Source organism: Croceimicrobium hydrocarbonivorans, assembly GCF_014524565.1.
Lineage (GTDB): Bacteria > Bacteroidota > Bacteroidia > Flavobacteriales > Schleiferiaceae > Croceimicrobium > Croceimicrobium hydrocarbonivorans.
This window is the reverse complement of the sequence record NZ_CP060139.1, coordinates 1-57,671: the sequence shown is the minus strand read 5'-3', so window position 1 is coordinate 57,671 and position 57,671 is coordinate 1. Positions and strand designations below refer to the sequence as shown.

General features: G+C 41.9%; 60 protein-coding genes and 1 tRNA gene (1 of these 61 running past the window's edge). 13 read left to right on the top strand and 48 right to left on the bottom strand.

The window, feature by feature from the left end:
* The 8 genes from H4K34_RS00305 to H4K34_RS00270 form a co-directional block, all read right to left on the bottom strand.
* Positions 1-180, bottom strand: partial view of a YgaP family membrane protein gene (locus H4K34_RS00305; protein WP_210758840.1) — the 5' portion only. The gene continues 93 nt to the left of window position 1, outside the view; only the first 180 of its 273 coding nucleotides appear in the window; the start codon lies at positions 178-180; its stop codon lies beyond the left edge, outside the window.
* A 124-nt stretch (positions 181-304) separates the two neighbouring features.
* The gene (locus H4K34_RS00300; protein WP_246452163.1) at positions 305-1,558 is read right to left on the bottom strand and encodes an RNA polymerase sigma factor; all 1,254 of its coding nucleotides are present in this window, start codon (positions 1,556-1,558) and stop codon (positions 305-307) included.
* On the bottom strand, positions 1,542-1,895 hold the full coding sequence (locus H4K34_RS00295; protein WP_210758839.1) for a YciI family protein: 354 nt from the start codon (positions 1,893-1,895) through the stop codon (positions 1,542-1,544). Before H4K34_RS00295 ends, H4K34_RS00300 begins: the two co-directional genes overlap by 17 nt.
* A 64-nt stretch (positions 1,896-1,959) precedes the next feature.
* Complete coding sequence (locus H4K34_RS00290; protein WP_210758838.1) at positions 1,960-2,331, bottom strand: VOC family protein; 372 nt, start codon at positions 2,329-2,331, stop codon at positions 1,960-1,962.
* A gap of 77 nt (positions 2,332-2,408) precedes the next feature.
* Entirely contained in the window at positions 2,409-3,290 is an 882-nt protein-coding gene (gene ygiD, locus H4K34_RS00285) for a 4,5-DOPA-extradiol-dioxygenase (RefSeq protein WP_210758837.1), read from the bottom strand.
* Positions 3,291-3,374: 84 nt separating this feature from the next.
* Positions 3,375-4,148, bottom strand: a complete 774-nt coding sequence (locus H4K34_RS00280) for a T9SS type A sorting domain-containing protein (protein WP_210758836.1) — start codon at positions 4,146-4,148, stop codon at positions 3,375-3,377.
* A gap of 92 nt (positions 4,149-4,240) precedes the next feature.
* Positions 4,241-5,158, bottom strand: a complete 918-nt coding sequence (locus H4K34_RS00275; protein WP_210758835.1) for an energy transducer TonB — start codon at positions 5,156-5,158, stop codon at positions 4,241-4,243.
* A 5-nt stretch (positions 5,159-5,163) separates the two neighbouring features.
* Positions 5,164-5,568 (bottom strand): hypothetical protein, encoded by a 405-nt coding sequence (locus tag H4K34_RS00270; protein WP_210758834.1) that lies wholly within the window; start codon positions 5,566-5,568, stop codon positions 5,164-5,166.
* Positions 5,569-5,984: 416 nt separating this feature from the next.
* Between H4K34_RS00270 and H4K34_RS00265 the strand changes: the two genes are divergently transcribed.
* On the top strand, positions 5,985-7,307 hold the full coding sequence (locus H4K34_RS00265) for a hypothetical protein (protein ID WP_210758833.1): 1,323 nt from the start codon (positions 5,985-5,987) through the stop codon (positions 7,305-7,307).
* 9 nt (positions 7,308-7,316) lie between these two features.
* Positions 7,317-8,450, top strand: a complete 1,134-nt coding sequence (locus H4K34_RS00260) for a hypothetical protein (RefSeq protein ID WP_210758832.1) — start codon at positions 7,317-7,319, stop codon at positions 8,448-8,450.
* Between the two features lie 37 nt (positions 8,451-8,487).
* Here the strand turns inward: H4K34_RS00260 and H4K34_RS00255 are convergent, their stop codons facing one another.
* The 7 genes from H4K34_RS00255 to H4K34_RS00225 form a co-directional block, all read right to left on the bottom strand.
* Positions 8,488-9,258, bottom strand: coding sequence for a hypothetical protein (locus tag H4K34_RS00255; protein WP_210758831.1), 771 nt, complete (start codon positions 9,256-9,258; stop codon positions 8,488-8,490).
* Complete coding sequence (locus tag H4K34_RS00250; RefSeq protein ID WP_210758830.1) at positions 9,243-9,623, bottom strand: hypothetical protein; 381 nt, start codon at positions 9,621-9,623, stop codon at positions 9,243-9,245. The genes H4K34_RS00255 and H4K34_RS00250 overlap by 16 nt, the downstream gene beginning before the upstream one ends.
* A 60-nt stretch (positions 9,624-9,683) precedes the next feature.
* Entirely contained in the window at positions 9,684-9,905 is a 222-nt protein-coding gene (locus H4K34_RS00245; RefSeq protein ID WP_210758829.1) for a hypothetical protein, read from the bottom strand.
* A 122-nt stretch (positions 9,906-10,027) separates the two neighbouring features.
* A complete protein-coding gene (locus H4K34_RS00240) occupies positions 10,028-11,167 on the bottom strand; it encodes a T9SS type A sorting domain-containing protein (protein ID WP_210758828.1) in 1,140 nt (379 codons plus the stop codon).
* Positions 11,168-11,245: 78 nt separating this feature from the next.
* Complete coding sequence (locus H4K34_RS00235) at positions 11,246-11,839, bottom strand: CDP-alcohol phosphatidyltransferase family protein (RefSeq protein ID WP_210758827.1); 594 nt, start codon at positions 11,837-11,839, stop codon at positions 11,246-11,248.
* A gap of 3 nt (positions 11,840-11,842) precedes the next feature.
* Positions 11,843-12,358 (bottom strand): CDP-archaeol synthase, encoded by a 516-nt coding sequence (locus H4K34_RS00230; protein ID WP_210758826.1) that lies wholly within the window; start codon positions 12,356-12,358, stop codon positions 11,843-11,845.
* Positions 12,355-14,724, bottom strand: a complete 2,370-nt coding sequence (locus tag H4K34_RS00225; protein WP_210758825.1) for a phosphotransferase — start codon at positions 14,722-14,724, stop codon at positions 12,355-12,357. The genes H4K34_RS00230 and H4K34_RS00225 overlap by 4 nt, the downstream gene beginning before the upstream one ends.
* A 322-nt stretch (positions 14,725-15,046) precedes the next feature.
* Between H4K34_RS00225 and H4K34_RS00220 the strand changes: the two genes are divergently transcribed.
* Positions 15,047-15,961 carry a hypothetical protein gene (locus tag H4K34_RS00220; protein ID WP_210758824.1) on the top strand — a complete coding sequence of 305 codons (915 nt, stop codon included), beginning with the start codon at positions 15,047-15,049 and terminating at the stop codon, positions 15,959-15,961.
* Here H4K34_RS00220 and H4K34_RS00215 read toward each other — a convergent pair.
* From H4K34_RS00215 to H4K34_RS00185, 7 genes are all read right to left on the bottom strand, one after another.
* Positions 15,958-16,707 carry a hypothetical protein gene (locus H4K34_RS00215; protein WP_210758823.1) on the bottom strand — a complete coding sequence of 250 codons (750 nt, stop codon included), beginning with the start codon at positions 16,705-16,707 and terminating at the stop codon, positions 15,958-15,960. The genes H4K34_RS00220 and H4K34_RS00215 overlap by 4 nt on opposite strands.
* A 35-nt stretch (positions 16,708-16,742) precedes the next feature.
* On the bottom strand, positions 16,743-18,371 hold the full coding sequence (locus H4K34_RS00210) for a T9SS type A sorting domain-containing protein (RefSeq protein ID WP_210758822.1): 1,629 nt from the start codon (positions 18,369-18,371) through the stop codon (positions 16,743-16,745).
* A 138-nt stretch (positions 18,372-18,509) separates the two neighbouring features.
* Entirely contained in the window at positions 18,510-19,490 is a 981-nt protein-coding gene (locus H4K34_RS00205) for a c-type cytochrome (RefSeq protein WP_210758821.1), read from the bottom strand.
* A 125-nt stretch (positions 19,491-19,615) separates the two neighbouring features.
* The gene (locus tag H4K34_RS00200; protein WP_210758820.1) at positions 19,616-20,227 is read right to left on the bottom strand and encodes a hypothetical protein; all 612 of its coding nucleotides are present in this window, start codon (positions 20,225-20,227) and stop codon (positions 19,616-19,618) included.
* Positions 20,228-20,510: 283 nt separating this feature from the next.
* Entirely contained in the window at positions 20,511-21,404 is an 894-nt protein-coding gene (locus H4K34_RS00195) for a helix-turn-helix domain-containing protein (RefSeq protein ID WP_246452162.1), read from the bottom strand.
* Positions 21,405-21,432: 28 nt separating this feature from the next.
* Entirely contained in the window at positions 21,433-22,194 is a 762-nt protein-coding gene (locus H4K34_RS00190; RefSeq protein WP_210758818.1) for an SDR family NAD(P)-dependent oxidoreductase, read from the bottom strand.
* A gap of 78 nt (positions 22,195-22,272) precedes the next feature.
* On the bottom strand, positions 22,273-22,689 hold the full coding sequence (locus H4K34_RS00185) for a hypothetical protein (protein ID WP_210758817.1): 417 nt from the start codon (positions 22,687-22,689) through the stop codon (positions 22,273-22,275).
* 78 nt (positions 22,690-22,767) lie between these two features.
* Between H4K34_RS00185 and H4K34_RS00180 the strand changes: the two genes are divergently transcribed.
* Positions 22,768-23,190, top strand: a complete 423-nt coding sequence (locus tag H4K34_RS00180; RefSeq protein ID WP_210758816.1) for a peptidylprolyl isomerase — start codon at positions 22,768-22,770, stop codon at positions 23,188-23,190.
* A 30-nt stretch (positions 23,191-23,220) separates the two neighbouring features.
* On the opposite strand, the gene H4K34_RS00175 is transcribed toward H4K34_RS00180, so the two are convergent.
* From H4K34_RS00175 to H4K34_RS00115, 13 genes are all read right to left on the bottom strand, one after another.
* Entirely contained in the window at positions 23,221-23,856 is a 636-nt protein-coding gene (locus H4K34_RS00175) for a hypothetical protein (RefSeq protein WP_210758815.1), read from the bottom strand.
* 2 nt (positions 23,857-23,858) lie between these two features.
* A complete protein-coding gene (locus tag H4K34_RS00170) occupies positions 23,859-24,401 on the bottom strand; it encodes an RDD family protein (protein ID WP_210758814.1) in 543 nt (180 codons plus the stop codon).
* Positions 24,385-25,008: a hypothetical protein gene (locus H4K34_RS00165; RefSeq protein WP_210758813.1), complete on the bottom strand. Its 624-nt coding sequence runs from the start codon at positions 25,006-25,008 to the stop codon at positions 24,385-24,387. Before H4K34_RS00165 ends, H4K34_RS00170 begins: the two co-directional genes overlap by 17 nt.
* A 17-nt stretch (positions 25,009-25,025) precedes the next feature.
* The gene (locus tag H4K34_RS00160) at positions 25,026-25,976 is read right to left on the bottom strand and encodes a C45 family autoproteolytic acyltransferase/hydolase (RefSeq protein ID WP_210758812.1); all 951 of its coding nucleotides are present in this window, start codon (positions 25,974-25,976) and stop codon (positions 25,026-25,028) included.
* A gap of 108 nt (positions 25,977-26,084) precedes the next feature.
* Positions 26,085-26,993 carry an NAD(P)/FAD-dependent oxidoreductase gene (locus H4K34_RS00155; protein WP_210758811.1) on the bottom strand — a complete coding sequence of 303 codons (909 nt, stop codon included), beginning with the start codon at positions 26,991-26,993 and terminating at the stop codon, positions 26,085-26,087.
* 176 nt (positions 26,994-27,169) lie between these two features.
* On the bottom strand, positions 27,170-27,715 hold the full coding sequence (locus H4K34_RS00150) for a hypothetical protein (RefSeq protein WP_210758810.1): 546 nt from the start codon (positions 27,713-27,715) through the stop codon (positions 27,170-27,172).
* Between the two features lie 217 nt (positions 27,716-27,932).
* Complete coding sequence (locus tag H4K34_RS00145) at positions 27,933-28,853, bottom strand: NAD(P)-dependent alcohol dehydrogenase (RefSeq protein ID WP_210758809.1); 921 nt, start codon at positions 28,851-28,853, stop codon at positions 27,933-27,935.
* Positions 28,854-28,865: 12 nt separating this feature from the next.
* Positions 28,866-29,900: an alpha/beta fold hydrolase gene (locus H4K34_RS00140; RefSeq protein ID WP_210758808.1), complete on the bottom strand. Its 1,035-nt coding sequence runs from the start codon at positions 29,898-29,900 to the stop codon at positions 28,866-28,868.
* Positions 29,897-30,484 (bottom strand): hypothetical protein, encoded by a 588-nt coding sequence (locus tag H4K34_RS00135; RefSeq protein ID WP_210758807.1) that lies wholly within the window; start codon positions 30,482-30,484, stop codon positions 29,897-29,899. The genes H4K34_RS00140 and H4K34_RS00135 overlap by 4 nt, the downstream gene beginning before the upstream one ends.
* 115 nt (positions 30,485-30,599) lie before the next feature.
* Positions 30,600-32,402, bottom strand: coding sequence for a helix-turn-helix domain-containing protein (locus H4K34_RS00130; RefSeq protein WP_210758806.1), 1,803 nt, complete (start codon positions 32,400-32,402; stop codon positions 30,600-30,602).
* A 125-nt stretch (positions 32,403-32,527) separates the two neighbouring features.
* Complete coding sequence (locus H4K34_RS00125; protein WP_210758805.1) at positions 32,528-33,301, bottom strand: abortive infection system antitoxin AbiGi family protein; 774 nt, start codon at positions 33,299-33,301, stop codon at positions 32,528-32,530.
* A 258-nt stretch (positions 33,302-33,559) separates the two neighbouring features.
* A complete protein-coding gene (locus H4K34_RS00120) occupies positions 33,560-34,114 on the bottom strand; it encodes a YdcF family protein (protein WP_210758804.1) in 555 nt (184 codons plus the stop codon).
* A gap of 77 nt (positions 34,115-34,191) precedes the next feature.
* Positions 34,192-34,836 (bottom strand): hypothetical protein, encoded by a 645-nt coding sequence (locus H4K34_RS00115; protein WP_210758803.1) that lies wholly within the window; start codon positions 34,834-34,836, stop codon positions 34,192-34,194.
* A 283-nt stretch (positions 34,837-35,119) separates the two neighbouring features.
* Between H4K34_RS00115 and H4K34_RS00110 the strand changes: the two genes are divergently transcribed.
* Entirely contained in the window at positions 35,120-36,592 is a 1,473-nt protein-coding gene (locus tag H4K34_RS00110; protein WP_210758802.1) for a T9SS type A sorting domain-containing protein, read from the top strand.
* Between the two features lie 146 nt (positions 36,593-36,738).
* On the opposite strand, the gene H4K34_RS00105 is transcribed toward H4K34_RS00110, so the two are convergent.
* From H4K34_RS00105 to H4K34_RS00095, 3 genes are all read right to left on the bottom strand, one after another.
* Positions 36,739-36,821 (bottom strand) — tRNA-Leu (locus H4K34_RS00105).
* A 62-nt stretch (positions 36,822-36,883) separates the two neighbouring features.
* Positions 36,884-37,366 carry a DUF4199 domain-containing protein gene (locus H4K34_RS00100; protein WP_210758801.1) on the bottom strand — a complete coding sequence of 161 codons (483 nt, stop codon included), beginning with the start codon at positions 37,364-37,366 and terminating at the stop codon, positions 36,884-36,886.
* A complete protein-coding gene (locus tag H4K34_RS00095; protein WP_210758800.1) occupies positions 37,367-37,951 on the bottom strand; it encodes a hypothetical protein in 585 nt (194 codons plus the stop codon).
* Positions 37,952-38,000: 49 nt separating this feature from the next.
* On the opposite strand from H4K34_RS00095, the gene crtD reads away from it, so the two are divergent.
* The 3 genes from crtD to H4K34_RS00080 are packed head-to-tail and all read left to right on the top strand — an operon-like array spanning position 38,001 to position 40,619.
* On the top strand, positions 38,001-39,479 hold the full coding sequence (gene crtD / locus H4K34_RS00090) for a 1-hydroxycarotenoid 3,4-desaturase CrtD (protein WP_210758799.1): 1,479 nt from the start codon (positions 38,001-38,003) through the stop codon (positions 39,477-39,479).
* Positions 39,469-40,113: a carotenoid biosynthesis protein gene (locus H4K34_RS00085; RefSeq protein ID WP_210758798.1), complete on the top strand. Its 645-nt coding sequence runs from the start codon at positions 39,469-39,471 to the stop codon at positions 40,111-40,113. Before crtD ends, H4K34_RS00085 begins: the two co-directional genes overlap by 11 nt.
* The gene (locus H4K34_RS00080; RefSeq protein ID WP_210758797.1) at positions 40,110-40,619 is read left to right on the top strand and encodes a sterol desaturase family protein; all 510 of its coding nucleotides are present in this window, start codon (positions 40,110-40,112) and stop codon (positions 40,617-40,619) included. Before H4K34_RS00085 ends, H4K34_RS00080 begins: the two co-directional genes overlap by 4 nt.
* Here H4K34_RS00080 and H4K34_RS00075 read toward each other — a convergent pair.
* A complete protein-coding gene (locus tag H4K34_RS00075) occupies positions 40,612-41,112 on the bottom strand; it encodes a phosphoribosyltransferase family protein (protein ID WP_210758796.1) in 501 nt (166 codons plus the stop codon). The genes H4K34_RS00080 and H4K34_RS00075 overlap by 8 nt on opposite strands.
* A gap of 25 nt (positions 41,113-41,137) precedes the next feature.
* On the bottom strand, positions 41,138-41,713 hold the full coding sequence (locus tag H4K34_RS00070; protein ID WP_246452160.1) for a methyltransferase domain-containing protein: 576 nt from the start codon (positions 41,711-41,713) through the stop codon (positions 41,138-41,140).
* A 302-nt stretch (positions 41,714-42,015) separates the two neighbouring features.
* Between H4K34_RS00070 and proC the strand changes: the two genes are divergently transcribed.
* Genes proC through H4K34_RS00055 form a run of 3 tightly spaced genes read left to right on the top strand, consistent with a single transcriptional unit; the run spans position 42,016 to position 44,827 of the window.
* Positions 42,016-42,822, top strand: coding sequence for a pyrroline-5-carboxylate reductase (gene proC, locus H4K34_RS00065; RefSeq protein WP_210758795.1), 807 nt, complete (start codon positions 42,016-42,018; stop codon positions 42,820-42,822).
* 2 nt (positions 42,823-42,824) lie between these two features.
* Entirely contained in the window at positions 42,825-43,613 is a 789-nt protein-coding gene (gene proB / locus H4K34_RS00060; RefSeq protein ID WP_210758794.1) for a glutamate 5-kinase, read from the top strand.
* A 14-nt stretch (positions 43,614-43,627) separates the two neighbouring features.
* Positions 43,628-44,827, top strand: a complete 1,200-nt coding sequence (locus H4K34_RS00055) for a glutamate-5-semialdehyde dehydrogenase (protein ID WP_210758793.1) — start codon at positions 43,628-43,630, stop codon at positions 44,825-44,827.
* A gap of 57 nt (positions 44,828-44,884) precedes the next feature.
* Here H4K34_RS00055 and H4K34_RS00050 read toward each other — a convergent pair whose 3' ends face one another.
* Positions 44,885-45,607, bottom strand: a complete 723-nt coding sequence (locus H4K34_RS00050) for a pirin family protein (RefSeq protein ID WP_210760508.1) — start codon at positions 45,605-45,607, stop codon at positions 44,885-44,887.
* Positions 45,608-45,827: 220 nt separating this feature from the next.
* Here H4K34_RS00050 and H4K34_RS00045 point away from each other — a divergent pair, with 220 nt between their 5' ends.
* On the top strand, positions 45,828-46,841 hold the full coding sequence (locus H4K34_RS00045; protein ID WP_210758792.1) for a WD40/YVTN/BNR-like repeat-containing protein: 1,014 nt from the start codon (positions 45,828-45,830) through the stop codon (positions 46,839-46,841).
* On the opposite strand, the gene H4K34_RS00040 is transcribed toward H4K34_RS00045, so the two are convergent.
* Together H4K34_RS00040 and fahA are read right to left on the bottom strand one after the other, a co-directional pair.
* Positions 46,822-48,210, bottom strand: a complete 1,389-nt coding sequence (locus H4K34_RS00040; RefSeq protein WP_210758791.1) for an alpha-amylase family glycosyl hydrolase — start codon at positions 48,208-48,210, stop codon at positions 46,822-46,824. The two genes, H4K34_RS00045 and H4K34_RS00040, sit on opposite strands and share 20 nt — an antisense overlap.
* Before the next feature lie 79 nt (positions 48,211-48,289).
* Positions 48,290-49,567 carry a fumarylacetoacetase gene (gene fahA / locus H4K34_RS00035; RefSeq protein ID WP_210758790.1) on the bottom strand — a complete coding sequence of 426 codons (1,278 nt, stop codon included), beginning with the start codon at positions 49,565-49,567 and terminating at the stop codon, positions 48,290-48,292.
* A 70-nt stretch (positions 49,568-49,637) separates the two neighbouring features.
* Here fahA and glyA point away from each other — a divergent pair, with 70 nt between their 5' ends.
* Positions 49,638-50,912 carry a serine hydroxymethyltransferase gene (gene glyA / locus H4K34_RS00030; RefSeq protein WP_210758789.1) on the top strand — a complete coding sequence of 425 codons (1,275 nt, stop codon included), beginning with the start codon at positions 49,638-49,640 and terminating at the stop codon, positions 50,910-50,912.
* A 278-nt stretch (positions 50,913-51,190) separates the two neighbouring features.
* Here glyA and H4K34_RS00025 read toward each other — a convergent pair whose 3' ends face one another.
* The 5 genes from H4K34_RS00025 to dnaA all read right to left on the bottom strand — a co-directional run bounded on the left by H4K34_RS00025 (position 51,191) and on the right by dnaA (position 57,546).
* A complete protein-coding gene (locus tag H4K34_RS00025; RefSeq protein WP_210758788.1) occupies positions 51,191-51,916 on the bottom strand; it encodes an SAM-dependent methyltransferase in 726 nt (241 codons plus the stop codon).
* The gene (locus tag H4K34_RS00020; protein ID WP_246452158.1) at positions 51,903-52,367 is read right to left on the bottom strand and encodes a low molecular weight protein-tyrosine-phosphatase; all 465 of its coding nucleotides are present in this window, start codon (positions 52,365-52,367) and stop codon (positions 51,903-51,905) included. The genes H4K34_RS00025 and H4K34_RS00020 overlap by 14 nt, the downstream gene beginning before the upstream one ends.
* A gap of 57 nt (positions 52,368-52,424) precedes the next feature.
* Positions 52,425-55,634, bottom strand: a complete 3,210-nt coding sequence (locus tag H4K34_RS00015) for a PAS domain S-box protein (protein ID WP_210758787.1) — start codon at positions 55,632-55,634, stop codon at positions 52,425-52,427.
* Positions 55,635-56,036 carry a response regulator gene (locus H4K34_RS00010; RefSeq protein ID WP_210758786.1) on the bottom strand — a complete coding sequence of 134 codons (402 nt, stop codon included), beginning with the start codon at positions 56,034-56,036 and terminating at the stop codon, positions 55,635-55,637.
* A gap of 79 nt (positions 56,037-56,115) precedes the next feature.
* Complete coding sequence (gene dnaA, locus H4K34_RS00005; RefSeq protein ID WP_210758785.1) at positions 56,116-57,546, bottom strand: chromosomal replication initiator protein DnaA; 1,431 nt, start codon at positions 57,544-57,546, stop codon at positions 56,116-56,118.
* Positions 57,547-57,671: the final 125 nt, after the last annotated feature.

Sequence of the window (57,671 nt, the reverse complement as noted above, 5' to 3'; positions counted from 1 at the left end):
TACCGGGCAGTAGGCAGCTAGGGCCGTAATCATAATAATGCCGGAAAAAATACTGATACTTAATCCTAAAGGATCACCCGAGGCCCCATTAAAGAGCCAAAGGCCTAAGACCAAGATTAGGAAGGAGAAAGGAAAACGGATACGACGGTCAGTGCGACCGATATTGCGATGACTTTTCATTTGTTTGGACTTAGAGCCCCCTCCAAATCCTCCACTAAAGTACAAATTTTAGCCTTAAAAATTACGATTCTAAAGCCTTGTTTATGAAAGCTAAATTTTAGGTGATTAATGGAAATTATGCGATCTAGGTTATGATGCTGGCAAGCTTCTTTTTCAAATAGTCTTCTTCCAATTTATTACTACAATGTTCTATTGCAATTTTCAACATTTTAGTAGCCTTATCAGCATGGTTTTCCATCAAATGCAATTCGGCCCAGGTGGCATAATAGAGATAGCTACGCTGCTCCAAGTCTTTGATTTCTATGGCTTCCAATTCGGCTTTCGCCTGATGGGCTTCTTGGATTTGCAGATAGATAATAGCCTTTGAAAGTGGGATGGAGGCCGAAGGTAGGTATTGATACATCTCTTGATAATAGTTCAAGATTTGCGGCCAATTGGTGCTTTCAAAATTAGCGGCTCGGATGTGCTCAGAGGCAATGAGGGCTCCAAAATGATAGGCGGAGCGATCCTTAAAATCATAGAGACTGCGATACAATGCATCATGCCCTAGGTCTATGAGAGGAGCGTACCATTTTTGGCGATCCTGTTGTTTAAGATCCAAAACCTCATCATCGCTTACTTTGGCATCTAAACGAGCGGCATTATAGCAGAGTAAAGCGAACAAGGCATAGAGACTTCCACTACGGAATGTTTTTCTGCTAAGCAGTAATTTGCAAAGACGCAAGGCTTCCCCACAAAGCTCCTTATCCACCAGGCTGTCAGGTTTATTAGAATGGAAGCCTTCATTAAAAATGAGATAGATGATTTGCATCACCGCTTGCATGCGAGATTCCATCTCATCAGGCTCAGGAAAATGCATGGCGATGCCTTCATCTTGAATTTTCTTCCGTGCCCTTTGTAAACGTTTCTTGATGCTGTCTTCCTTTTGCATCAGGGCACTGGCAATTTCTTTACCGGAGAAACCCGAGATCGCTTTTAGGGCAAAGGCAATTTGCTCGCTGCTGGAAAGGGCGGGATGGCAGGCCACGAAGATCATTCGCAATTGAGCATCATCAATCTCCGGATCGAGAAATTGCTCATTGATTTCGAGGGCCGAAGAGGCATGTGGAAAGGCCGCTTCTCGTTTCTGTCGTGCTTGAATTTGTCGCAATAAATCAAGCACCCGATTTTTTGCGGCTTGGGTAAGCCAGGCTTCAGGCTTTTCCGGTTGTTTCTCCCGCCATTGCAGGGAGGCTTTTAAGAAGGTATCCTGAATGGCATCTTCAATTAAATCGAGATGCTCTAAGCCAAAAATGCGGGCTAAAATAGCGACCATCTTTCCGTACTGATGACGGAAAAGATGGTCTACTATCGGTTCTGACTTATTGTTGCTGGTCAAAATTTACCACTTCGCGAATTTCCACTACACCATTTAAATCGAAGTCCGGGTAATCCTGGGCGACTTCAATAGCGGCTTCATAATTTTCAACGGCAATCTTATAATATCCACCAATTAATTCTTTGCTTTCTACAAAAGGGCCATCGCTCACAATACGTTGGGCTCCGGTCACTCTTTTGCCATGCGCATAAAGGGCATCACCACCACGGAGAATACCTTGTTTGTCCATTTTATCGCCCCAGGCAAACCATTTGCCCATGCGAGTTTGCAGTTCTTCTGGCGATAAGCCTAGTTCTTCGTAATCAGCACCTACGAAGAGTAACATAAATTCTTTCATTGTAAAAAATTGTTAGTGATGAGGGTTTCTAAATGTACTAATAATGTAAAGGGATATGCCGCAATTATTGCGGAGAATGCAGTCCTACGCGATTGCCTTCGGTATCGATAAACAGGGCGATATAGCCACTTTCACCGATAGCAGTTTTGGGGAGAATGATTTGACCTCCGGCAGATTCTACCCGAGCCAAATAAGGAGAGAGATCTTCTCCACCATTGAGATAAACGGTGGTGCCTTTGGTAGAAGGCTCAATACCTTCGCCATGGAAAATGGAACCACCCACAGCGCCTTCCATCCAATCTGAAGGGAAAATGGCCATTTTACTTTCCCCCATGTCCATATTGTGCATGGGGCCATCCATTAGGCTTTCGTAAAATTTCTGAGCACGGTTTAAATCCAATACCGGGATTTCGAACCAATTGATTGCATGCTTCATTTTAAGAGCTTTTAATTAAACATTTGCCCTTAAGACGAAGCTGTTTTTGGAGAAGGGGACAAATCCCCCGAAAAAAATTAACCGTATTGAACAGAGGTCATGGTTAAAGCACCTCCTACCGGCTCATCATTAAAGATGCGGAGGTTCTCCTTCTTATCTCTTAATCCTAAGCTATAGAGTAGGGGAATATAATGTTCGGTACTGGGGATGGCTAAATCAAATGCCTGACCTTGTTTACGGAAATCGATTAAAGAACGATCATCACATTGCTCCAAGAAATTGCGCATTTTGGATTGCGCTTCTAGGGCCCAGTCGAAACCAAAATTATCATTCAGTCGACGCCAATCCGTTAAACGTAGATTGTGCACCATATTACCGGAACCAATAAACAGAACTCCTTTACGACGTAATACAGACAATGCTCTGGCTAAATCATAGTGATATTGTGGTCCCTTGCTATAATCGATACTCAATTGTAAAACCGGAATATTGGCATTAGGGTAGAGGTGTTTAATTACCGACCAGGCACCATGATCTAAACCCCATTCATGGTCCAATAGGATTTCAGGTTCTTTAATGAGGTCTTTGAGTTCCTGGGCTAATTTAGGATCGCCAGGTGCTGGGTAATCGACTTCAAATAATGCTCGTGGAAAGCCTCCAAAATCGTGAATGGTTTTGGGCTGTGGCATGGCGGTAATGCGCGTGCCCTGTGTTTCCCAATGGGCAGAGATGCAGATTACCGCTCGGGGGGTAGGAAGTTGCAAGGCCGTTTTACGAAAGCCTTCCACAAATTCATTTTCTTCGATGGCGTTCATGGGATTACCATGACCGAGAAATAAAACTGGCAGTGCTTCTTGCTCCGGCAAACTGCGACTATGTTGATACAGTTCCTGTAAACTCATAAAGCTTGGACTTAAGGCCCCGAGGGCAGCTAAACGTAAAAATTTTTTGCGATCCATTGCATTGGCTAAATTAATGTTTAAACATTGAATAGGCAAATAAAAAACCACTGTTATAGCACAGTGGTTTTCTTTTTAAGGCTTTTACTGCTTAATTAGGCGATTCTCTAAAAGCACACCTTTAAGGCTACGTACTTTAATAAAATACACGCCTTTGGGTAAATCGGTGATATCGATACGAGCTTCCATTGCATTAATTTCTTCTTGCTTAAGCAGGGTACCGGCGGTATTCCAGATTTCCAAGCTGCTTAATTCTTCAGATGCTTCGATAGAAAAATCATGATCCACTACGGTAGGGTAAATGCTCCAATTAATTTCCTGAACTTCTTTCTCCGATAGTAAAACAGCACCTGTATTTCCAACCACAATAGATTTATTAAGGCTATTGTCGAAGGCAACGCTTTTAATTACCAAGTCCAAATTGGATTTCAATTCCAGTAAGGCCCAACCATAGAAGTAATTAGAGCCAGAAACAAAACGGATCCCCATGAAGAACTCGGGATTACCTGCAATGTCTTTATTGCTAGAAGAGGCAATGCGCACATGGTTTGCAGTCCATTTTTTACCACTATGTACCTCTTTTCCGATAAAAAGGCTTTCAGTATAACTTGGATTGGCAATTTGATCCACCACAAACTGCAATTTAGGACCGCTAACGCTCAAAACATAGTTTGAAGCACCAGTGCCGGATATCGCAAAAGTGATATCATCATTCATGTCCCCATCCAGGTCAAAGGAAAGAGTACCATCACTCAAGGTCATGGTATGATCGGGGTTGAAGTTGTTGTACACAATGGTGGCCTGTGCAGAAGTGGCCCAAAGCATTAATGCACTCGCTAGAATACTTATTCTTTTCATGTTTATGGGATAAGGGATTTCAAGCGAGCAAAATACTGTATTAAAAGTTCTAAGCTTGAATTTTAATACTTGGTTTTTAACAATTTAATTCACTAATCTAAACGGAAGCTTACGGGGATAATCATGCGGCTATTAACGGCTTTACCTTCTATTTGACCGACTTTCCACAGAGGCATTTTAACTAAAGCTTTCAGGACAGCTTCTTCTGCAGCCGTGTATCCAGTGCCATTCCGAACTATTTCAGGACTAGTAACCTTTCCCTCTTTGCTAATAACTATCTGCACATATACCTTGCCTTCTATCTTTTCCTTGACCATTATTTGGGGGTATTCCACCTCTTTTCTCAGAAAAGCCATCAGACTATCTATTCCCCCTGGAAATTCGGGTTGTACTTCAACTTGATGGTAGTCGTAGCTTTGCCAGGAGTCGGGATTTGCTAAAGAGTCTCCTTCTCCGGATTCCTTGAGAGGAAGATTAATATCACCTAATGTTACCAGGCCCGAACTAATTTCAATTGGCAAGCTATCCGCATTTTCAATTTGGTGATGAGTATCTAAGTGACAATCTGTTTTTACTTCGGCTGAATTAGGCTTTAGGCTATCGGCATTAATTTGCACTTCTATCGGGATGGAATCTGATGCCATTTTCAGTGTTCTGGGGCTGTAATAGCTGCTATTCCTATCAGGGTCATTAGGCTCATCACAGGAAGCGAGGTATAAACTCGCTAAGGCCAAAAAATAAAAGGCTTTATTGCGGTGTTGAGGTTTTTGGCTCAGGGCCTGAATGGTCACCATGATATCATCGTAGCTAAAATCTACTTCGGAGCGCTTCATCCTTCCGCATACTTGCTCCCCACGATGTTCTAATAAATAGGATAGAATTTCGACTCGGCTGCTAGCACTAAAGTCTATCACATTCTTAGCACAACTTTCACAAAATCGGGAGTGGACTCCAATTTTCATTTTATTCCAATCTGCCGGACAGGCTTCTTTGATTTCGGCTTTGAGCATTTTTACTATTTAAATTCTGTGATATCTTTTTTATCCAGGGAACCGATGGGAAATCCATACAAAGCCTGAAGCTTAATCAATTGGCGATAAGGAAATCGACTTTGATAGGAGCTGTAATTTTCCTGATCGGCTTTTACTTGGCTTACTAATTGATCATAATAATCCCAACGGCCCTTGGCTAAATTGAAGCTATCTATTTCATTTTCGTAGACTTGATAATAACCAGCTTCAAAAGGCACTATTCCTAAGTAAAAATTTCGTTGGGTGGCCACCCAAGTAGGACAGCAAATATGCATGGTGTCTCTATCCCTTATAATGTCAAAGTTTACATCATTGTAAACGATGGTGGCCGCAATACGAATCGATTGAATGGAATCAATATAATAACCCGATCGATATTTTTTAGTCAAGTCGCAAGGTCCTAAATCGGTAGCTCTGGAAGATTCCCGAATCTGATATTCAGAGCAAAGACGCTTGAAGCTTAAAATCCCCTGATCATCTTTTAACTGAAATTGAATGGAGACGGTTTGGGAGTAATGCTGTTAAAATAATTGATCAGTAGATACAAGCTAAATAAATTTTTACCCGCATGGCATCAGTGAAGAATCTTTAATAGCTAAATTTTAGCTGTTAAAGATTAATTAATAGGTAGTTGAGTGTAAATTAACTCGAGGGTAATGATTTGTCAAGTGTTAAATTTTCTTTTGTTGAGTGAGCTGTATTATGTTATTTCTATATTTGGGTGCTTCGATAATTAAGGCCTGATAATTTGAGTCGCGAATCTCGAAAAGCGTTATGAGTAGAGGGTAATTTATATATTATAACCATGATTAATAAAACTAAATCATTACTTGTCGTAATGTCTTTTGGTTTGTTTTTAAATTCTTGTACAGATAAACCTGATCAATTAGAAGATCCTGTCTCAAAAATGATGAGTTTGAATTATAATGAACAGGAGATACCGTGTGAATATGTGTTAGAACAGGCCCCAGAACCATTGATTAATATGATTAATAGTTCTGATCCTGTTGAGGAAAAACTCAATATTTATCTTTACCTAATTGCTAAATCTGTGTCTAAGTACTCTTGTACTGTGGATTTTCAGACAGTTTTTAATACTATTAAATTTAATCGTTATGCAGGAGGTGCAGATGGTCCTGCGGAAGATGAAGCCATGATTAGTGAGCTGATAGATTATGATGGTAATTTTGAGGCGATATTGATGGATGAGTTTTCAGATGCTGGTCTAGATTGGGGAACAGCTGAATCTGATTTCAAATGGGAAGGTTATGACTATTCCCCCTCAATTTGGTTAGAAAATAAGGTCTATGCAGATTGGGAACAACCAGAGCTAATTGGTGTAGGTACAGATTTAGAGTATTCTAAAGAGTTTGTAGGTGATTTTGTTCCGGCATTTTATAATGAATGTGAAGAACAAAATGAACCAACTGAAATGGTTCTAGGAAAAGTAGACCTAGAAAATCCTATGGACACTAATGCGACAGTGGAGTCCATATGCATAACAAACCCTATCTTAATTGTTCAATTAAGTTGGGATAGTAATATTGCTACAAAATCACTGAGTGACGCCCTAGATACAAATTGGTTAGGGAAAAATAAGGATACGCTAATACCACTTACTTCACCTCCTGGATGTACAAATGGTATAGTTTATGACATGCTTAGATTTAACCCTGGTTGTCAAAGATTTGAGAGAGGGAAATACTCTGAAGCAAGAATTGCAATTTGGGATATCCCTGTTGGACATGGTAATCCAACCTTATACCAAAGTGTATATAGGTCTCGCAAAGAAAATTTAAAAACATACCATAAAAATGAGAGTTGTAAATCATTTGCAATGAGTTCTGGAATAAGTCAACCAACGTTAAAGGAAGTCCAGATTGGTGATGACTTGGGAACTTTAGAAAGGAACGTTTATATAATATCATTTGAATACGATTGGTACGCTTCGTGGAGGGGATGGAGTTTTCCTGTAGATCAGGGAATCTACCCAAAATTGGGCATGAAGAGAAAAGGCTCACATGAACATTACCAGATTGCTGTAATTAAGCCTTCAGATTGGTGTGAAGATCGAGTTAAATATTTTCAATCCCCACATCATGCACTTCATATTTGGTCACATAATTAAAAATCAAAAGTGATTATCAAAACTCTTAAGAAAGCGCCAGTGATTTTACTGGTGCTTTTAAATTTCCAAAAAGCTAATTGTCAGATAATTAAGCCCAGTATTAGCATAGGCTTAACTAATTACAGCTATTTTGCTGAAAATACCCTAGGATCAACGATTAATAATACTTTTTTTAAGTCCATCGTTACTGCTCCTACTATAGGACTTAGGTTAGAGGTTCCTAAGTATTATTTTGGACTTGAGAGTAATTATTATCAAGCTAGTGTTAGTACTGTTAGTACATTATGGGATAAGCTATATGGTAAGCTCTATTTTGACGCTGGTGTATATGGGGTTTATAAAAACTTCAGGCTTTCAATATTTTACAATCACATAAATTTTAGAAATTATATTGATTTTGGATTAAGTGGTGAAATGGATTTAGCCTACGAGCACAGTGTTGGTTGCGGTTTTTCGTACACGAAAAATAATTATGAGCTAGGCTTACGAATTGAACGAGTATGGGAAATTATAGATTATGATAGATTTCCATTATCTCCAAGACTTGAAATTGTTACGCTGCGTTTGATGCGTAACTTCTCCCTTTTAAAAAACAAGGAAGAAAAAACTAAGGCCTTTGCTAAAGAAGTCGATGACTTTTTCAATCTTCAATTTGGTTTGTTTTTCACAGGTAATGGACTTCATGGAAGGGTGCCCTCTATGCCTTTATTAAAGGTCGCTCCAAGTTTAGGTGTTGAGTTTGTTTATCGAAATTTTGGAATTTATCTGAGAAGAAGTGTTTGGATGAATTTAGATGTATTCTATCCTGAAGCAGGGAAATATACTTCTATAAATAATCAAATAGGCTTGTCTTATGATTTTCAGTTGTTTGGAGATGAGCAATTTACTTTGGGAGTGCACCATGTATGGAATTATACAAGGGGCCAGCAGTACTTAAGTATTAGTCAAGGAGCGGAGTATTCAGAGGATCTATTGTCTTATATTCCACAGAATCAAGGACTAGGGTTCTTAATTGGATATGAACTAAATCGCAATCTTGACTTATTATTAAGCTCGGACTTTTATTATAAAGCCTATCCTGAATTAGGCACTGGTATAAATAGGGAAAGTATCCGAATTGGCCTTATGTATAATTTAAGGTAAAATTGAATTAACTCCGCTATACAATAATATTGAGCAATCAATAAAACTGTTCAATTACATCAGCTTTTATGGGTACATGGAATTCAGTTTCAATAGGGGTGAAATTGGATTCGCTATTATTCCAAATTGAATGGTATTGCCCGTAGAGTTTGTAATTACCCTCTGGAAGGGAATCAAATGCTAAATTCCAACGAGGAGATTCCAATTTGGGAATAGGGATTAATTGATTTTTACCAATATCGTAGATGGAATCTATGGATAAGTATTCCTTTCCATTAATATAGGTGGATTGAAAATCAAATGTATAAGCTTTACGAATTGAGTCGTAATAAAAGCGATTGGCAATAATTGATTTAGGTTCTGTGTAACAAATGCTTATGTTTTTACTGATTTCCTGAGTAATGCCGTATTGCCAGATAAGTGCTTCCCTTTTTAGGTAGGCTTGATCAGTGCTTGATAAACTGGCAGGGAGAAGGCTGTCAATGAAAAATTTCTTTTCAAATGCATGACATTTATTTTGGAAGTCCAGCCAATCTTGAGGATTAATGGTATCTAAAGCTCTAAAATCATCTACATGTTTGCGAATAGCACTTATGAATTCATTGTATTTGAATTTGCGATATTTTTGAGGTGATCCAGATTCAATTTCTTTCATGATTATATAGAGATAGGAGCTTTTATAGGCTACTATTTCCTCGATGAGTTTTTCCATTCGGTTTAACTGCTCCTCTTGAGCTTGATCTTCAGGATTTGTGCAAGCACCACTAATTAGGCATACTAAAATAAGTGCAATTACTTTTCGGACCATTTGTAATCTATAGGATATTTAAAGGCCTTATTTGAATTTCTTGAAATCATAATCATCTCGGCCTTAAGTTGATATTCGCCTGGTTTCAAATTCCCTAGGGGCATTTTCCATATAACTGAATCACTCTGTGGGTATAGATTAGCATTCAACCTTTGGCCATTATAGATTATGCTATCCAAGATTAAATAAGCATGAGCAGCAATTGCCGGCAATCCATTGAATAGAAGTTCTGTTTCTAGGTTATCAGGGCTTTTTAAACAATCAATTTCTAATTCAATTGGATGATAAGTGAAAATGGCGGAGTCGGATAACATATAATAGCGCTGAAAAATATCAATTAAGATCACCAGAATTTGACTTTTCACCTTCTGCCATTCCTCAGCGGTTTGAATATCAGAGGCTAGAATTTGTTTTTCGACGATATCTTAATTGATTTTGTTGGCTTGTGAACCTAGGTATTTGATGGCCGCTTTGTAATCTTCAAATCGATCACCTGGAGAATTCCATTTAATCGTGTCAAATTCGTAAAACCAGGACTCTAGTTTCTGAACGCTTGGATACCATCTTTTTGATTTCTGAGGGCTTTCCACCACATTAGCTTTAATCGAAGCTAGCTCAATTAATAGCTGCTCTCGTAAGCTTTGCACAATAGAATTATTTAGGCTTTCTTCAAAAGGGTCGGGACAGGGGCTACAGCTTGTTAATCCGAGTAATAGTGTGAAAGCTATAAAGCGAGAATAAGGAATTATTAGCTGTGTTTTCAATCCCATCATTTTTGAATAATAAACTTCTTCTCATCGTATTCACCTGCCTGATTATAGCTGCGCAGTACATAAACCCCATTGGCGGCATCTTCCAGGTTTAGTCGTAAATCGTCTCCATCGTATTGAAAGTCGCGTAATTTTTGCCCATTCTGATTAAAGACCTGAATAGTATGCAGTTCATTTACTTCAAACTTAACTCGAATCTCACCTCTTGAAGGATTGGGGAATAGATCATTAATTAGATCACCGCGTGAACTTTGAATGGTATAACTGCCTTGATCCTGTGCTAAAAGAATAGGGTAGAAGTTCATTTTGATGGATTGGGCATTGGCAATCTGAATAATCTCTTCCAGGCTATGACTGCTTAATGCGCCAGTATGGGAAGGAGCATCGCCAATAAGGATCACCATTCGCTTGCGTTGAGACTGAAAGAATCCTTCATTTATAGCGCGATAGACTCCATCATAGACTGACTCCGCCGTAGAAGTATTACCAGTTAAGCTAATCTGATTTACAAAATCTTTGATGTCGCGCACAGAATTGCCAAAGTCTTGATAGCGGTACCAATCCGGATTATCATGCTTATCCATATAAGTGGCCATTGCTAAACGCACACCCTTGTAACGACTTAATTGATTCAGAATATAATTGAGTCCCTTTTTTACATTTTCCACATCATTCTTCATACTGGCTGTAACATCCATAATGATCATCAGATCCAATTGATCCGATCCATTTTCGCGAATGATATCCTTGAGGCTGCGGGCTATTTTACTGGCATCTACCAGTATTTTGAGATCTCCACCTGTTTGTTGAGAAAGGGATTCAAATTGGGTGACAGCCTCTGGAACTACCAAGCTGCTGCTTTGCGCCAGAGGTAAGTCAATTTGTAGGGCCATGCCTCTACTCATGAATGAATAAATAGTATCGCCCTTTTGAGGAGCCGTAATTTCAGTTCTTTGACTTTTTTCAAAGCGCAATTGCTGAATTAGACTTTGTAGGGAATCCAAGTCTCGAAGTAATTTGGATTTTTCTTTTTCAATCGCTTGATAATCATCTAAAACGATGTAATCATTGCTATCAAGGTTTTCTTGACAGGAAATTACAATCAAAGAAATGAGCGCGAGGATAAAGAACCTTTTCATGGAAGCGTTTAGATTGGTTTAACTAGAAATCATAACGCACTAATTTTCAAATCCGTATCCTATGATTAACTCTGAAGACTAATTAGCGACTTGCTTCTTTGCTTTTAGATCCTTTACAACCCAATACAATCCTTTCAAATTGGAAGCCGCTTGTGGAATTAAGAACTGTATTATAAGATGCTCACTAAATGCGAGTATTCCCCAAATCACCATAAAGTAGTAGTAAGTAGGCCAGAATTCAATAAAGAAGAGACTGGCAAACCAAATGCCTTGAATATATCCCCCAATTTTCCAAGAGTACAAATGAAAGTTGGGAAGGCGCTTAAAGCGGATGAGAGGCAGAATATGACAGAGGGCAAAAAGACCAAAGAAAGGATAGAGAGCAACAATATGATCTTGTATCAGATCGGCTTTGAAATAAAAGACCCCGGCAAAACTCAGAAGATAGGTTCCCATGTCGGCCATGGAATCCAGACGAGCCCCTACTTCTGTGGCTTGATTAAATCTTCGGGCAATCCAACCGTCGAGGATATCGGTAATTAGATTGATGCAGATCAGCATCGCAAAAACTTCTTCCAAATCCACCCATAAGGCATAGAAGATAATTGGAAACATAATTAAGCGGTAGAGCGATAGGACATTGGGAATGGTCCAGGTGAAATTTTTAATCATTGCTTAGAATTCTTTTTTGAGGCCGATTTGCCAGATTAGAAAGGAGAGACTTAAGTGCAGGGCTAAACCCAGGCTAAATAGGAGGGCTATTTGAGGCCATTCCAAATGGATAAAGAGACTATAGAAAACAAGGGTGCCAATTAAAGAATCACTCTTGTCGATTAATACTTGCAGCTTGGGGAAGCTTTGAGAACGCTGACCAGAAGCAATGCCCATTTTGCGTTTGAAATAGGAATTGGGTAATTCTGCGAGAGCGTAGCTAAGTCCTAAACCTGCCCCTAAGAGAGCGGCTTGATTAAGAGGAATAGCTCCCGACCCATAAGCGGCCGGGAGACTAAACATTGAAGCAAACAGGCTCAGGAAAATTATACCTCGCCAGGTTTTATGGGCACCGAAATGCGCATTGGAGAGGGGTATTTCTAATGCTTTGAACCAACCATATCGAACAATCATCATATGGCTAAGATTGGCCAGAATTAGGGGAATGAAATAGTGTTGGATATGGAAGCTTAAATTCATGACAAGCGACGGATTTCACGTTCCACCACCGCTAGCATTTCAAAGGAGCTTTTAAAGACTCTTTCAATAAAGGGGTAGTTTACCAGAGTACTACCGCTGAGGTAGAAGTTGACTCTTTGCAGCAGAAAAGATTTAGCTACCAGGGCCATATCTTCCAGATAATCCTTACGGCTGTAATCCTTAGCATTAAATTCTTGGGCTAAGGCATAGTGCCAGTCCAATAATACCAGTAGTCGATTGGCTTTAAAACCCGCTTCCAAACTAAAGGCCAGAAATTCGAATATGTCTCTTTGGGCTAATCCCTGTTGGGCTAATTCCCAGTCGTAAATACAGGCCTGATCATTGTTTCGGATAGCGATATTACGCGGATTGAAATCATTGTGGATTAAGGTTTTTCGACCTTTACCCTGGCTTCCACCTTCTTCAAACTCCTTCAGAAAGCCTAGCATTTTTTGGAAATAGGGATCCAGGTTTAGATGTTGATAATCTTTGCGATTTACATCGATGAAGGCCTTAAATAAAGAGCGGGCTTCCATGAAATCCTCTGCATCTTGAAGTTCTAAATTCGAAAGGTCCTTATCCGCAAATGCCTTATGTACCTCGTGAATACTGCGAATTACTTGATGCTGTAGCTCGAGGGTCCAGGCTTCTGGATGGTTTTCGGCATTAAAAATCTGCAGCTGATCAGGGTTTAGGCGTTCTAAGGCTAGGAGGTAAATTTCCTGTTCTTCATTTTCTACTGCGCCATAGAACTTGGGCATTATGCTTAAGCCCGCTTTTTGTAAAGCTTGATAAACTCGTAATTCCTTTAAATGGCTGTTGGCATATTCCAGTTTTGCTTGATGCGCCTGTAATTCATCGGCCAGCTTGGCATCGATATTTGAAGCCATAAAGTGCAAGCCTTGATTGAGCTCCGAACCCAATGCCTTACTCTTTAAAATGAGTTCTAGCTTTTTTCCGGATTCCAGATAGAGGTCTGCAGGGAACAAACCAATCAATTTCTTGGTGGCCTTGCGGCTGAGTTCAGTAAGGATTCCATTTTCCTCAAAAGGATTTGGCAGCCATTCTATGGTTTGTACCGGATGATGAAGAGAGAATTGAGTATTGAAGAAGTCGGGGTTTAAATCGGCTTTAAGCAGCCAGTTTTTAGGTTTGTTTCTACCCAGGCTCTGATGGGCTCTTACAAACTGTCCGCTCACAATCGCAGCCAGGGTAGATAGTTCCAGAGAAAGAGCAAAGCCGGCGATAAGCTGAGCAAAACGACGGGCGCTACCAGGGCCCTTGCATGACATGAGCTCTAAAGTTTGACTGGCAATGGGAAGATGGGTTCCTCCACCAACGGTACCTACCACCAGATTTGGAAGACTGAGGCTTACATACAAACCTTCGTCGGTGGGCTCTAACTGCAGGATACCAATACTGGATTCGTGAATACAGGCTAAATCTTGACCGGTGGAAGCGAATATGCCGGCTATGGCATTGGCGATATTGATATTATAGCCAATCATCCCATCAAAGCGACTAATGGCCATTGAGTGATTAAAGGCTCGGAACATATCTTCGGCGGTGGTGCGTAGCGTGCGACTTAAAGCTTCATGGGTGATTAAAGCTTCAGCGATCACGTGAATGCCGCGACCATTTTGCATAGAGTAGAAGGAGACTTTCTTGTCGGATGCACCATTGCCATCAATCACAAAATTGAGAATCTCAAAGCCGGTCTCTTCCGGAAATTGCTTGTCGATATAAAGGCAGGCCTGCCAGGTACAAGCGGTGGTCATGTTTTGTCCGGCCGCATCATGAGTAGAGTAAATAAATTTCAGGTGCACGATTTTACCAACCACTACACTTTTAATCTCTAATAATTCGGCATGATTGGATTGCTCTTGAGCGATACCCCGGATTACTTCAAAATGGCGTTTTATCCATTGATCAAAGGCCAGAGCCTCATGCATACTCTGGAAAGTAAACATTGGGGTGCGCAGCATTTTTTGGTGAAGGATATGCGATCGAAAACCACCGGATTCGCTTAAGGCCTTGGCTCCGCGATTCATGCTGGCAACCAAGGCGCCCTCGGTAGTAGCCAGGGCCGTGTGCACCCATTCGGCTTGATCTTGGTTTTGGAAGAGGAGCGGACCTACCAGGCCCAAAGGAATTTCGGTAGTGCCTACGAAGTTTTCAATATTGTTTTGGATTTGCTCCAGGTGTAAGCCCTGTGAATCGTAGTTGAGGTTAATGCCTTTAACTAAGGTGTCGAGATAGGAGCGACGGAGCTGCAGGGCTTCGGGATGATTTTTTCCCTGACCGGGAATATGTGGGTAATGAGCTTGAGCATTCATGGGCTGGGGGCTTAAAACTTTGTCTTTCATTTTTGATTTCTTTTGAGATAAAGCGAGAGGAAGACAAACAGGATCAGCAGGATTTTCCATCCGTAGCGTATCAAATGTTTGCTGAGAAATAAGGGACTCATGACTCTCGATTTTTCGTTATGCCGTGGCTAAAGTCCAGCACTTCCTTGCAGGGGGCTTTCAAAAGCTGAAAAGAGCCTATCGGAATTATTCATTTTTCGAATGAGGCCTGATGGGATAAGACTTTGCCGGGCTCAGAAAAATCAATGAATTGTAGGATGCCATCCCGCAAAAGCGGCTAAATGCTCAATTTTGGTATTTTGGCGACTCTAAAAAAACCGACATGTCATACTTCCCGCAAAGGGCATTTTTTAGGGCTATTGAAGCCGAGTTACCTGAGAAGACCAGCTTAATACAATGGACCGCAGATCATTTAGACCTAAGCTATGCTAGTGCTCAACGGCGGGTTAGTGGTGAAAAGGAGCTGAGTGCAGGAGAATTGGTACAGCTTACCATGCTGATGCCTGTGGCTGCACAGAGAGTTTTGGAAGCCTATCCATTGCGCGATTCTTCCTTAATTACCGATAATACTTTCAATAGCAAGGAAGACTTTGTGCAATATTTGCGGAATATTCGCAGCCTTTTTCAGAATGCTTTAAAGTCGGGTGATGCGCTCTTACAATATGTGGCCTACGATATCCCCATCTTTTTATTTCTGGCCAATAGCCGGATGCTCGAATACAAGTTTGCCTTCTGGTCGAATCGTTTGCGGGATGGCTTGGAGGAATTGCCACCGGAGGCCTATGTGTTGAGCAGGGATATTTACTCCATTTACCAGCAAATGGATTCCGAAGAATTATGGAATCCTAAAGCCCGGCATATTCAATTAAGACAATTGGAGCTCAATCTGGAATCAGGTTTATTGAATGAAGGGCAGTATGCCGAATTGAAAGGCTTTATTAATCGTATTCAGGAACAACAATACCAATGGGCCAAGGCAGAACAAAAAGAAGGGGGAGGCGCCTATCGTTTGTATAGCTATGAGGATATTACGATTACCAATGGCGCTTTATTGAGTTTTGGCAATGTGCAGCAAATGATGGGGGCCTATGCGCATGTAAAGTTCTTTAGCAGTAGAGCTACCACCCATATTGAAGGTTTTAAACAAGATTGGAATGCCCATATTCGAGCCGCACAAATGGTTACCCACGGACCACCCGGCTTATTAAAGCAATGGCAGGAGCAGACTAGCGATTAAAGTAGCTTCTCTAATGCATATCCGTACAGCTGAATTTCGCTGTGGTCGATAATCTGCAAATGCAGCCAACCCAATTGACCGGTTAATTGATTTTCGATGGCGATATAGAGCTTTTTGCGATTGGGAACAATGAAGTTCTCGTAGCGGAAATGGCTATTAAAGTTTCGATCAAAGCCAGAACTGTAGCTGCTGAGACTTAAGGAGCGATTATCCCAACCTACATTTGGATCAGAGTCAGCATCAATAATGGCATCCCCAAATTGATAAGTAATGGCCTGCTGAACGATATTGAATTTTAAGGCAGAATCCTGATGATTGGTCGGGCACACATAATTGCTGCCCCGATTGTAAATGAAAGAGCTATCTGGCCCTTTACATTGATATACGGTATCAAAAAGAATAGGGCCTGTTTGAAAGGCGTAGAGGCCAAAGAAAGATTCAATACTAAGGCCTTTAGATTGCAGTTCGCCAGGAACTTCCAATTTAGTTACCCTTAAAAGCAAGTCTACAATGCTGTCTTTATCCAAGTTTAAGGAATCGACTCTTTCATTGTGCTCTCCTTGGGAATTCGAACTAAAAATGCGGCGAGGAGGATCAAATAATTGACCTTCCACCGCCGCATTGTAATATCCAAATCGGAATTCTGTACTATCAGGATTGTATCCTAAATCTTCTTCTTTTTTTCTACAGGCACTAAGTAGTAGGACTGTTATCAAGATGAAGCTAAGGGCTGCATAGTTTTTCATAGGGCTTAAAAGGCCCAATTTACAGCAAATCCTGTTTAGGACTTAAGTAGCTTAATGCTCTGTGTTAAGCCTTGTGCGTTTTCAACTAAAAGGAAATAGACTCCCTGGCTGAGGCTGTTCAGCTCTATTTGTTGCTTAGAAGAACTTAACTGACCTTTTAAAATAGCTTGGCCTTGACTGTTCAATATTTGATACTTAAGCTCAGTACTATTTTCCCAGTCGAGTTTAACAATGTTTTGAACAGGATTAGGATAAACCTTTAAATTAAGAGAAGTATTCGGCTTTTCGAGGGACAGGATAGGCCCAGTTTGACAGCGGAAGTTTTGATTAGACCAGAATGTGGCTAAAGATTGTTGCTCAAATTTAAGCTTGCTAACGGCCGCCCAGGGGTTCATATCCATAAAATCACGAGCATAATTAATCATCATATCAAAACAGAGACTGTCGCCGCTTTCCAGCTTTACCATTTCATGATTCAGTAATTGACGTTTATCGGTGGTTTCTAAAGGGGAGCAATACCAATTGTGAGAATCCTCAAAGGCCCAATTGGTTACGGGATTAGAAGAAACGGGTTCGTAGCCGTCGCCATTGGCAGGATCATAAAGCCCGGAAGGATTTTCAATGTGCAGGGCTTTTCCATTTTGCCAGCGGTTGTTGAGGTAATTCAACCAATGCTGTTGAATTTGCGGATCGGTGGTTTCAATCGGACCCATGAAATTCCCGATATTATTGTAATACATCGCTCCGGCTACGCTGCCCTGGAGCATGCTGAAACCCACTGCGGGAGGATTAAAGCCGAAGCCAAATATGCCTTCATCCAGGGAATCGGCATTATAGGTATACGAAAGGGCCAGGCTGGAATCGGAACCACAGATATCATCGAAAGAAAATCCGAGATCACTATCATACCATTGTCCGGCATAAAGTGAGTCAATATCTCGATTGGAGCGATTAATGATTTTATAGTTCAAGAAAACTGCATTTTCGGCTAATACAAGAGCCGTAGGATCGAAGCCATAGAGTTCTAAATGCACTTCCACTCCTAAAGAACTTAAATCACTGCGGGGATTATAGCGCGCTTCATCATTAAAGATGCAATACAAGCTTTGATCACCGCGGATAATGGGGTATTCACCGCTTAGGGGTTCGTACACTTTGTTTCCATTCAAATCGGCAAAAGGCGCCAGAAGCCAGGCTTCACCATTGGAGGTATCGCCATGGGCAGGCCATTCAAGGATTTCAGTAAGTGGACTGTAGCCGGGGTCTTGAGAATGTTGAATATGATGATCAATCATGCTTTTGGACATTTTCCAAACCTTGCCATAGGTGTTTTGATAATCTACACTGCTATAATCGTTTGCAATGGGACCGAAGCGAAAGTCGGTTTGGCTGTAATCCGGATCATTGTACAGCTGGTATTCTTGAACTGCGGTGCGAAGCGTATCATTTGTGAAACCCGCTAACCAAAGGTGACCAGCGAAAAGCACTGCTTTGCCTTGCGCATTTTTAATTTTGAAATCGCCCCAATAGTTATCATCTTGAAAGAGGCCGCCATTAGGACTTAAGCCACATTCGATATTATTGAGGTCGAAAGTGGCACTGCTTTGCGCGTACATCCCCAAAGCAATAAAGGAGCTACAGAGAGTTAAGTAAAATTTATGCATAGTATTCATTTTTCAGTCTATTAGACTGATGCTTATACTATGGTTGCTTGGAATGCGGTAGAATGGCAAGCTTTGACAAAAATAAAGCCATGGTAACTGCTGCTGCCATGGCTTAGATTTATTTGTATTTCTATTGGCTTAAGTTCCGGGCTCCGTAAAGCGAGCCACAGTATTCTCTATCGCTTCCAAGCTTTGTAAATAGGCAAACATCGCTTTAAGATCTCTTTCTTCCAGGCCGCCATACATAGTCCAGGGCATAATGGTTTGGAAATCGCCTTTTGTTACATCGTGAGGAACATAAGCACTATCGCCATATAGTTTAAATCGCTCCACAAATTGGGCTTCAGTCCAATTGCCCAGGCCAGTTTCCGGATGCGGTGTAATATTGGAAGAGCGAACAATGGAGCCATCTGCTAATTTGAACTCCATGCCACCGGCAAAGTCTTTTCCGACGAATTGACCTTTCTCCTGTCGAGTATGACAATCGTAACAAGCCGCTGCATTCATTAAATATTCGCCATAGGCCAATTTATCCTCAGGATTAGGGCGCTGGCTAAAAGCCGATTTTTGTGGGATGGTATTTATAATAAAGTTCATAGGGAAATCAGCTTCGGATTGAGCGTGTTCTGCTTCAATGGAAGGCAAGGTACGGAGGTAGGCAATTACGGCTTCTACATCTCTTTGATCCAACTTTCCATAATGCGAATAGGGCATAATAGGGAAGAGGGCTTCTCCATCTTTGGAAACACCGGTACTGATGGCGCGCATGATTTCACCATCGGTCCAATCCTTAAGATTATAAGGGGTGATGTTTTTGGATAGGAAGACTCCTGGGAAACCCAGATCATGATTAAAAACCTCGCCACCTTTTCCTAAGGTACCAGGTACCAAAGGGCCAGAAAATTTAGACCAGTCGCGCTCCGAATGGCAATCCATGCAAACCATTAGGTGGTTGGCGAGATAATCGCCCCTTTCGATCATTGCTGCATCAGCATTAATGGTGATCGCTTGTGCTTCACCTACATCGGGGAGGGCCAGTTTAAGATAGGCTAGGGTGGAACCACCTAATAAAATGAGCAGGCCAATTAAGATGAGGAGTAGTTTGCCGATTTTTTTCATGGTGTTTGGGTCTTTTTAGTCAGAATAGAATGAAGTGCAATTAACTTAACTCATTCTTATAGAGACTATTTAAGGCCTCAAGGTAAGTGATTAAGGCAAATCTTAAAAGAGGGGAAAATCCTCAATTAAAGAAGAACAAATACATCCAAACCATAGCCATGATGAAGCAAGGGTTCTTGGTAGACCGCAGATTTTAAGGCGCTAAAATCCACATCAGGCTTGAATTCTGAGGCTGCGGGTACACCACTATGCCAATTCGTTTCGGGCTCCGAACTTCTTTCCATATAGCCCATTGCTAGCTCATGTCCAGCTTCTAGATGACTAATAATTAGTTGGTGATTCTTAGATTTATAAATGCGAACGGAACTAATAAAAAGGCCGGCACTGTTTGGGTAATATTCCTTATTCCCATAAATGGCGTAGGTGCTATCGCCAAAAATGTAAAGGGGATATTGCGATTTCCCGATTAAGAGTTGGTCCTGTCCGCTTTGCGCATTAAAACCGAGCGAAACCATTTCGCAGCTTTTATAGAAATCACAAAAAGAAAGGTATTCCGTTTCAAAAAGCTCCATTTCTGGATATAGTTTTTGCGCACGTTTATAGGATGCGTAATAGCTTTTTAATAAGGTATCACTATAGTCCTTGCCAAAACTGTAGCTGAGGCTGCCTAGAGTGTCACTTTCTAGTAAACTTTGCTGTGAATTGTAAATGCGAATGCGGCTAATGAGTATGAACATTTCATCGCTCGGTTCAGAGGGTATTGAATCTGGTATTTCAAGATCCAGCATACGACTTCCTTCCCCAATAGATGTTCTTAGTATTTGAAAATCAACACTTACGATATTCCCATTATGAATTCCAACTGGGAAAATTTTATACTGTTCGGTGTTGAGGCAAGCGCTACTAAGTAAAGGGCTTAACAGCAGGATGAATAGAATCAGGCTTGTCTTTGGCAGATGGGCGGAGCTAGCTTTCAGATGGTTCAATTTTAAATTAATCCTTTAAAGCTAATTAAATACTTCAATTCAAGTGCTCTCGAAATTCCTTAGGGCTGATTTCAACCATGCGTTTAAACAGTCGACTAAAAGACTGGCTATGCTCAAAACCCAGATCATAAGCAATTTCGCTAATGCTTAATTCGGGTTGTGCTAGCTTTTCTTTAGACTTATCAATCAAATAGCTTTGGATATGTTGCTGGGCATTTTGACCACTGTGTAGCTTCAAAAACTGACTGAGATAGGAGGGCGACATGTTTAGGGATTCGGCTAAATCATGGACACTGGGTAGGCCCTTTCGATGCGCTGTATCGCTTTCAAAATAGTCCTGCAGCCATTTTTTAACCTGGCTAAGCAGGCTATGGTGACTAACTTTTCGAGTTATGAATTGCCTTTGATAGAAGCGTTCGGCATAATTGAGCAGAACTTCAATTTGTGCTAAAATGATATTCTGACTAAAGGCATCGATGGGATGATGGTATTCGGCTTCAATATTCTTCATTAATTGAATCATGGCCGACTCTTCTTTTTCAGAAAGATGCAGCGCTTCATTCACCCGATAGCTGAAGAATTCATACTGCTTGATTGTATCGGCTAAAGCGCTTTTCAGAAGAAAGTCGGGATGGAATAATAGGAGCCAGCCATAAGGTTTGCTACCTTCTTCATAATGGGCTTTTACGCTGATTACCTGTCCTGGAGCGACAAAAGACATCAAGCCATCATCAAAATCATAAGCTTGATGGCCATAGCGCATTTTACCTTGTACTCCGTGTTTTAATGCGATGGTATAGTAAGGAGAGCGCAGGCTGATTTCATCCCTATCGTATTGATAATTAACATCACTGTAATTCACCAGGCTAATAAGCGGGTGCTCCGGTGAAGGGAGCCCCGCCAATTTATGGTATTCGCTTATTGACATAATTAAGTGCATGGCTTCCAAAGGTATTTTAAATAAGAGTGCCGCCGGAAGCTTCAATGCGTTGAGCTGTAAGCCAATGGGATGCCTCACTACAAAGGAAAGCGACAACCGAGCCAATATCTTCGGCTTCGCCAACTCTACCCAAAGCGGTGATATTGGCAATATGCTGGCGTTTTTGCTCATCATCGCGATTAGAGCCTCCACCAAAATCGGTGGCTATGGCACCTGGCGCTACCACATTGGCACGAATGCCACGTGGCCCCAATTCTTTGGCCAGGTAGCGAGTAAATACTTCAATAGCGCCTTTCATAGATGCATAGGCGGAAGATCCAGGAAAGCTAAATCGAGCCAGGCCAGAGGAAATGTTTACGATACTGCCACCGTCCTTAATAATTGGCAAAGCCTTTTGGGTGAGGAAATAAACCCCTTTGAAATGGATATTCATCATTTCATCAAAATCGGCCTCGCTGGTCTCTACAAAAGGCTTGTAGATTCCCGTCCCTGCATTGTTTACCCAGGCATCCAATTGATTGCGATCAAAATGATTTTTAAGGATGGAGCTTAATTGATCTATAAAGTTATCAAAGCTGCTGAGGTCCCGACTGTCTAATTGAATAGCATGAGCCTGCACGCCCAAGGCTTCTATTTCGGATTTTACTTGATCGGCCGCAGCCTTATTCTGATGATAACTGAAAATTACATCTTGTTGATTTGCCGCTAAATTGAGGGCCATATCCCGACCTAAACCCCGACTACCGCCACTTACGAAAGCTATTTTTCTCTTTTGCATTTTATGAAATTTTGGATTTCAAAATTGCAAAGTTGGGGGGAGGGGCTTTAAACTGAATCGCGGCATTTTGTAACCGAATTAGCGGATATAGATTTCTTCTACAAATTTGTTTCTTTTCGGATTGGAGCGGGCATATTTTACCCTAATGGAAATCTTATGCAGGATAAAATTAGGAGGTCCATAACTCAGATACTGACCTATGAATTTTTGACCCTCCACTTCGAATTGATAAGTCACTCTGGTGCGCCAAGAATTCTTCATATAAGGCACTTTTTTAGCGCGAATAACTTCTGCCCTTGTGATTTTGGTTTCGAGGCCAATAAACTGCAAATCATCCGTAAAGAAAAGGTAGGACAAATAGCCTGCAATTGTAAAGCCCACGGCTAATAGGCTTAACCATTTTAAAAAGGATTCGCGTTCGGCTTTTCTTTTGGCAAAAAAGCCCTTTCGCCAGGTCTGCATTTTCTCCTCTTGTTTATAGGAAGTGCCTTGCATGAAATTTATTCAGGTTTTACAAAATGGGGTTTTGGAGGGGAGTTAAATAGTTAAATTCCCCAACCATTAATCGAAAATATGAGATTATACCTCTACCTCTCACTGCTTTGCCTATTTGCTAGCTCGGAAATTAAGGCTCTACCATCCGATTTAAGCATTAATCATTCAGGAATAGTGCAAGGTGATTCGATAAAAGAATATCGAGCTAGCTATATCTATTTGAATGGACTCAAGTTAGATTCCACTCAGATTGATTCCTTACAAGCACTTATTATTCAATCCTATCAAGAAGGCCGTCCTTTTCAGGAATTAGTCGAAGCTTATAATATGGATTCGAGGGGTGGTGACTTAGGATGGTTTCGTGCTAAAATCTTCGTTAAAGCCTTTGTTGAGGCAGTCGATGAACATCAAAAAGGTGAAATATTCACTGTGGATATCCCTGCCTATCATTGGTATTATGTGGTCCTAAAAACCCACGACAGTCGCTGGGTAGAGGAGTAGTCTAAATTGAGGCATGCTTGTCAACGTTTCTTATCTGGTTTCAATTTCAATAAAGGTTTTGCCATTCCAGTAGAAGAGAATTTCTTCTCGGGCTATCCATTCTTGAAAATCAATTCGGGCAGCGAATATTCCATAGGCAATGGCATTATCCGACTCAGGATTCAAATTATAGTTTTGACTAAAGTCTTGTATCGAATCGGGGCAATTCGCTTTGAGATGCTTTGAATAATCCATTCTTGAAAGCAGTCCATAGTCTGAACTGGGAATTAAACCTTTTTCAGTATGGTCAAAAACCACTAAGCTGTCTTGGAAATTAAGCCAGCGCGAGCCTGAATGTCTGGAATATACAAGCAGGCATTGACCTTCATCCGTGCTAAACTTTCGTAATTGTATAGTACTAAAGCCACTTGGACCGCTTGGGTAAAAGTGAGTTACATGGATATAGTCTGCAGTGGCGTAGTATTCTAGCCTCTCGCTTTCCAGACTATCGGCATCTGGTAAATTGTAATAGCCCCACTGTAGTAGAGAGTCTTTCGCTATCGAATCAAATCCCCAAAAGTATTCGGTTCCTAAGGCCTTGAATAATTCTTGGATGCTTTGACTGTGCAAAGGAGAGAAAAGACAAAGGAAATAGCATAAAAAGAGGGTTCGGAAGGAGGAGTTCATCGTTAGTGATTCATCAGAAATATTGCAACTGAAAATGCCAAGCAAGAAAGCAAAGTAAGACCTACCGTTGGATCTTCTTTTATTTGAGCAAGGTCTTTCCAAATAAGCCAGGCATTTTCTTTTTCCGTTTTGATCATTTGAGTTCGAGCCCAGCGATCGCTTAAACGAAAGGCCGGCCTGCGCCAAACACTGAAGAGTTCCAATGGTAAAAGGCCAACAATAACTAAATTTCGGATAAAGCATTGGAAGCTAGTCGCATTCTCACCTGTTTTTCGATCAATTAACTGAAGGCCCAGTTTTCGCTTAGCCCAGCTTTTTCCTGCCACAATATCCTTATTGAGATAGATCAGAAAAAAGAGGGCTGCTATAATTGAAGGTAGTATCCTTTTGGGAACTAGTTCCAGATATTCCATGTATAACGCGATTCCAGCGGGTAATATCAAGAAGTTAGATATCGTCATATGATCAAACCACATGGCTTTGAGTATAAGCCTTCGTGAAATGCTGCTCTTATCTAGGCTGCTTTGTTCAGTTTCCATGGTCATCTGGCAAAGAGCCTAAATTTAAACTTTGTCTTAGGATATCCCGACTATATGCAAGCCTTTGCTTTCGAAAGCGCAATTGAAAGCGTACCAGAAAAACCAGGATTGGAAAGGCAATAAATCGAAGATCGAGATAAGTTAATCCTATCCCTAAGCCATAAACAAAAGCAAAATGAATAAAGGCGATAGCTCGGATAGGTCTTTGATCAATGGGTATTTCTCGGTTCTTGTGATCCCGGTAGGAAAGCCGAAAGAAGAATGCTTCCAATGCTAAGGCACCTAAAATTAGCTCCAATTCATAGGCGATTAACAGTTTTGAAATTTTAAAGTCGCTATGCTTGGGTCTGGACTCCGGAGCCAAATCAGCACACTGCTGTAAACGAAGATCCAAAAAGCCTTGGACTTTTGGATTCAGTCTTTGATTCTTCAGGAATATTAAGTGGTAGTACTTCTTTAGCTTAGGGTCTGAAAAGATCAACAGGGCCTGTAAATGCTCAGTTTTTAGTCGCGCATCAGGATTTTCTTTTTTCAAATCAGCCCATAGCTTTTGCATGATTTTTTGAGCAGACCAATGGGGCTTGAGGCTAAAGTCTGTATAGAGTGACTTCATTCGGAAGGCCTCCTAAATCAGGTCTTTACTAAAGTGATACTGCCATCCTTTACATTGAAAACCATCTGTTGCACCGTAATATTCATTTGCACGGCGGGGTCTTGTAGTATTTTCAGACAGTCCTCAGCATCGCTGGGTTTTGAGCTTTTCAGCAATTCTAAGGCACGATCGTATCGGCTACACGAAGTAGCTTGTAATTGACCCCCTTCTTGTTTGGTGTTCTCCAACAATTTATAATCATTCGTAACCACAATATGATTCTCCTCTGCATCGCGGCTGGCAAAGCGTTTCGGACTTCGTTCAATAACCTGCATTTCTCCTTTTTGAGTGCCCGCTATAAGCAGTAAACAGTCACTAGCGATTGTAGTTTGCTCTAGTAATTCCTTGGCTTGAAGGTAGCTTTCTGCCTGACTAAGTACATCTCGTAAGAAAAAGGAAATGGGGCGAGCAAACTCGGGGGAATCATTGCTTAATACGGCATTGAGGCTAATTGAAAAAGCGCCAGGCTTTAAGCCGGATAAGACTCCAATAAAGCCGGGCCAGCCTACCGATTTAAATAGGGTTTTTGCTCCTTTTTGAAAGTTGAATATGCAGCTGTGCTTGCTTAATAAATTCGCTTCAGTATGCCAATCCAAATTGCGGGCATGTAAAGTTCCCATAGGACTCTCAAGCGCGAAGGCCGTGCAGCCAAAGTAAAATTTAAGCACATCATAATAGAGATTGGCCATCAGCACTTCATCCGCGCTGAAACTGGTGAGAGAGGCTATGAACTCTATTTCTTCAAAATACTCAGTATTAATCCAATTCTCTTTAAGTGAGCTCAGTCCTTGAAGAAGACTTTCTTCCCCACTAAAGTCTTCCAAATAGCAAGCGATTAAATCCTGAACGGCCTGGCGATGATTTTCTAAAAAAGCCCAGCGATGCTTTGGTGCAAGATCGAGGTTGATGATATGTTCAGGGATAGGCATACTAAGGTTTTACAGGGAATTTAGACTAATCGGTGGATCTTGCATCTAGTTTAATCCGGTTTCAGAGGACTAATGTAGAATATGCCAATAAATAATTCAGGAGATCCCTTAAAACTCCTCCTCAATCAAATCATTATTAATCACTGCCCCGGCAATGCTGCCACTGGCTACGGCATAGGATACCGCTCTAAATGGACTGGCACTATCGCCGCAAGCATAGATATGAGGCTGAGTAGTTCTTTGCATAAAGTCGACTTCCAATAAGCCTTGCTCATTTAGCAGGCAAGCTAAGGAGGCGGGGAGGGGGCAATGTTGCTCAAAGCTGGGTTTGCTGTAAATGGCTTCTATGCTTTGTGTGGTCCCGTCTCTAAAGAGGATTCGCTTTAACTGACCTTGCTCTTCATCAAAGGCCGCGATCTCTTTTTCGATCACTGGAATTTGATGTTTCTTTAAAAGCGCCAATTGATCAGGCTTTAAGCCGGAAGGGCCATTGCTATAAATGCTGAGATCTGCAGTCCAATTGGAGATAAGTTGAGCATAATGCATGGCCGCATCGCCCGCTGCGAAAATGCCGGTTTTAGCCTCTTTTACCTCATAGCCATGGCAATAGGGGCAGTGAATAATGCTTTTACCCCAACAATTGGCAAATCCTGGGATCTCGGGCATCAGATCTTTAACACCAGTGGCAAAGAGTAATTTCTTAGCTCGGAAAATATTGCCCGTAGCGCATTCAATTTCGAAGTGATTCTCTTGCTTGGATGCCTTCACAGCTAGGTCTTCTTTAAATTGAACCGTAGGATAGGCTAGTACCTGAGCTTTGGCTTTTTCCGCAATCACAGCGGGTTCTTCACCATCATGGGTGACGAAATTATGGGAATGTGGAGTATAGCGATTGCAAGGCTTGCCTCTATCGATAATCAAGACCTTTCGCAAGGCTCTACCCAAGGCCAGGCCCGCAGATAAACCGGCATAACTTCCACCAATTATAATGACTTCAAAGGATTGCTTTGCTTCCATATTTCTAATTGAGCTATTATGGTGACGAAAGTGCAAATTAAAATTCAATAAATGCAACAATGTTGCAATTAAGTTTCCTCAAAATGAATTGAATGCACAAGGTTTCCTAGCACAAAAAAAGCCCCAGGTAGAACCCAGGGCTTTAAAGTAATAGCTGAGATTTCGATTTATACAGTTTAGCGCTTGAGTTCAAAAGCGTATTTCAAACCCAGATTTACTTGGTAGAAGATGGGCTTGTTTCCGTATTCCAATTCACCTGCATAGCCCACTCCAGCTCCCAGGCCCACGGCAAAATGTCCGGCAAAAAACCAATCGTAATTAAGGGTGATAGCAGCACCGGTAGCATTGTGGTATTCCTTTTCTAAAAAAGTACGCGGACTAAAGCTAATTACTGAATAGCCTCCTACGGATCCATAGTTGAGCCCTAGGTACAATTGATCCACCAAATAGAAGTCCAATCCTAAACCATAGGAAACACCATAATTATAACCCAAGGCTCCCCAAGCGGCCCAGGTTCCCGTTTTAAACAGGGGCATGGTTCTTTTAATTTGAGCCCCAAAGCGCGCAAAGCTGGGTCCGTAGCCCGCACCAAATTGCCAATGTGATTGTTTGTTGAATTTGCCATCACCCATATGGGGAATACCATCGTGATTGCCGGCCTTGAGCATAAAAGAAAGACTGCTCATCCCCAAAAGGAGGATCAGAATTTTAATTGATTTCATTTTGATAGTTTTCGTTGCAATCAAAGCTAGCTAAATGAATTAATGGCCAAAGCCTGAACTTAAGGGATGGCTATTTTTGAATACCAAAGCCCGATTTTTAGTTTTGTAAAGGGAAGAAATACAGGTATTTAGATAAGGATTCTTTGTTCTGTCTTATTCTGATGTAAAGACTTTGTATAGATTTTCATTTGGATAGGGTTCCTGTTTAAGGTCGACTTTAAGGCTTCATATCAATCGCTATATTCCCTTTTTTATGGCCTAGATCCACATATTCATGTGCTGCAACAATTTGGTTGAGGGGATAAACTTTGGAGAGATAAGGTTTAATTTTTCCTTCTTTGGCTAATCGGCATAATGCATCCAAATGTTCTTGTTTAGGCTTGGTGATGCCGGCCACTGAAACAAATTGGCCTTCCTTTTTTAGGATCTTCTTGGCCTTGGTTTTGGAGCTTTTACCCACCGCATCTAATACAATATCATATTGGGTACCGAGCATAGAGTAGTCCTGACTTTTGTAATCGATAAGTTCATCCGCTCCCAAGCTTTGTACCATCTCAAAATTAGTAGAACTGCACACGGCTGTTACGATAGCTCCTTTGGCTTTGGCAATCTGCAGGGCAATGCTTCCCACACTGCCGGAAGCCCCATAAATCAGCACTTTTTGTCCTTTCTGAATGGCAGCTTTTTGCAGGAGATATAAGGCTGTCATTCCGCCTACCGGTAAGGCTGCTGCCTCATTAAAGTCTAGGCTTTTGGGCTTCAGTCCAAGCACCCCTTTGCTGCGATTTTCAGGAATACTAAGGTATTCGGCATAGGAACCGGTTTCCAAGCCGGTAGGGGTGCCCAGCACTTCATCTCCAGGAGCAAATTTGCGCACTTCCTTACCAACGGCTTCTACCACACCGGCAAATTCATGACCAAGAACTTTCTTCTTCGGAGTAAAAAGACCATAAACCAAGCGCACGATAAGCCAGGCGATTCCCGGGAAATTGGAACTCCGCAAACGCGTATCTCCAGAAGTAACGGTGGTGGCATATACTCGCACCAGTACTTCATTGTCTTTGGGTATAGGCTTTGGACGATCCTCAATTTTCAGCACTTCAGGAGGACCATATTGGTGATAGCTTACAACTTTCATTTTTAGGATTTTTTAGTTTTTGAGTGAATTTACAAAGCGGCGAAAGCTCTCAATGAAGAGATCTTGTTCTTCGATATAGCCTTCATGGGCGCTGTTTTCGAGGATCACCATATACTTATCGGTGAAATCCGGACCACCAATACTATGAAAAGCATCAAAGCCCATTTCGATGGTGTTTACCCCGTCATGGCGACCCCATATCACTAAACTGGGGATTTTGATTTTAGCCATATCTGGACTCAAGTTGAGCTCCAAAATATTGAAGCGCGGTACCAAATACTGACCATTGAAAAAGACTGCTAAGGATAAATAAGAATTAAGGCTGCCCCGCAATCCTACCTCGGGTCCCTGTACTTTTTGATTGGGATCTTTGCGATAGGCATTGGTATTGGATAAGTAAGCATCGTATTTAAAGTAATTCTCCTTCACCGTCATATTGGGTTTAGAGGCACACCAATCCCGGGCTTCGGTCCAGTAAGCTTTATCGACATTTTGGTCAATCTGCTTTTGGGCATAGGCCTCCACAAACTCCACCGATTTGGGTAGTCCTTCCACCAGATTATGGCCACTATCCATGCAGATAAAACCATCCACTTTTTCCTGATAATTTTTGGTACTGAGATAGGCACTGCCCAAAGCACCGCCCCAGCTAATACCGTAAAATACTATGCGAGGATTGTGATATCGCAAGCGAATGGTTTCCACCACCAGGTCTAAGTCATCTACAAATTGTTCTACCGTAAATGTGCTGGCTTCAGGGTTTCCCATCGATAAACCAGAGCCTCTTTGATCCCAGTAAGCAAAAGCAAAGTCCTTTTCCAACTCTTTGGAAACGGGCATAAAGGAGGGTAGGGAGGCATTCCCACCTGGTCCGCCATGCAGAAAAAGAATAAAGGTGCCCGACTCAATATTGCCCTTTACAAAGACCGGCATTTCTGCACCGGCATTGCTTATAAAGAAATGTTCGCCCTCGTAATACCCCGATTTTTTGCAAGAGATAATAAGAAGTAAAGCGAATAGTGCGAAGTATTTTATAGCGGTTCTCATGCTTGCTTGATTTTATAAGTGATGCCCATTTTTAGCGCGATATGGGGTAAATAGCTATGATTAAAATGAGACTGTAAATAAACTTCTGGTCCCAGATAAAGGCTCCAGGGTAAATGCTGATTTCGGCTTCCCTGCCAACCAAAGAGGAGGGAGGCGGTAGGCATAAAATGGGAATGGCCCCAATTAGTCGCGATTTCTACTCCGCCATTTTCCGCTCTTTGATAGATGGGCCCAGCCGCCCAGGAATGCATATAGCCCAGACCTAAATTGAGGTCGGCGAATAGTAAGCCTCTTCCCATGCGCGCGCCAATGCTCGATTTAAAGAAGGCTGCGCTATGGTTCCAACGATGCCAATAAGCGCCAAGGTCGGCATCCCAATGAATGATGGCCCAACTGTTTTGGGCGAGCTGATAATTGAGCCCCAGGCTAATTCCCGGATGTAGGACTAATTCCCCGAAGTACTCAAGCTTTAGGGCTAGCTTTTGATCCTGGGATGCATTCTTCGGGCTCGGTATTTCGGCTTGGGCCGCCAAGGCTAAGGAGACCAGAAGCAAAATAATACTACTGAAGACTTTGTTTTTCATGTTGATTGATTTGCGTCGGCAAAGGACCGAAGCTCCAATCAAGCGGGCGTTCGTGATTTCATAGAGGCGGTTCGGAATCATGATTCTGAACGCCTAAATGTGATGAAAAGGTAGACTAGCCTTTTAAATATTCAGAAGGCGTAAGACCGGTAATTTGTTTGAAATAGGTATTGAATACCGATTTAGAATTAAAGCCGCAATCGTAGGCCAATCCTACAATAGAGATATGGGCATAACTTGGATCCTTGGCGATAAGCTTAAATTCTTCAATACGATAGAGATTGATGAAATTATTGAAGTTCTTGCCTAGGCCTTCATTGAGTACCAAGGATAATTGATTGGGCGAAAGTTCAAGTTGGTCTGCCAATCGGCGTAAGCTCAAGCTTGCATCTAAATAGGGCTTTTCCAGATTCATATAATCCAGGAGCTGCCTTTTGTAGCTGGCAATTTGCGCTTGGCTTAGCAATACCTTTTTAGGACTGTTTGTGCTTTCCGCTTCCTCGATACGTCCATCCGATTTAAAAATCTGCTCAAAGAGTCGGCTGCGAGGATCTTGGGCCAGCAGCTGAAAGGCGGGGATCTCGCGATAGAAGTTTAAATAGTACTTGCCGGCGCGAATGTCCTTTTCCAATTCTTCGAAAGCCCAATCAAAATTGCCCAGATAGGCATGAATAATAAGCCTGGGATTTTCTTCAGAAGCTAAATGCAAATTCTGGTTTTCCTGATTTAGTTTTTGCAGGTACTCTTCAGCTAAAGCCTTATTGCCTGAAGTGGCATATACGATTCCAATTCCCGCGGAATACTCCACTTCTTGATCAGGGCTCATGGGGAAATGCTGAAAATGCGCAATGGCATCTTCATACCGTCCCAAACGACTAAGAATGATTCCTTTTAAATAATAGGAATTGCTGTGATCGGGAATGGACTTTAAGACCTTATCGGCTTCGATTAAAGCTTCCTCATAACGTCCCATTCTCTGCAGGGCAGAGGCCAAATAATAGCGATGCGAAGGAATGAGGGGATCCAGTTCAAAGGCCTTTTGCAGGCGATCCAAAGCTCGATCATAATGACCGGAAACCACATCCATAACCGATCCGCCCAAAAGGGCATTCACATAATTAGGGCGATGTTTTAAAGCCACCTTGAGGTAGGAAACGGCGGTGTTGACATCCTTCTCAAAGAAATAATGCACCATACCAATCGCATAATTGGCTTCGGGGTCATTGGCGTCTAGCTCCAAAGCGCGTAGGGCGGCATCTTTGGACAGACTAAAAGCCTCCGTTCCCGGAATAGCCTTTACCAGTCCGAGGTAACCATAATAGATAGCTTTGGAGGCATGGTAAAAAGGACATTCCGCATCAATTTCGATGGCTCTCTCAATCTCTTGTAGGGCCAAAAGAATGTCGGCCTTTTGAAATTTAGCAAAACTGTGCTTGCTTTTCAAATACCAGGAATAGGCACTGGCCTGTGTAGTCCGATTCCTTGGCCTTTCTTCAATTTCGAAGTGGCCGATATGTTCCCGCAGTTTTTCAGCAATCAGGAGGCTAATTTCATCCTGCACCGCAAAAATATTCTCCATACTACGGTCCCAGGTTTCGGACCAAAAATGAAAATCTTCGGCGGCATCAATCAATTGAGCGGTGATTCGCAGGGCATTGCCCGAAAGTCGAACGCTGCCTTCAAGAATGCTTGAAACCCCCAACTGTTTGGCAATTTCCGGTATGGATAAGGTTTTGCCTTTGAATTGAAAAGCGGAAGTGCGAGAGGTGACTTTCAGTCCGTCGATTTTGGCCAAAGCATTGATAATCTCCTCACTAATACCATCGCTAAAGTGTTCATTTTCGGAACTATTGCTCATGTTCACGAAAGGAAGAACGGCAATGGTGGTTTTAGAAGACGAGGATGAATTAGAGTTCAATTGCTAAGCCTTGAGGATCTTGAAATAGGGCTATGAAATTAATGTTAAAAAGTTAATAGGTTAAAAACTGAAGAAGTTAAAACTCCCGAAATACGATCATGATAAGTAGATAGTATGGATAGTCGTTAAAAATCAGACATTATTTGTTCGTTTGTGAAAAGTTTTGTCACGATTTTTTTGAATAAAAAATCATTTCCTGCAGTTTTTTCGTGTAACAGATCAACAATATTATCCAGTTCTTGAGTGGTGTTTAAAATAATATATGATATGTCATCTAAATTAAATTTCAGATAACAATCTGATATAATTTCATTTAGATTGTCTTTGTTGGTATCATAGTCACTGATATTCACGAGCAAGGGGTAGTTTTTTATTTCTTTACTTTTTGGTACATAGCGCCATTCTCTTTCATCGTAAAACTTGTATCTTTTTTCGATCAACTTGTCGTTAATTATAAGTTCACCTTGATAATTTTTGGCGTGCAAAGCAATTTGAATTAATTCATTTAGTTCAAAACTTTTATATTCACTTCTTGAACGATCTAAATCATTAAAGTAATCTAAACTTTTACGTAGGCCAGTGCCTGCAAAGGAGTTGTAGTCAATATATATTACAGGATTCAAACCATTACTGGAGGCCCAATTTTTGTGTAAACCTATCCCATAATCTCCGTAGTAACCAAGCTTTTCTCCTTTCTTGTAGTAAAAGTTCTTTTTGTAATCCGTTATAGGTATATCGCAAAAACTTACCATAGGGATGCCAAACGAGTAATTTTGACCACCTCTAGTATTTACCTTTTCACGACAATAGGATATCCTAAATCCTTGTGTGGAAATTATTGACCTTAGTTTGTTAAACGTATTTGTATAATGAATTATAGAGTTGGTGCTAATGGCCATTATTAGTGAAAATTTATGGTGTTAATAATAGTAGATGCAAAGCATATATTGGATTAAATTATGTCATTTGGTCTTAAAAGACTAGCTGATTATATTTTCGTGTCGCTGAAAAGTACTCAATTAATTAAGCTCCTTTTAGTCTTAAGTGAAACAAATTAAAGTATTTGACTCTACGGGTTGGTATCTAACAGCTATGATTCAATCTTTTAAAAATTGTTTTACCGAATATCCTTCCTCGCTGGTGCGGATAATTGCTAACTAGTAAAGGAGCCAATATTTGTAATAGCCAAAGAATTCTCGAAACAAAGCATAGAAGTCGCGCCACTCGAAATAATTAGGGCTTACCGCTGATATCCGGGTAAAACCTAGTTTCCTAAAGCTCAGTTTGCAGCGACTAATGTGAAAGTACTGACTCACCAAAACTACCGAAGTAGAATCCGAATAGCTGTTTTTAAAATTCTGGGCACTTAACCAGGTATTGTTTCCCTGATCGTCGATCACTATATCCGATGCCAATACTTGATGAGCCAATAAATATTCTGCCATTTTTTGAGCTTCATAGTGTCCTTCTTTGCCCAAACCTCCACTCACAAAAATTTTAGCAACCAGCGAATCATTGTAGAGTTCCAAGGCCTTATGCATTCGGGCTTCCAGTCGCTCAGAAAGACTTCCATCGGGATTTACCCTATTGCCAAAAACCACCGCATAATCGCTTTGCGTAGGCTGGGAGAGGAGACCATCACTAATAATGAATAGTTCGTGAATGAGAAACCAAGCGATCAAAAGCAGAAGAATAATTTTCAGTTTTTTCATGTCTTAGTATTGTATCCTTAGCCCGCAGTAAGGAGCTCTTCGGATTAAAAAAAAAATACCCTTGAAGGATTCATTATTCAGTTTTGAGCGCCTTCAGCTAAATGAGCATTCCTCCAATATTCATAAAGGGCTGCTTCAAATTTTCGAGGCTTAGCCAATCCAATTTTCTTCTGTGCTTTTTCTCCTTCAGTATTGTAGAGGTACAACCTATTGGAGTAAAATAAGCTTGATTGAGTATAGGAATAAGGTCTAAGCTTATAGCTTTTAATCTTGTTCAGAGGAATTTTTTGGTTCCTGATGATTAAATGAGTGGCAGTGATTCTTAGCTTATATTTAAAATCCAAGTCAGGTAACTGAGGCTGATAGATCACGTTTCGGTCAACAGGGGTGATAGCGAGGCGCTTTAAAACTCTATCTGCTGAAAACTTTAAAATCACCCCATTCCAAACCGCTCTTTGGTAGAGTTCCTTTTGATTGTCTACCTGCACAATGTATTTGGAAAACCAATGTTCAGTAGCAAAAATCCCATAAATAAAAGCGCATCCGAAGCTGAAAAGGAAAAGCAGCAGAATGGAGAGATCACCAGAGAGCAAGTCATAGTGATCAAAAATATAAATCAGGGCAAATGGCAATCCAAAGAGCAACAGGAAAGTTGGGGGTAAATAAATCCAAGTTCTATTGATAGCATGGGCTACGGAGGGGCTGGAGGAGTAAAATTTCACAAGAGTAAAGAAATAAATAATGTTGATATTTAAAAACTTTGTTTCAGGATATAGCCGGAATGTTTCTGAGGGTCACTGATTTTTAATACTAATTCTGTAGTGTTAAAGGAGTAACAATTAGTAAAGATTTGATCTTAATTCTAATTTAGTGCTGCCGTTAAAAAGGTATTGTCGCTTTGATAATTGATGTTGAGTTTTTGATATTCTGTCTGATTGCTAAGATTTTAGCTAGACTCAGTAAGGCTGCTGAAAGTGATATCTTTAGTTAAAATCCTATCCTAAATTGAATAAGGGTCTACTGATAATCATCCTATTAATCCAATATTTTCAAGCTTGGACTCAAAAGTCTTATGCAGCTTTTGACTTTGGCCTTGAATCAGATAGGAATAGATTTAATATTTGTTTAGTTGGTGATACGGTATTAAAAAGCGCATTGTCATTTTATAGTTCTTCTACCGGCGGGGGCATATATAAACAGTTATCCTTTGGTTCAAGTGGTGAAATTCTAAATGCACCTGAACCCTATAGCTCGGTGCCTCTATATGCTAACGAGCTTACATTTTTTAGAGAGAAAGGATACTTGTTGTATTCAGATACTTTACCATCAGGACAATCGGCTTATCCTCTTCATCGAGTTTTAGATTTTGTGAAATATGGAGAGGCTGAAGCTTCCTGGAGGATAAAGGGTAATTTAAGAGCGATTGGCTATCCTAAAAGTCAAATTGCCAAGTACTCGCAATCCATTTGGTTCTATAATTTACAGGAGAACACACTAGCTCAAATAGCGATTGCTTCTGGTGATACTCTAAATGAACTTACAGAGGATTTATTTTTTAATCAATTTCCTAAAAACATTAAAGATAATTTAGAGAGGTTCACCTTAAATTTAATTAATGTGAATTCAGATACTTCTTTGTTTTCAATATTAATAAGTGATAGTTCTGGTTTTAAATCTGAACCTGATTATATCATTGGTGAAATAGATGTTAATAATCTGAAAGTTCTCAATTATCACCGGGTTGGAAATAGATCTAGTGTTTTATTCGTAGATGGCTTTAAAGGCTATATGACCCACGATTATCAAGTGAAAAATAACCTTTCACAACGGAGTATAGTTCAAATGTCTATCAATGGAGACACTTTGATGAAATATCCTATTATTCAGCGTCGGGTATCTCCAGATACTACCATTAGTTCAGGGGCCAGAACTTGGTTTACTATATTGAAAAGAGGTGATTTAAGTTATTATATCGAATCTTATCAAGATACATTTTGGAATAGGACCTCTAGTAGAAATCACTTAAGAGTAATTGGTTATGATCAGAATGAGATTGTTTTTGACTTAAGCTTAAAAGATTCCCTAGGAGGCTATTATGATTTGAAGTTTGATGATGCCGAATTAAGTCCGGAAGGAAATTTGGTGCTCTCAGTTGGGAATCGTATTGAGGGGTCACAGGGAAGGCTTCTTTTCTTCAAGAAGACGGGTGAAAATTACTTCTTTAATGAATTAAATAACGCCACTAATTATGGTTTAAAAATGTATCCAAATATTAGTGGTCAGTTTGTTGGATTTTATTGCGATTCACCGATTCGATTAATACAGATCGCCACAATTTCTGGACAGGAATACCTTGAATTTTCACCTATTTCAGAAAGCTTTACAGCAGATATTAGCAGCTTAAAGTCAGGCTTGTATATTGTTCGTATTAAGACTGAGAATGATCAATACATTCGAAAGCTAATAAAAGCCGATTAACATTTTATTGTTATTGAGAGCTTGAGTTAAGAAGTGCTCCTTTCAATACCTAGTTCAGCACTGCAATATTCTCGCTGCCTTAACAAGCCTATACTAAAGAAAAAACCCTAGCCAGAATAAACTAACTAGGGTCTGATATTTTGCGGTGCCCAGAACAGGACTCGAACCTGCACGGCCAAGGGCCACTGCCGCCTGAAGACAGCATGTCTACCAATTCCACCACCTGGGCAAATCCCGAAATTTTCGGGAGGGCAAAAATCGTAATTTTTTTAAAATGCGAAAGCTTTTCCTCTAGGCTTTTTCGGTCTTGAACTCTACCGTGGGCTTTTTAAGGAATTGGATTACCAAATAGCTAAAGATCAGGGAAGAACCCAAGCCTTCGATAAAAACTATTCCCGCTGCCATAACCGGGCTCATAAAGGGAACCGGACTTTCTACCTCTTGAATTTCCTGCATAAAGGCCGGGTCAATTTGATCGAGGTAAATAGCCAGAAAAACGCTGAATAAGGCGACCCCAATAAAAGCGGTACGTAGCGATATTCGGTATAAATCGAAAAATGTGCCGTAGTGCTCGTCTTCCAATTTGCTGCGATAGCTTAAAATTCCTCTGCCGATTAAGAGGATTAATATCAAGGCATTAAATACCCTTAAATAATACTCATGGGCTAAGCCTAAAGCTCGCATAGCCAAGAAAAACACCGTGAGGAAAGCCGCTAAGAACAATCCATTCTTTCTCGAAATACTTAATCCATACCGCAAATAATCGCTCATCATTCAGTTTTTTAGGGTGAGTTTGAAATAATCTTCCAAAGCAATTTCGGCATCCAGCCTTTCTGCTTGGTCCTGATAGAGCTGCTTTAAAGTATCTCGGCCGCAACAAAGGTAAATCGATTCCTGCTTGATCAAAGAACTGTAAACCTTGGCTGCAATCTCAAAATGAATTTCGGCATTCGATAATCTATGCAACTCGGAATCAGGATATTCACTAAAAACAACTCGTAAACTATCACATTGTTCAAAGTCAGATCCCGGCTCGGCTAATACAAAATATTGATCCCCTGCCGGATAGCGTATCAAAGCAAAATTTAAATTCCCTTGATCCCTTTCAGAGCCCAATCGTTTCAACCGAAGGATTTCCATGGGCTTTTTACTCAGATTGTCGATATGGTAATAATAGGAGCGAATATTATTGAAATACAGTCGGGAGTCACTGCTGGTAGCAAAAGACAATTCTTGGTAGTTCACCACCTTGGCTTTAGGAGCAAAGAAGAAGGCCGCTCCAAAGGCCAGCACCACAAAGACCAAGAGCCATTTTACCGGGGGCATTAAAGCCTGCCATTTTTCCCAAATCTTTTGCATTTTTTCTAAACAAGCCGGGCCTTTAATAGTTTTATATCGGAATTGAACTATGGCAAATAAAGCAATTGTAATTGGTAGTGGTATCGCTGGCCTGGCTACCGCGGCGCGCTTGGCATCCAAGGGTTATCAGGTGCAGGTTTTTGAAGCCTCAGCCCAGCCAGGAGGGAAGTTGGGCCTAATTGGCGACGAGCGCTACCGCTTTGATAGCGGACCTTCTTTATTTACCCTTCCTCAGTTAATCGATCAATTAATTCACGATTGTGGTAGGGAGCCGCGCGATTATTTCAACTATTATCAGAAAGATACTGCCTGCCACTATTTTTGGCCGGATGGCACCTTTATTAAGGCCTATGCGGATAAGGAGGCTTTCGCCGAAGAAGTTCAAAGCAGATTGCAGGTGCCCGCTCAAAAGCTTCTGAGCTATTTAAAGCGTTCGGCCTTTATCTACCGCTATACCGAAAAGGTATTCCTCCGGCGCAGTTTACATCGCTTTAAATCCTATTTGCATCGGGATACCCTAGCCTCCATTATTCGTATGCCCCGACTGGGTTTGGGAGGTAGCTTACATCGCTATAACCATAAAATGCTGCAGCATCCTAAATTGGTGCAGCTCTTCGATCGCTTTGCTACCTATAATGGCAGTGATCCCTTTCAAACGCCAGGGGTGATGAGTAGCATTCCGCATTTGGAGCATAATATCGGTACCTTTTATCCTAAAGGTGGGATGCATCAAATAGCGCGGTCCATTTATCAATTGGCCCTCGATTTAGGGGTGGAATTTCACTTCAATACTAAAGTAGAGCGCATACTTAGCAAAAATGCTAAAGCCTATGCTGTTCAAGTGGGAAATGAAATTCATGAGGCGGATGTCATCATCAGCAATATGGATGTGGTGCCCACCTATCGGTACTTGATGCCCCAAGAAAAAGCCCCCGAGAAAACCTTGCAGCAGGAGCGAAGTTCCTCCGCCTTAATCTTTTATTGGGGTATCAAAAAGGAATTTCCCCAATTGGATTTGCACAATATCTTTTTCAGTGCCGACTATGAGCAGGAGTTCAAGGCTATTTTTCAAGAGCAGACCATTGGCGATGATCCCACTATTTATCTAAATATCTCTTCTAAAGAAGGGGAGGGCGATGCTCCGGAAGGCTGCGAGAATTGGTTTATCCTTATAAATGCGCCTGGCAATACGGGGCAAGATTGGGATGCCTTAATTCCCAAAGTTCGTCGGCAGGTTTTAGATAAGCTCAGTGCCAGCCTCAATGTAGATATTGAGTCCTTAATCGAATATGAAGATTATCTGGATCCCCGTCGAATTGAAAGTCGCACTTCCAGTTATCAGGGTTCCCTCTATGGTGCCGGATCTAACGATACTTTCTCGGCTTTTCTACGCCACCCCAATTTTAGTCGCTATTTGCAAGGCCTTTATTTTTGTGGTGGATCGGTGCATCCCGGTGGTGGTATTCCGCTTTGCTTGATGGGAGCCGAAATCACCGCCAATCTAATTGAAGAAGATTATGCAAACTAGCTTTCAGCTATTAAGCCGTAAATACGGATTGGGACTATTGGCCTTTGTGCACTTCTTCGGTATTTGGGTTATCAGCTATGGCGATCGTGATTTTTTTGCCGGCTTTACCCCTCTAAACTTAATCTTAGCGGCTCTGCTCTTTTTTGGGGCCAGCAGCAAGCAGGAACTGCCCAAGCTAGGAATCTATGCCATGCTCTGCATTGGGATTGGCTATGGAGTAGAAGTATTGGGCACCCAAACAGGTATTCCATTTGGTAATTATGCCTATCTGCATAATTTGGGACCTAAACTGATTGCGGTGCCCTTATTAATTGGGGTAAACTGGTTTCTTTTGGCCTATAGTTCTGCTTTATGGGCAAAGCGCTGGAGTTCATCTAAATTAGTCAGAATATTAATCGGTGCGGCCTTAATGGTGGGCCTTGACTTCTTTATTGAACCCCTTTGTACCGAATTAGGGTTTTGGCAATGGGAAGGAAATAAGATTCCACCACAGAACTATTTAGCTTGGTTTGGGGTTGCTATGCTAATGCAAGCTTTGTTTATCCGTCTCAAGCTTGAAGCGGATCAGGCCTTAGCTCGCTGGTATTTAGTTTTGATAGCCCTATTTTTCATGATGCTCAATATCTTAATATGACCTGGTACTGGATTGCTTTAATCGTATTTGCCACCTTTTGGTTTATGGAATTTGTGGCTTGGTTTGCCCATAAATACGTGATGCATGGATTTTTATGGAAACTCCATGAGGATCATCACGTTAAGGAGCCTGGTTTCTTTGAACGCAATGATACCTTCTTTCTCATTTTTGCCATTCCATCCTGGCTGTGCATTATGCTGGGGATGATGGCCGGCTCCTGGATTGCGCCTTCAATTGGAGCAGGGATCGCCGTATATGGCTTGGCCTATTTTCTTGTGCATGAGGTTTTTATTCACCGCCGCTTTAAATGGTTCAAAAACAGCGATAACCTCTATTTGGCAGCCATTTTACGAGCCCATAAAATGCATCATAAGCATCTGGGAAAAGAAGAAGGGGAAAGCTTTGGTATGCTAATCATTCATCCCAAATACCTGCGCGCCGAGCGGGAAGCACGTAAGCGAAAAAGAGCCAAAAGCAGCGGAATGGCCCAGACCAGTCTTAGCTAACACGCACGGAATAAGGCGCTTCTTCGATCTGTACATTCACATGCTCCTGCATGGAGGTAGATAAGGAAAGGCCTTTAAAATCGGCTTTCACCGGATAGCGCTTATGATTGCGATCTACCAACACCACGGTTTTCATGGCTTTAATCGGATAATCAAGGAAATAGCGTACACCGTAAATAAGGGTACCGCCAGATTTTAAAACATCATCCACCAAAACGATATTGCGATCATTGAGATCCATGGCAGGCTCCATTTGATACTCGGTATCCAGAGGATGATCCTTATCGAAGCTCAGTTTACTAATGCGGATTTCGATATCGGCAATCTCTTGCAAATGCTCATATAGCTTTTGAGCTAAATAAAAACCGCGGTCGGCAATGCCCGCCAATACGACTTCCTTTTCATTGTGGAACTCTTCGTAGATCTGCCAGGCTATGCGTTGGATACGATCTTCAACTTGCTTGTGGTTTAAAACCTCGGTACTGCCGCCCATGGAAATGATTTTGAGCAAAGATACATCAAGCTTCCAGCTCTAGGAAAAATTCACGGCCCGCTCTGGGCTTAATTGAATTATAGCAGATTTCCAGATGATGAATCTTGAATTGACTTTGAAACAAATTAAGGTATTCGGCCTTGGAGCCCCCAAAGGGCGGGCCTTCCGTGCTTAATGGGAAATTGAAAAGCAAGCCAAATAATTTTCCGCCCTCTTTTAATAGAGATTTCATTTTTAAAGCATAGTCCGGACGTAATTGCGGATCCAGAGCACAGAAAAAGGTTTGTTCCATGATTAAATCGTAGTGCCCGATATGTTCGAAGAAATTGCCTTCAATCCATTTCACTTGGTCTGAATGAGGAATCCGTTCCATTGCTTCCTGCAAGGCAGTACTACTAAGGTCGATAACAGTTATGTCAGTAAATCCCTGTTCCAGCATCCAATCTACTTCCCAGGCCCTACCAGCTCCGGGAATAAAGATCGAAGCATCGCGGTTTTGCTTTTCCAAATAACTAATAAGTGGAGTAGAAGCACTGCCCATATCCCAAGGGCTTTGATGATTTACATAGCATTGCTCCCAATAAGCCTGATCTAATTTCATAGCAATTATTCAATCCGCAAACCTAAGTCGGCAGACCCCAAAATGTTCTCAAAATTCCAAATTAATTAGCTGCCGATCCTGCAGGAAAATGCGCAAATCTGACGTGAATAGAGATTCTGATTTTTAGTGAAAATGAATAGAAATGATGTCATTTTACGTGAAAATGCGTCAAATCTGCATGAAAAATGAACTTTTTACTTTAAAACAACTTGTTTTTAGTGAATAGCAATTTTCGCATGATGCTTGTACCATTATGTGTACTTGCTAAAAAGCAATCCACATTTACTAATCAAAAACATCTAATGAAAGTATTAGTTATAGGCGCGGGCAATATGGGCCTCGCCTACGCAGAATCTATTGCCAAATCCGAACACCTAAAAAAAGGAGATCTGCTGATTTCCGACAATGCCCCTGAGAAAACCCAGGAGCTGCGTAAAAAAAGTCACTTTGAAGTTTATGATGATATCGCCGACTGTGCCCCCTTGGCGGATATCATTTTTATAGCGGTAAAACCCTATCATATTGATGAGCTTTTCACTAAACTGAAAAAACACATGGTGGAGGATCAAATCGTGATTTCCATTATGGCGGGGGTTACCATCAAAACCATCCAAGACCATTTGAATATTAAAAAAGTAGTGCGGGCGATGCCCAATTTACCGGCCCAAGTAGGGAAGGGCTTAACCTCCTTTACCGCCTCGGATGAAGTTTCCCGCCTGGAGCTTTCTACCGTAGAGAGCTTACTCGATACTACTGGTCGTTCCGTGCGTCTCGACAGTGAAAATGATATTGATGCTTCTACTGGTATTTCCGGTTCTGGACCGGCCTATGTATTCTATTTTATGCAGAGTATGCTGGAAGCTGCTTTAGACATGGGTTTTAGTGATTACGATTCTAAGGTATTGGTTAGCACCACCTTCGAAGGAGCGATTGAGCTATTTAAACGCAATAAGCTGACCCCAGAGAAATGGATGGACAAGGTAGCCTCCGAAGGAGGAACCACTCGAGCCGCCCTCGATTCCATGGAGGACAATAATGTGAAAGATTTGATTAAAGAAGCGGCTTATGCTGCCTTTAATCGTGCCGTTGAACTGGGTAAAGAATCATAAAAATGGGTGAATCAAGAGATCATTCCCACGTAAAACGCGTGGTAGTTAAAGTGGGTACCAATGTGATGACCAATAAGGACAATCGCATTGTAAGCCCTATTCTACGAGGTTTGGTGGATCAGATCGCAGAACTTTATGAACGCGATATAATGACCATTTTGGTGAGCTCCGGTTCGGTAATCGCCGGGATGGAAGTAATGGACAGTACTATTGATGATCCCACTATCCGCCGACAGGTTTTTTCGGCTATTGGTCAGCCGCGAATGATGCGTCACTACTACAGTATTTTCCACGAATACGGTATGCGTTGCGCTCAGGTATTGGCTACCAAGCGGGATTTTAGCCCCGGTAAGCACCGCGAAAACATGATCAACTGTTATGAAGGCCTGCTTTCTCAGGGCGTAATTCCCATTGCCAATGAAGATGATGCGGTAAGCCTGAGCATGAGCATGTTTAGCGATAATGATGAGTTGGCCAGTTTAGTGGCAGAGCTCTTAAATGCGGATATGCTTATTCTTTTAACCGATACCGATGGATTATATACCGGTCATCCGGATGATGAGGATAGTCGCTTGATTCGCAATGTAACTACCGATCAAAATGTGGAGCAATACATCCAGGAAACCAATAAAGGAGAAGCCGAAGGTCGTGGCGGGATGGAAAGCAAATTAGGTGTAGCCAAAGAAACCGCGAAAAAGGACATTCCCACCTTTATTGCCAATGGTAAACGCGCTGGCGTGATCGTAGACCTCGTGGATGGTAAGGAAATAGGAACTCGAATTATTGACTAGAAAAGAACAACAAAATGGAATTACTCGATACAAATTTGAAGAATCAGGTATTAGCCAGTATGATGCGCATCATTGATGAAGATCGCAAAATCATACTCGCGGCAAATCAAAAGGATTTAGATGCCTTTGATCGTGATGATCAGGCCTTGTACGATCGATTGGTTTTAGATGATCAAAAGATAGAAGGCATGATTCAAGCTCTGGAGCAAGTGAAAGGGCAAGAAGATCCGGTGGGATTGGTGAAGGAAGAGCGCGAGATTGAAAATGGATTGCGCATCCTCAATAAAACTGCTCCCTTTGGTACTATTATGATCATTTATGAGAGTCGCCCGGATGTAACCATCGAAGCGGCCGTGCTGGCCTTTAAAGCCAATAACCGCATTCTCTTAAAAGGGGGTAAGGAGGCCTTGCACAGCAATTTAGCTTTGGTGGATTGCTGGCATAAAGCTTTGGCTGAAAACAATTTAGATAAAGATTGGATTCAGTTTTTACAGATGAATCGCCAAGAAATCCAGGACTTCTTGCGTAAACCCGATCAACAATTGGATTTAATTGTTCCCCGAGGGGGAGAGCGCTTAATACAATTTGTGAAGGAACATGCCACCTGCGCTGTATTGGTTAGCGGACGCGGAAATAACTTTGCCTATTTGGCACAAGATGCCGATCCTGAGAAAAGCATTCGCGTTTTACTAAATGCCAAGACCCACAAGATTTCGGCTTGCAATGCTTTGGATAAAATCTTGATTCATAGAGAACACCCACATTTACCTGCGCTGGTAGCTAAACTGCAAAGTGAATTGCAGAAGGCCGGAGTAGAAATTTGGGCCGATGATAGCAGCAAGAAGCTATTGCCTGAAGCCAAACTAGTGGAAGATCAAGCCATTTGGTATGAAGAGTTTTTAGCCCTAAAAGCCGTGATTGCCCTGGTGGATGATGATGCCGAGGCTATTCATAAGATTAATCGGTATTCGGGTGGCCACTCTGCGACCATTCTTACCGAAGATGGACAGCTTGCTCAAAAATTTATGGAGCAGGTAGATGGCGCTGCTGTATACCACAATGCCTCCACGCGCTTTACCGATGGGGGAGCGATGGGCGTAGGCGCCGAATTAGCGATAAGTACCGATAAACTGCATCACCGCGGACCCTTAGGCTTAAAGCAATTGGTGACCAATAAATACTATGTATATGGCGATGGCCAGGTGCGGGTATAAACCCTGATTTACGAAAGCGAAACATAAAAAAAGGCACCATTGCGGTGCCTTTTTTTATTAGTTCAATTGCATGGGGACTTCCATTAATAGTAGTCGGCCTTTTTCGAGACTTTCAATTTCAATCTCATTAATTTCCCAGAGGCCCAGGCCATCGCGGTATTCTAATTCTTGACCATTAATCTTGAATTTACCATCAACTACCATGGCATAAACACCATTGCTCTGTGGAGCGCGGAGCTTGTGATTTAGCTTTTTCCCAGCTTCAAAATCACCCATATCAAACCAGGCATTCTGGTGAATCCAAACACCATCATCCTCAGGATTGGGAGACAGGATCTGCATAAACTGATTTTTCATTTTACTGGTGTCCAGAGTAATCTGATCGTAGCGTGGTTCTACATTGCGTTTATCTGGAAAAACCCAAATCTGGAAAAGCTTTACGGCTTTGTCTTTATTCGCATTGTATTCACTGTGGTAAATCCCGGTACCAGCGCTCATTACCTGCACATCACCGTGTTTAATTACTTCCTTATGGCCCATGGAATCTTTATGTTCCAAATCGCCTTCAAAGGGTATGGTGATGATTTCCATGTTTTCATGGGGATGCGTTCCGAATCCTGCTCCAGCGGCGATATAATCGTCATTAATAACCCTTAAGACGCCAAAATGCATGCGCTCCGGATTGTAATAATTAGCGAAACTGAAGGTATGATTAGTGTCTAGCCAGCCATGATTAGCATGACCGCGGGAATCGGCTTTAATTAAAAGTGAGTTTTTCATGGGGTATGTCTTTGGATTGGGTAAATGATTAAAGCCCAGATTCGGGTCTATTAAGTTAGTAGATTTTTCACTGATTTGGTCTTCTGTTTTCAAGCGAATCATCGACAAAGAGGCAAGACCTAAAACACTGGATTTTAAAAATTTACTTCGTTTCATATTATTTCAATGTTACAACATCGAAAGTACAAAGAATTTCTTTTTCTTGCAAATCAATATGAAGATGATGAATAAAGCCTTGCTGCTCATTTCCCTGTTTAGTCTTTCGGCTTTAAGCCTGAATGGCCAAAATGAAGATTTCAGTCTTTTTCAATGTCCCGATTCTAGTAATAATTTTCGTGCACTATCAGTGCTAAACGACAGTAGTATCTGGCTGGCCAGTGATCAGTCCCAGGTATGGTATTTTAATTTGCCTAATCATTGGGAGAACCGCAGTCCCAAAGGCTATGAAGGAGTGCTATGGCGTGATATCGAAGCAATCGACGACTCCACGGCTATCATTCTCAGTGCGGGTTCACCAGCTTTGATATTGCGAACCGAAAATGCGGGGCAGAGCTGGCAAGAATGCTTTAGAGACGACAGTCCCAGTATTTTTTTTGATGCCTTTGATTTTTGGGATGCCCAAAGAGGTTTAGCTTTCGCGGATGCGCAAGAATCTCATATCACTATTATCGAAACTAAGGATGGCGGTAAAAGCTGGCAAAAATGGGATACTATCCCCGAATTAAAAGTAAGTCCAAAGCAAGGCGGTTTTGCCGCTTCCGGTACCTGCCTACATTGTTTTGGTCAAGATTCATGGGCCATTGTTTTGGGTGGAAGCCAAGCTCGAATTTTAGGCAAGCATAAGGGGCAATCGCTTAAAGCTTTCTTAGCCATGAATGATGGAGGAGCATCTAAGGGAGCATTTAGTATTGATGCGAAAAACGCTGATACCCTCTTAATTGGCGGCGGAGATTATCGCGCTGATTCTTTATCCAAGCAAAGCTTGCTTTGGTCTATAGATACCGGAAAAAGCTGGGAGCCTGTTCCATTTCCTAAACCTTTAAGTCAACGCTACTGGTCTTGCGTAAAATGGCAAGGATCGCATATTGTGCTATGCTCACGCTTTGGAATGGCCTATTCCTTTGATAATGGTAAGAACTGGCTGTATAGCTCCGAAGGTTTTTATACTTGCCAGGGGCCATGGTTAAGCGGTCCTAAGGGACGTATCGCCCGCTTTAATTTCGCTTATAAATAAAGTAGGCGCCGGCATTTAAGTTCAAAGTAGAATTAAGCTGTAGGCTTTGTCCGTTCATAAGGTCGGTCCAATTGCCAGCGCTTAATCCCGCATCCACATTATAGCTCACTGCATTATTGCGGCAGTTAACCAGCACCAGCAATTCTTCGCCATCCTTTGTCTTGGTAAAAGCCAATACATCCTGGGAGCTGTAATCCGTAATCGTCTGCACCTTGGCTGCGGCTTCAGAGGCATAAATCTGCATGAACTGCTGGTACTGCTTTTTCACCTCAGGATTAGCACTCCAGTCGATAGGATCATTACTGAAAAAGGCTAGAGTACGGTTGCGACCTACTTCCTGACTGCTGTAAATGAGTGGCACCCCGCCTAAATAAGTGGTGGCGACCATGGCTGCTACCGCACTCTGCTGACTGCCAAAGAGCTGCACAGGGGTGGCGTCCCAAGCAGATTCATCATGATTGGTGCTAAAGCGTAAAATCCCTTGATTGCCTACAATGACATTGTACTCGTTTTGATGCAGAGTACTGAGTTCGCTAGCCGCATGGCCATCGGCAAATACCTCCTTTAATTTGGCATAAGCGGCCCAGCTAAAGCGCAGATCAAATCCGGCAATGAGATGATTAAAGCGATCACCCTCGGCCAGCATTAGAAGCTTAGTGCGATGATAAGCCTCTAAGGAGTCAATGGCTCTTTGCCAAAATTCGAAAGGAACTCCATTGGCATAATCGCAGCGGAAACCATCAATATTAGCCTCCCGAATCCAGTATTTCAAGCTTTCAATTTGCGCCAATTGCATGAAATCGACTTCAAAATTGAGGTCGGCCACATCTTGCCAATTGGTGCCCGGAGGAATTACAATATTACCATTGCCATCCTGGGTATACCAATCCGGATGCTCCGTGATCCAGGGATGATCCCAGGAAGTATGATTGGCTACATAATCGAGAATTACCGACATCCCTCTTTGATGGGCGGCATCTACCAATTCGCGCAGATCTTCTAAACTGCCATATTCACTGGCTACTCCCGTATAATCGCGTACACAATAGGGTGAGTTGATGCTGTTAACTTGCCCAACCGGATAAATCGGCATGAGCCATAGCACATTAACCCCCATTTTTTGAATGCTATCCAATTGCGCGGTAACGCCATCTAAATCGCCATCCGCCGAAAAGGCACGAATATTTACCTCATATAAAACCAGATCATTTACATCGGTGGGCATGCCATTGAATGGCTGACCGTAAAAACCATCATCTACGGGTTCTGGATCGGGAAGAGTGACATTAGACTTAATAGGATCTTCATCCTTTGAACAGGCAATGAAGCTGAGGCATGCAGCCAGACTTAGATATTTAAATACTTTCAATTCCTTGATATTTGGGCAAATACCAAAAATAGAAAGAGGCGCTCAAAGCGCCTCTATACTTAGTGTATTTTTTACAATATTATGCTTTCGCGGGTAGGATTTTACTGCGTACTTCACCAAAGCCAATACGCTGGGTTCCGTTGTCGCAGAAAGCTTTCATGATAACCGTATCACCATCCAAAAGGTATTTACGTTCGCTGCCATCGCTCAATTTTAAAGGCTTATCACCCTTCCAGCTTAATTCGAGCATAGAGCCATAATTTTTAGGCTCAGGTCCAGAAATGGTTCCACTAGCCATTAAATCCCCGGCATTAATATTACAGCCGTTTACCGTATGATGGGCTAATTGCTGCACCATGGTCCAATACAAGTACTTATGATTACTCTCCGAAATCAGGTTTTCTTCACCACCTTCCGGCTGCAAGTATACTTCCAATTGGATATCGTAAGAAGTATTGGGAGCACATTCTAAATAGGGCAGAGGCTTGGGCTCTTCTTGCTTAGGACGGGCCGTACGATAAGGCTCCAAAGCATCAAAAGTTACCACCCAGGGAGAGATAGAAGATCCGAAGTTCTTTCCTAAGAATGGTCCTAAAGGCACGTATTCCCAACGCTGTAAATCACGTGCACTCCAGTCATTAAAGATCACCATTCCAAAAAGATAATCTTCAGCTTCACCGGTGCTGATGCGGTCTCCTAAAGGCTTACCATCGGTAGTGATAAAGCCCATCTCCAATTCGAAGTCCATTGCTTTAGATGGCCCAAATACCGGTGCTTCGGCTCCGGGAGGTAACATCTGACCCATGGGGCGATGAATATTTTCTCCGGATACAATAATGGAAGAGCTACGACCATGATATCCTACCGGTAAATGCAACCAGTTGGGCATCAAGGCATTTTCTTTACCACGGAACATAATCCCCACATTGGTGGCATGCTCACGACTGGAATAGAAATCGGTATAATCCTGAATGAATACCGGCATCAACATTTGCAATTCCTCTACCGGGAAGAGCACCACCTCACGCTGATCTGCATTGGATTGCAATTGATCGTTGTTTACATCAAAGATTTCCGCAAGTCGATTGCGAACCTGGCGGATGGTAGGTTTTCCCAGAGTGATAAAGTCGTTGAGCGTATCTTGCAAGAACACATCCTCTGGAAGAATGATGCCTTCAAAATAGCCTAGTTGATGAAGGGCGGCTAAATCAATAGCTGTATTCCCAATACGACTGCCGATCGATACATGATCATCATTCGCTAAAAAAACGCCGAAGGGAAGGTTTTGTATAGGAAAGTCGCTGCCTGTTGGAACTTCAATCCAAGACTTACGCGACGGGTCGTTTGCTGTGAGCATATTTGGATTAATTTTGGGCAATATTACTAAGATTCATCACCGCAGAAAAATTAGCGTCAAAACTTAAGGTATGTATAAGGATTCTCTAATCTTCGATCTCATCCAACAAGAACGTGAACGTCAAACGGAAGGCATCGAATTAATTGCTTCAGAAAACTTTGTTAGTGACCAGGTAATGCAGGCCATGGGCTCGGTTCTAACCAATAAATACGCCGAGGGTTTTCCAGGAAAGCGCTACTATGGAGGCTGTGAAGTAGTAGATGAAGTAGAGACCATTGCCATTGAAAGAGCTAAACAATTATTTGGTGCTGAATATGCCAATGTGCAACCGCATTCCGGTTCTCAGGCCAATGCTGCGGTATTTTTAGCCTGCCTCAAGCCTGGTGATAAAATCATGGGCTTCGATCTTTCACATGGTGGTCACCTTACCCATGGTTCGCCCGTTAACTTTAGTGGTAAAACCTACCAAACTTGTTTTTACGGGGTTGAGAAGGAAACCGGTCGCTTGAACTACGATAACATTGCTGAAATCGCAACCAAGGAACAACCCAAATTAATTATTGCGGGATATAGTGCCTACAGTCGTGATTTGGATTTTGCCCGTTTCCGGGAAATCGCCGATAGCGTTGGCGCCTTGCTTTTAGCGGATATCTCACATCCGGCCGGCTTAATTGCCAAAGGTTTATTAAGTGATCCTATTCCTCATTGTCATATTGTAACTACCACCACCCATAAAACCCTGCGTGGTCCTCGTGGTGGAATGATCTTAATGGGTAAAGATTTCGAAAACCCATGGGGCGAAAAAACGCCTAAAGGTCAGGTGAAGATGATGAGTCAAATTTTGAATGCTGCGGTTTTCCCCGGTACTCAAGGTGGTCCTTTGGAGCATGTGATTGCTGCTAAAGCGGTAGCCTTCGGTGAAGCCTTGGAGGATGAATTTATGCATTACACCTTACAAGTTCAGAAGAACGCTAAGACCCTGGCTGCTGCTCTTGTAGCGCGAGATTACCAGATTATTTCTGGAGGCACCGACAATCACAGTATGTTGATTGACCTTCGTAATAAATACATCAGCGGTAAGCAGGCCGAAAATGCGCTTGTGCAAGCCGATATCACCGTGAATAAGAACATGGTGCCCTTTGATGATAAATCTCCCTTTGTAACCAGCGGTATTCGCTTAGGAACGCCTGCAATCACCACCCGTGGACTGAAAGAAGCGGATATGGAGAAAGTAGCGGAGCTTATCGACCGCGTGATCAGCAATTTTGAAGACGAGGCAAATCTAGAAGCCGTTGCTCAGGAGGTGAATGAAATGATGGAGGGATATCCCTTGTTTAATTGGTAGCTGGTAGTTAGTAGCTAGTCGTTGGTCGTTGGTCGTTGGTAAGCTGGATCGAATTGCAAATTCGATCTATAGAATTTAGACGATAGACTTTAGACGGTAGAGTGGATGGTGGACAAGGAAGAGTGTATTGGCCGCTGGGGTAGATGGTAGCTAGCAGTTGGTCGTTTGTGAAATACGATTGAAAACCAAATTATTCCACTTCCAAATTTTCTCTGTGTACCTCTTTACCTCTCTGTCTCTGTGTTGAAGCAAAGTGAATTTGCAATTCGATCCATAATTTACTCCACACTAAGAATGAAGATCGCCGGACGTTTTTCCAATTCCGGTAAATTGTTCTTCCACCATGAGATAGGTTGGGTGCGGATATACTCCTCTAAAGTGGTGACTTCTCTTGCCACACAGAGTCGGGTATCGGGATGACAAATGCTAATTAAATCCTTCATGAGCTTATCATTTCGATAAGGAGTCTCCATGAAAATTTGGCTTTGCCCGGTTTTACGACTCAGGTTTTCTAAATTCTTAATTTGCTTTTTACGCTCCTGATTATCAATAGGTAAATAGCCGTTAAAGGCAAAGCTTTGGCCATTCATGCCACTGGCCATCATCGCCATGAAAATAGAGGAGGGCCCCACTAAGGGAACTACTCGAATGCCTTCATTATGAGCAAGGCTAATGATTTCTGCGCCCGGATCTGCAATTCCCGGTGCCCCAGCTTCAGAGATCAATCCAATATGCTCTCCATTGCGTGCTGCTTCCAGGTAGGAAGGATAATCAGCCGGATCTGAAAACTTATTGGTGGTATAAAGTACGAGGTCGGGTTGATGCTTGGAGGGAAGCACCCGCTTAATAAAGGCGCGCGCCGATTTTTCATTTTCTACAATGAAATGATCGCAGAGGTCTATTACTTTCTTAACCGATAAAGGCAGCACTTCCAGGGGCTCAATTTCACCCATTAAGGAAGGAATTAAATAGAGCTTTCCCTTGGGATTATTAGATTCTTCCATCCTTCAATTTTTCTACGATCGTATCTGTAGCAGCATCCAATAATCGATAGACCTGTTCAAAGCCTTCATCCCCTCCGTAATAGGGATCGGGAACATCTTGATTAGAACCGGCTTTTATTTCGTTTAAAATGAGGTCCACTTTGGCGCGGTCAGCCTCATTTCGAGCCATATTTAAAACATTATTTAAGTTAGAGTGATCCATTACATAGATACGGTCAAAGTAATCAAAATCAACAGTTTTGAATTGCCGACCTACTAAGCTGGATAGATTAATTCCATGTTTACGGCCGGTCATTATCGTGCGGATATCCGGGGCTTCTCCTACATGGTAAGCCGCGGTGCCAGCCGAGTCTACTTCCACTTCATCAGGATTAACTTTCGAACGCAATAAACCTTCAGCCAAGGGAGAGCGACAAATGTTTCCCAGGCAAACCATCAGTACTTTCTTCACGAAAAAAATCTTTGGTTAAAGGTACGTTTTATAGCAGGCATCCTCCAAGACTTGCCTCTATTTTGGCAGACTAACTTTAAAGGTTGTGCCTTTGCCCACTATACTGTGAACGGTAATTTCACCCCCCAAGCTTTCTATCTGACTGCGAATTAAATAGAGTCCGATTCCTGAGCTATCGGGATGATTATGGAAACTGCGTTTAAACTTAAAGAGTTGATTGCCATATTTTTCCAAATCGATTCCCAAACCATTATCGGAAACAAAAAGATGTTTGTTGTGATCACTCTCTTCCACCCAAACTTTTACCCAGGGATCCTTCTCCGGATCATGATAACGCAGTGCATTACTCACTAAGTTGAAGAGCACACTTTCCAAATAGGCTGGATAAAACTTTAAACAAAAGCCTTCGGGAATATCAAATTGCAATTCGGCATTAATCTCCATGGTGGGGCGAGAAAGGATTTGCCGAACTCGCTCGCAATAGGTGAGAACCTCCAATTCCTCGGTAGGTAGCTCTGAGGCTGATTCTACCTCTAAAATGCTGGATAGTTCATCTAAAGCTTGCATCAAACCTTCTGCACTTACTTCGAGATAGCGGTATAATTCGTCCCTAAGTAATTGATCCTGGGTTACGTTGAGCTCGTGAATCAATTGCTGAATATTGGATCCATGGGAGCGGAAATTGTGTGATACTATATGAGCAAAGCTTTGTAGTCGCTCATTTTGCTCAGAGATCAGCTGCAAATTGCGTTGGAAATCCAATTCCTCCTGCTTCCTTTCGGTAATATCCGATTCAATGGAAATGTAATTTATCAAGCGGCCTCCCTCATCGTAAATTGGGGTTACGATGCTTTCTACCCAATATTCACTGCCATCCTTTTTATAATTGATGTTCTCCAATCGGAATGGCTTACCCGTATTGAGAAAGTCGTTGAGGCGACCATGATCCGTTTTTAATGAAGCCGGTCCATGTAACAGATCTTCCATTCGGCGACCTTTCGCTTCTTCCAGGCTGTAGCCGCTCATGCGTTTAAAGCTCTGATTGAGCCATTCTACTTCATGTTTGGCATTTACAATCAGTACGCCATTGGAGGTTCTATTGGCCACCAGAGAAAGCTTTCTTAGCTGACTTTCAATCTCATGTTCCTTTCGGATATCACGAATATTGATGAAGGCTTTTAATTTTCCTTCTCGATCCTGAAAACGACCATTAGCTTCAAGCCATAACCATTCACCGTCTTTAGATTTTAATCGGAATACAGCCCGGCCGGCATTTTCGGATTTACGGTAAGCTTTGATAAAAGTGAGGCGAGTTTTAACCAAGTCCTTGGGATGGATATAGTCGGTTAGAGCCTGCCCCATAAGTTCGGCCGGACGATACTGCGCTAATTGAAGGATATTAGGGGAGATGTACTCTATAAAGCCGTCTTTGTTTAGGGTAACAAAAATATCTGAGGCCTTTTCAATGTACTGTCTAAAGCGAGACTCGGCTTCCACCAGCGCTTTATTACTTTCTTCAATGGGACCTAAATCCAAAAAGTGGAACCAGGCAATAGGACGCTTGGCTTCATCCTGAGTGGTGAAAGCCGAGACCACCACTTTGGTAGTGCCTAGATCTTTGCGAAGCAATAGCGTTTGATAGGTCTTAATTGGTTGCAAGGAGCGGAGTTCCCGTAATTTTTGCTGATGTAATTCAAGCTCTGATTCAGGAATGAGGTCAATTAGACTCTTGGCCAGGAATTCTGATTTCTTGAAGCCCAGCATATTTAATAAGGCCTGATTACAATCTTGCCAACGAGTATTTTGCAATTCGAGCATAGCAACTCCAATTAAGGAGCCTTCAAATAATTGCCTGAATTTTTGTTTTTCTTTTTGGAGTTCCTGCTCATATTGATATCGCTCACTAAAATCGTGCATGGCCCCAATAATGCGGAGCACATTACCCATCAGGTCTCGTTCGATATAGCCACGGTCGAGAATATAAGCCCAGTCACCATTCTTCTTTTGAAAGCGATAACGACATTCCCAGGTTTCTGAGCGCTGCTCAAAGGCTTCATCCAGACTATTTTGGATATTCTGATGATCTTCTTTGGGGATATGACTGAGCCACTTATCGGGATTATCCAGTTCATGGCTATCCCAGCCGTACATCTCACTGAGGTTTTCGCCCCATTCAATCTTCCCCACTTTATAATGCCAATCCCAAATTACATCTTTAGTAGCACGGCTGGCCCAACGGAAGCGATGGTTGCTATCTATCAAATCGCGTTGCGCTCTTTCCTGTTCATCTATATCCTGAACCACCGTTACAATGCTCTCAATACCAGGGGTATCAAAATGATTAATCATGGTAGCCTTTACCCAACGGTAGCGACCACTGCGATGGTGTAATCGGTATTTAACTTCTTGCTGAGCCATGTGTTGATAGTGGATGGCGTTTAGCGCGTTTTCCTTGCGAAGACGGTCTTTCGGATGGGCCAGATCCAAGCAACACATGCCAACAATTTCTTCAGGTTGGTAACCTGATATTTTTTCAACCTCTCCACTCAGAAAGGTGATAGTATTTTCATGATTAGTTAAGGAATAGGCACCCAGGCTGCGCTCCAGTAATAACTGATTGGTAATCTCAGTTTGATGCAATCGTTCATGCAAGTGCTGTAATTCAGTAGCAGAATCCAATTCCAATAAGCGGAACTTCTGATTCTTCCATTGCAAAATGCGATGCTGTAAATTCAGTTTTCGATTCAGCTTTTCACCATCCAAACTCAGTTGACCAATTCCCAGGCTTTCATTTTCGGGAATGGCTGAAAAGGGAAATTCTTGCTCATTTTGAAGCCATTGAAATTGATCAATATTCAATAAGCCCAGCGGTAACTGCTTTAAAGAGGGCAGCCAATGCTCCGCTTTCTGATTGGCGTAGAGTAAAATACCTTGACCGGAGAAAACCAGTATGCCACTGCTACTTTGGTCTAAGACCTGCGCTAAGAGTGAATTTTCCCGATGTTGAATTTGAAAAAGCAGAGCTTCGCGATAAGCAGCCTTTTTAGGTTCTGCTGAATCACTATGTCCATTTAAGGGGAAGTCATATACAGAATAAGCCCAATCTTTAAGAGCGGAGGGAAGCTTAGCTAAATCGGAGTGTAAAACCCAGAGTTGATCTTCGCCGGATTCCAGGCTGGCGGCTAAAACTCGCTTGGCAGCTTCTTCAGGCAGAATAAACTGCGCTCCATCACTTTGTTCAATATCTAATCCGGCTAGGAAATGCACTTAAATGGAATTGGGCCGACTGCTGGAATCTATTCGATTGAGAAGTTCAGCCGTATTAAGTGGTTTATTGAGGAAGCAAGAAACACCGGGAATGTTTTGGGAACGGTCCCAATCATCGGGACTGATAGAGGAGGTCAGAATGGCCACTCTGGCATGCACATTCTCTAGTTTGTGTCTCGCTTCTTCTAAAAATTCCCAGCCATCCATGATGGGCATATTTAAGTCCAGAAAAATAAGATCTGGAGTATCGTTTTCTTCCGCTTCTTTTAAAGCTTTTAAAGCTTCCTGTCCATTTTGGAACTCTGAAAATTTCTCACATAAACCCTCATTGCTCATTTTCTTGCGAATAAGCACTCGGGCAATGGGATCATCATCTACAATCCAATAATGGTTTATGGTCATGCTTTGAAAAAATTCACTTCTAAATTAGTCAAAAAGTGAATGTGGTACCAAAATAAAAAGCCCCTGTACGGGGCTTTTATTATTTCAAGGTCAATTTCTTCCGAAGGTCTTCCACATAAGTGCGGAAACGTTTATCCGTTTCGGTAAGATTATTTACAGTCCGGCAGGCGTGAAGCACCGTTGCGTGGTCTTTGTTTCCACATTGGGCACCAATACTGGCCAGTGAGTTTTTGGTTAGTTGTTTAGAGAAGTACATAGCTAATTGACGGGCCTGTACAATTTCTCTTTTACGAGTCTTAGATTTTAAGAGCTCGATTGGCATATCAAAATAATCGCAAACTACCTTTTGGATGTAATCGATGCTGATTTCGCGAGTGGTGTTCTTCACGAATTTATCGATCATCTGTTTCGCTAATTCTACAGTAATGCGCTTCTTATTTAAAGAAGACTGTGCGAGTAAGGAGATTAAAGCTCCTTCTAATTCACGCACATTCGAATTAATAGAATAGGCGAGGTATTCGATTACATCGGCGGGCATTTCCACCCCGTCATTGTACAATTTCTGATTTAGAATAGCGATTCGCGTTTCTAAATCGGGTACTTGAAGGTCGGCACTTAATCCCCATTTAAAACGAGATAATAAGCGTTGTTCCATTCCTTGCAGATCAACGGGTGCGCGATCTGAGGTAAGGATTACTTGTTTACTATTTTGATGCAGGTGATTGAAAATTTCAAAGAAGGCGTCTTGAGTCTTCTCTTTTCCGGCAAATGAATGCACATCATCAACAATCAGAATATCGATCATCTGATAGAAGTGCAAAAAGTCGTTTTTGTTGTTGGTTCGAATTGCTTCTACGAATTGTTGCTGGAATTTCTCAGCACTAACGTAGAGCACGGTTTTTTCCGGATAACGATCTTTGATTTCAATCCCAATGGCATGCGCCAAATGGGTTTTTCCCAATCCATTACCGCCATAAAGCAAAAGAGGGTTAAAGGAGGTACCACCAGGTTTCTTAGCCACGGCATAACCGGCAGAGCGGGCTAAGCGATTACAGTCTCCTTCAACAAAATTGTCGAAAGTATAGTTTGGATTAAGCTGCGATTCTACGTGAACCTTACGCAGGCCAGGAATGATAAATGGGTTCTTAACACCGTTTTCACCGATTTCCATAGGCATATTCACCTTTGGATTTTTTAAAGAACCACGGTTACTGGATGGAATTTTCACGGTATAAGGCTTGCTATTACCGTAGGTGTTTTCCATCACAATGCTGTAAACCAGTTTGGCATCATCGCCAAGCTCTCGCGTGATCGCGCTTTTCAGGAGTTTGATATAGTTTTCCTCGAGCCATTCATAGAAAAACTTACTAGGCACCTGAATACTCAAGACATTATCTTTGAGCTTTAAGGGCTTGATCGGCAAAAACCAGGTTTTGTAACTCTGAGGGGAAATATTGTCTTTGATATAAGACAGACAATTATCCCAAACTGTCTTTGCAGTCAGCTCCATGCGTTGTAGTTAAATTGCTTTGCGTTTAGTTTCTTTTCAGGGTAAAATGTATGACGGGCTGCCGAGATCATCCCTCCCCCTTAACAGGGACAAAAATGTGTAGAAAAAAGTGATAAAAAAAATCA

Excerpts from the sequence above, each read along its gene's own strand:
- H4K34_RS00295 (WP_210758839.1), bottom strand. The coding sequence starts at position 1,895 with ATGAAAGAATTTATGTTACTCTTCGTAGGTGCTGATTACGAAGAACTA.
- H4K34_RS00290 (WP_210758838.1), bottom strand. The coding sequence starts at position 2,331 with ATGAAGCATGCAATCAATTGGTTCGAAATCCCGGTATTGGATTTAAAC.
- ygiD (WP_210758837.1), bottom strand. The coding sequence starts at position 3,290 with ATGGATCGCAAAAAATTTTTACGTTTAGCTGCCCTCGGGGCCTTAAGT.
- H4K34_RS00280 (WP_210758836.1), bottom strand. The coding sequence starts at position 4,148 with ATGAAAAGAATAAGTATTCTAGCGAGTGCATTAATGCTTTGGGCCACT.
- H4K34_RS00275 (WP_210758835.1), bottom strand. The coding sequence starts at position 5,158 with ATGCTCAAAGCCGAAATCAAAGAAGCCTGTCCGGCAGATTGGAATAAA.
- H4K34_RS00265 (WP_210758833.1), top strand. The coding sequence starts at position 5,985 with ATGATTAATAAAACTAAATCATTACTTGTCGTAATGTCTTTTGGTTTG.
- H4K34_RS00255 (WP_210758831.1), bottom strand. The coding sequence starts at position 9,258 with ATGGTCCGAAAAGTAATTGCACTTATTTTAGTATGCCTAATTAGTGGT.
- H4K34_RS00240 (WP_210758828.1), bottom strand. The coding sequence starts at position 11,167 with ATGAAAAGGTTCTTTATCCTCGCGCTCATTTCTTTGATTGTAATTTCC.
- H4K34_RS00235 (WP_210758827.1), bottom strand. The coding sequence starts at position 11,839 with ATGATTAAAAATTTCACCTGGACCATTCCCAATGTCCTATCGCTCTAC.
- H4K34_RS00230 (WP_210758826.1), bottom strand. The coding sequence starts at position 12,358 with ATGAATTTAAGCTTCCATATCCAACACTATTTCATTCCCCTAATTCTG.
- H4K34_RS00225 (WP_210758825.1), bottom strand. The coding sequence starts at position 14,724 with ATGAAAGACAAAGTTTTAAGCCCCCAGCCCATGAATGCTCAAGCTCAT.
- H4K34_RS00220 (WP_210758824.1), top strand. The coding sequence starts at position 15,047 with ATGTCATACTTCCCGCAAAGGGCATTTTTTAGGGCTATTGAAGCCGAG.
- H4K34_RS00215 (WP_210758823.1), bottom strand. The coding sequence starts at position 16,707 with ATGAAAAACTATGCAGCCCTTAGCTTCATCTTGATAACAGTCCTACTA.
- H4K34_RS00210 (WP_210758822.1), bottom strand. The coding sequence starts at position 18,371 with ATGCATAAATTTTACTTAACTCTCTGTAGCTCCTTTATTGCTTTGGGG.
- H4K34_RS00205 (WP_210758821.1), bottom strand. The coding sequence starts at position 19,490 with ATGAAAAAAATCGGCAAACTACTCCTCATCTTAATTGGCCTGCTCATT.
- H4K34_RS00200 (WP_210758820.1), bottom strand. The coding sequence starts at position 20,227 with ATGTTCATACTCATTAGCCGCATTCGCATTTACAATTCACAGCAAAGT.
- H4K34_RS00195 (WP_246452162.1), bottom strand. The coding sequence starts at position 21,404 with ATGTCAATAAGCGAATACCATAAATTGGCGGGGCTCCCTTCACCGGAG.
- H4K34_RS00190 (WP_210758818.1), bottom strand. The coding sequence starts at position 22,194 with ATGCAAAAGAGAAAAATAGCTTTCGTAAGTGGCGGTAGTCGGGGTTTA.
- H4K34_RS00185 (WP_210758817.1), bottom strand. The coding sequence starts at position 22,689 with ATGCAAGGCACTTCCTATAAACAAGAGGAGAAAATGCAGACCTGGCGA.
- H4K34_RS00180 (WP_210758816.1), top strand. The coding sequence starts at position 22,768 with ATGAGATTATACCTCTACCTCTCACTGCTTTGCCTATTTGCTAGCTCG.
- H4K34_RS00175 (WP_210758815.1), bottom strand. The coding sequence starts at position 23,856 with ATGAACTCCTCCTTCCGAACCCTCTTTTTATGCTATTTCCTTTGTCTT.
- H4K34_RS00170 (WP_210758814.1), bottom strand. The coding sequence starts at position 24,401 with ATGACCATGGAAACTGAACAAAGCAGCCTAGATAAGAGCAGCATTTCA.
- H4K34_RS00165 (WP_210758813.1), bottom strand. The coding sequence starts at position 25,008 with ATGAAGTCACTCTATACAGACTTTAGCCTCAAGCCCCATTGGTCTGCT.
- H4K34_RS00160 (WP_210758812.1), bottom strand. The coding sequence starts at position 25,976 with ATGCCTATCCCTGAACATATCATCAACCTCGATCTTGCACCAAAGCAT.
- H4K34_RS00155 (WP_210758811.1), bottom strand. The coding sequence starts at position 26,993 with ATGGAAGCAAAGCAATCCTTTGAAGTCATTATAATTGGTGGAAGTTAT.
- H4K34_RS00150 (WP_210758810.1), bottom strand. The coding sequence starts at position 27,715 with ATGAAATCAATTAAAATTCTGATCCTCCTTTTGGGGATGAGCAGTCTT.
- H4K34_RS00145 (WP_210758809.1), bottom strand. The coding sequence starts at position 28,853 with ATGAAAGTTGTAAGCTATCACCAATATGGTCCTCCTGAAGTGCTGAAA.
- H4K34_RS00140 (WP_210758808.1), bottom strand. The coding sequence starts at position 29,900 with ATGAGAACCGCTATAAAATACTTCGCACTATTCGCTTTACTTCTTATT.
- H4K34_RS00135 (WP_210758807.1), bottom strand. The coding sequence starts at position 30,484 with ATGAAAAACAAAGTCTTCAGTAGTATTATTTTGCTTCTGGTCTCCTTA.
- H4K34_RS00125 (WP_210758805.1), bottom strand. The coding sequence starts at position 33,301 with ATGGCCATTAGCACCAACTCTATAATTCATTATACAAATACGTTTAAC.
- H4K34_RS00120 (WP_210758804.1), bottom strand. The coding sequence starts at position 34,114 with ATGAAAAAACTGAAAATTATTCTTCTGCTTTTGATCGCTTGGTTTCTC.
- H4K34_RS00100 (WP_210758801.1), bottom strand. The coding sequence starts at position 37,366 with ATGATGAGCGATTATTTGCGGTATGGATTAAGTATTTCGAGAAAGAAT.
- H4K34_RS00095 (WP_210758800.1), bottom strand. The coding sequence starts at position 37,951 with ATGCAAAAGATTTGGGAAAAATGGCAGGCTTTAATGCCCCCGGTAAAA.
- crtD (WP_210758799.1), top strand. The coding sequence starts at position 38,001 with ATGGCAAATAAAGCAATTGTAATTGGTAGTGGTATCGCTGGCCTGGCT.
- H4K34_RS00085 (WP_210758798.1), top strand. The coding sequence starts at position 39,469 with ATGCAAACTAGCTTTCAGCTATTAAGCCGTAAATACGGATTGGGACTA.
- H4K34_RS00080 (WP_210758797.1), top strand. The coding sequence starts at position 40,110 with ATGACCTGGTACTGGATTGCTTTAATCGTATTTGCCACCTTTTGGTTT.
- H4K34_RS00075 (WP_210758796.1), bottom strand. The coding sequence starts at position 41,112 with ATGGGCGGCAGTACCGAGGTTTTAAACCACAAGCAAGTTGAAGATCGT.
- H4K34_RS00070 (WP_246452160.1), bottom strand. The coding sequence starts at position 41,713 with ATGAAATTAGATCAGGCTTATTGGGAGCAATGCTATGTAAATCATCAA.
- proC (WP_210758795.1), top strand. The coding sequence starts at position 42,016 with ATGAAAGTATTAGTTATAGGCGCGGGCAATATGGGCCTCGCCTACGCA.
- proB (WP_210758794.1), top strand. The coding sequence starts at position 42,825 with ATGGGTGAATCAAGAGATCATTCCCACGTAAAACGCGTGGTAGTTAAA.
- H4K34_RS00055 (WP_210758793.1), top strand. The coding sequence starts at position 43,628 with ATGGAATTACTCGATACAAATTTGAAGAATCAGGTATTAGCCAGTATG.
- H4K34_RS00050 (WP_210760508.1), bottom strand. The coding sequence starts at position 45,607 with ATGAAAAACTCACTTTTAATTAAAGCCGATTCCCGCGGTCATGCTAAT.
- H4K34_RS00045 (WP_210758792.1), top strand. The coding sequence starts at position 45,828 with ATGATGAATAAAGCCTTGCTGCTCATTTCCCTGTTTAGTCTTTCGGCT.
- fahA (WP_210758790.1), bottom strand. The coding sequence starts at position 49,567 with ATGCTCACAGCAAACGACCCGTCGCGTAAGTCTTGGATTGAAGTTCCA.
- glyA (WP_210758789.1), top strand. The coding sequence starts at position 49,638 with ATGTATAAGGATTCTCTAATCTTCGATCTCATCCAACAAGAACGTGAA.
- H4K34_RS00025 (WP_210758788.1), bottom strand. The coding sequence starts at position 51,916 with ATGGAAGAATCTAATAATCCCAAGGGAAAGCTCTATTTAATTCCTTCC.
- H4K34_RS00010 (WP_210758786.1), bottom strand. The coding sequence starts at position 56,036 with ATGACCATAAACCATTATTGGATTGTAGATGATGATCCCATTGCCCGA.
- dnaA (WP_210758785.1), bottom strand. The coding sequence starts at position 57,546 with ATGGAGCTGACTGCAAAGACAGTTTGGGATAATTGTCTGTCTTATATC.